Source organism: Isoptericola sp. NPDC056134 (assembly GCF_042264825.1).
Taxonomy (GTDB): domain Bacteria; phylum Actinomycetota; class Actinomycetes; order Actinomycetales; family Cellulomonadaceae; genus Isoptericola; species Isoptericola nanjingensis.
The window spans coordinates 122,007-177,202 of record NZ_JBHJVM010000002.1; the positions used below are offsets into that span (position 1 = coordinate 122,007).

Genomic DNA, 55,196 nt, shown 5'->3' on the forward strand with positions numbered 1-55,196 from the left:
AGATAACAGCCAAGGAGGGGGGGGTTGGGGGGGGAGGGAGGGGGGAGAAAAAAAAGAGAACCCCTGGGGGGGGGGGGGGGTGGGGGTTTGTCCTTGTTTCGAAGCAAAAAAAAAACAAAAACCCACCCCCACAACGGGCAGGTGGTCAGGCGAGGGCCTCGGCGACCGCCGGCGCGAGGGCGCGGAACGCCTTGCCGCGGTGGCTGATGGCGTTCTTCTCCGCCGGGGTGAGCTCGGACGACGTGCGCGCGCCGGGCGTGCCGTCGGCGGCCGGGGCCTGCTCGACGGGCACGTGGATCGGGTCGTAGCCGAAGCCGTTGCTCCCGCGCGGGGCGCGCACGAGGGTGCCGGGCATCTCGCCGAGGCACACCTCCTCGCGGCCGTCCGGGGTCACGAGCGCGGCCGCGCACACGAACGCCGCCGCGCGGTGCTCGTCGTGCACGTCGCCCAGCTGGGCGAGGAGGAGCCGGAGGTTCGCCTCGTCGTCGCCGTGACTTCCCGACCAGCGGGCGGAGAAGATGCCGGGCGCGCCGCCCATGACGTCGACGCTGAGGCCGGAGTCGTCCGCGACGGCGGGCAGGCCGGTCGCCGCGGCCAGCGCGCGGGCCTTGATCAGCGCGTTCTCGACGAACGACACGCCGTCCTCGACCGGCTCGGGGGCGCCGACGTCGGCCGCCGACACCACGGCCTCGTCGGGCAGGGCGTCCAGGCCGGGCTGATCGCGCAGGATCGCGCGCAGCTCGGTGAGCTTGCCGCGGTTGTGCGTGGCCAGCACGAGGCGGGCGCCGGCGGGGACGGTCACGGTCGCGTCGGGCATCGTCACAGCTCCTGCGCCAGCGCGGCGCGCTGGAGCTCGGTGAGCTCGGCGGTGCCGGCGACGGCGAGGTCGAGGAGGGCGTCGAGCTCGGCGCGGTCGAACGGCGCGTGCTCGGCGGTGCCCTGCACCTCGACGAACGTGCCCGAGCCCGTCGTCACGACGTTCATGTCCGTCTCGGCCCGCACGTCCTCGACGTAGGGCAGGTCGAGCATCGGGCTGCCGTCGATGATGCCGACGCTGACGGCCGCGACGGAGTCCGTGAGGACCTTCTTGCCGCCGGTGACGTGGCCGTGGCGGGTGCCCCACGCGACGGCGTCGGCGAGCGCGACGTACGCGCCCGTGATGGCCGCGGTGCGGGTGCCGCCGTCGGCCTGGAGGACGTCGCAGTCGAGGACGATCGTGTTCTCGCCGAGGGCGGAGACGTCGACGACGGCGCGTAGCGCGCGGCCGATGAGGCGGGAGATCTCGTGCGTGCGGCCGCCGATCTTGCCCTTGACCGACTCGCGCTGGCTGCGCTCGTTCGTCGCGCGGGGGAGCATCGCGTACTCCGCGGTGACCCAGCCCTCGCCGGACCCCTTCTTCCAGCGCGGCACGCCCTCGGTGAACGAGGCCGTGCACAGCACGCGGGTGCTGCCGAACTCCACCAGCACGGAGCCCTCGGCGTTCTGGGTCCAGCCGCGCGTGATCGTGACGGGGCGGAGCTGGGAGGGCGTGCGACCGTCGGCGCGGAGGGTGACATCAGGCGTGGCGGCCTCGGAAGCGGGGGAAGTCATGCGGCCACCCTATGCGAGCCGCACGTAGGGTTGTCCGGTGCAGCTCACCGCCACGGACCTCGCGTTCGCCTACCCCGGCCGACCCGTGCTCGACGGCGTGAGCCTCCGCGTCTCCGACGGCACCCGCCTCGGCGTGGTGGGGGAGAACGGGTCCGGCAAGTCGACCCTGCTGCACCTCCTGGCCGGCGACCTCAGGCCGGGCCGCGGAGAGCTCCGGCGCAAGGGGAGCGTCGCGCTGGTGGAGCAGGAGCTCGCGACGACGTCGGGGGAGACGGTGGGCGACCTCGTGCGGCGCACGCTCGCCGACCTGCGTGCGCTCGCGGCCGAGATCGAGAAGGAGGCCGCGTCGTTCGACCACGAGACCGGGGACCTTCGCCGCCTGTCCGGGCTGCTGGCCCGTGCCGAGCACCTGGCCGCGTGGGACGCGGACCGCCGGGTCGACGTCGCGCTCACCCGCCTCGGCGCGGTGCGCGACCCCGACCGGCGCCTCGACACCCTGTCCGTGGGGCAGCGGTACCGGGTGCGCCTCGCGTGCCGGCTCGCGGAGCGCGCCGACCTCCTGCTCCTCGACGAGCCCACCAACCACCTCGACGACTCCGCGATCGAGTTCCTCACCGGCGAGCTGGTCGCGTGGCAGGGCGGCGTCGTGGTCGTGACGCACGACCGCGAGCTGCTCGACGACGTCGCGACCGCCATCCTCGACCTCGACCCGTCGATGGACGGCAAGCCCGTCCTGTACGGGCAGCCGGGCTACCTCGCGTACCGGTTCGCGAAGAACCAGGCCCTGCACCGGTGGCGGCAGCGCTACCGCGCGGAGCAGGAGCGCGCCCGCGTGCTCGCCGAGCGGCTGGACGCGTCGTACGAGGGGCTGTCCGACGAGTGGCGGCCGCCCAAGGGGTCGCAGAAGCACCGCCGCGCGACGCGGGCCCGCATCCACGTCAAGGCCGCCGACCGGCTGATCGAGAAGCTCGAGGCCGAGGCCGTCGAGGTCCCCGTGCCGCCGGCGCGACTCACGTTCCCGGACCTGCCGTCGATGTCGCCGGGGTGGGACCCGGGCGATCCCCTGGTCGAGCTGCGCTCGCCGCGGGTGCTGGCCGACGACGGCGGCGTGCGGCTCGACCTGCCCGGCACCCGCGTCGCGGTGCCGCCGTCGGGCCGGCTGCTGGTCGTCGGGCCGAACGGGACGGGGAAGTCGACGCTGCTCGCGGCGCTCGCGGGCCGGATGGCGCTGGCCCGCGGCACCCGCTCGGTCACGCCCGGCGCCCGGCTGGGCGTCGTGGTCCAGGAGGCGGCGCCCGCGCGTCCCTCCGGCGCCACGCGGGGCGAGGACGCGCCGCAGACCGGATTCGACGCCTACGCCGCCGAGGCGCTCGGGCTGCTGGAGCGCGGCGAGCTGGACCCGGAGCACGTCGTGCCGGTGGCGGCGGTGGGGCTGCTGAGCGAGGAGGACCTCGAGCGGCCGCTGGCGGAGCTGTCGGCCGGGCAGCGGCGTCGGTTCGAGCTCGCGCGGGCGCTGCTGCACGCGCCGCACCTGCTGCTGCTCGACGAGCCGACCAATCACCTGTCCGTGGACCTCGTGGACGAGCTGACCCGGGCCCTGGTCGCCACCCCCGCCGCCGTCGTCGTCGCCACCCACGACCGGCGGATGCGCGCGGACCTGGCGGACTGGCCCGTGCTGGACCTGGGGGCCTGACCCGGTCCGCCCCGGGTGGGGCCAGCGCGGGACCGGGAACTCATCGCCCGCCCGGCGCGGCGGGCAGCCGCCGGTCCGCCCAGCGCGCGACGAGCGCGAGCAGGAGGAACATCGCCGCGACGAGGCCCGCGTTGACGAGCGCCCGCGCGAGGCCCAGCGCGCCCACGTCGAGGAAGGGGTACGGGTACCAGCCGACCATCCCGCCGCGCACGAAGGAGTACGCGATCCAGGCGAGCGGCCCGACGACGGACCAGCCCACCGTCCGCGCGTCCACCCGCGGCCGCGGGCCGGCGAGCAGCCACACGACCACCGCGAGCACGGGGGACGCCACGTGCAGCAGCGCGTTGGACAGCTGGCCCGCCTGCGTGAGGCCCTCCACCGTGCCCGCCAGGACGGTGTTGTAGACGATGCCGGTGACGACGATGCACAGCAGGGCGTCGAGGTGCGCGACGCGCAGCAGACGGCCGTCGCGGGTCGGGTCGACGGCGAGGAGCACGGACACGACGCCGATGCCGACGTTCGACAGGATCGTGAAGTACGAGAACAGCCGGACGAGCCGCTCGGCCATCGTGCCTGCCGCGCCCGGCCCGTCGACCAGCGCGACGACGAGCTCCATGAGCACTCCGCCGAGCGCGGGGACGGCGACGAGCAGGTGCGCGGCGCCCGCCGCCCGCCGGCTCACGACAGGCGACCCACCCAGGCCATCGCCTGCTTCACGATCGTGCCCTGCCCGTGGATCATCTCCGCCTGCACGGTGTCGCTGCACGCCTCCTCGGGGGTGAGCCACGCGAGGTCGAGCGCATCCTGCTGCGGGCGGCAGTCGCCCGTCACCGGTACGACGTACGCCAGGGAGACGGCGTGCTGGCGGGGGTCGTGGTACGGCGTGATACCGGGCGTGGGGAAGTACTCCGCCACCGTGAACGGCTGCGGCGACGCCGGGACCTGCGGCAGCGCGACCGGCCCGAGGTCCTTCTCGATGTGCCGCAGCAGGGCGTCGCGCACCCGCTCGTGGTACAGCACGCGTCCGGAGACGAGCGCGCGCGTCATGGTGCCGAGCGGGGTGACGCGCAGCAGCAGCCCGACGGCGACCACGTCGCCCGAGTCGTCCACGCGCACGGGCACGGCGTCGACGTAGACCAGCGGGAGCTGCGCCCGCACGGCGGCGAGGTCCTCCGGCGTGAGCCAGCCCGCGGGCTGCGACTCGTCGGGATAGAACTCGTCGTCGGGGGGGAACTCGGCCGTGTCCGTCACATGTCGTTTCTACCAGCCCGGACGGCGGGCCAGCGCGCGGGCAGGCCGTGACGGGAATACTGGGGGCGGCGCCGATGCTGTGCCGAGGAGACCCCCATCGGAAGGACACCCATGGCCACCGTCGAGCTCACCGACGACACGTTCGAGAAGACCGTCACCGACAACGACATCGTGCTGGTCGACTTCTGGGCCGAGTGGTGCGGCCCGTGCAAGCAGTTCGGCCCCGTCTTCGAGGCCTCGTCCGAGGAGAACACGGACGTCGTGCACGCGAAGCTCGACACCGAGGCGAACCAGCGCATTGCCGCCGCCGCGGGCGTGAGCGCCATCCCGACGCTCATGGCGTTCCGCGAGGGTGTGCTCGTCTTCAACCAGGCCGGCGCGCTGCCCGCGCCTGCGCTCAAGCAGGTCGTGGACGCCGTCAAGGGCCTCGACATGGACGAGGTCCGCGCCCAGATCGCCGCCGCGAACAACGGTTCGCCCCAGGCCTGATCGCCGCACCGCCCGCAGCACCCGCGACGGCCGCCCCGCAGAGATCCGGGGCGGCCGTCGTCGTTCGCCTAGACTGACGCGCGCCAAGCCGGAGTGATGGAACAGGCAGACATGCGGCGTTTAGATCGCCGTGCCCCAGGGCGTGCGGGTTCGACTCCCGTCTCCGGCACCGGGCCCGCCCGACGCGGTCAGCCGTCGAGGGGAGCGGCCTCCTCAGACCTGTCACCGAGCTTGTCCGCGATGCGCAGCAGGTCGCGCAGGTCGTCCGCGTCGAGGCGGTCGGCGAACCGTCGGCGGACGGACTCCAGGTGGGTCGGCGTCGCGGCGCGCAGCGCCTCGCGCCCGGCCGCCGTGAGGACGAGCAGGCAGCCTCGGCCGTCCGCGGGGTCGGGTGCCCGGGCGATGAGCCCACGGACCTCCATGCGGCTCGAGTGCCGCGACAACCTGCTGCGCGACCACCCCATCTTCGCGGCCTGCTCGTGCAGGGTGCTGGTGGTCCCGGGGCGCTCGACGAGCGTGCTCAGCACCTCGTAGTCGGGCTCCGAGAGGCCGGTGTCGGCGAGGTCTCGCGCGGTGCCCGCGCGGACGGAGGTCGTCATCCGCCGGAAGGCCCGCCAGGCGCGTTCCTGGTGCTCGTCGAGCCAGGGCGCGGCCGACCCGGGCCGCGCGTCACGCGAAGTCGTTGACATGTCATCATTCTAGGATCTACGTTCATCAACGTGTCAACGAATCCTGTGCGCGTCATGCTCCTCACCTGCAGCACCCGGCCCGGGGCCCTGGGTCCGGCGGTCGCGGAGTGGTTCGGCCGCACCGTCGCACCGGACGCGGCGCGCCTCGGCGTCGAGCTGGTCCCCGTGTCGCTCGCGGATCTCGCCCTGCCCCTCCTCGACGAGGAGGAGCACCCGTCGTCGGGCGTCTACCGGGAGGCGCACACCCGGAGGTGGAGTGCGCTGGTGGATGCGGTGGACGGCTTCGTCGTGGTGACGCCCGAGTACAACTTCGGCATGCCGGCCACGCTCAAGAACGCGCTGGACTACCTGGGCCGGGAGTGGGCGTGGAAGCCGATCGGCTTCGTCAGCTACGGAAACACGTCGGCCGGGACCCGCTCCGTCCAGCATGCCAAGCAGGTCGTGACCACGCTGCGGCTCGTACCGGCCGGGGCGACCGTCGCGCTCCGGATCGGCGACGCCGTCGAGGACGGACGCGTCCGGCCCGACGCGCGGTGGGACGGCGCGGCCCCCCGCGTGCTGCACGAGGTCGCCCGGCTGGCGCAGGCCCTGCGTCCGCTGCGCGAGGCGGCGGCCGACGGGGCCGACGAGGGCCCGGTCCCGGGCTCGTACGTCCGGCGCCTGACGCCCCGCGACGCGGCGGAGGTGGTGGTGCTCCAGCGCTGCTGCTGGGTCGAGGAGGCGCTGGCCAACGACACCCTCGCGCTGGCGCCGCTGCACGAGACCCTCGGCGACGTGCGGCGCTGGCTGTCGGACTGGGACGTCACGGGGCTGTGGCGCGACGGGCGGCTGCTCGGGATGGTCCGCACCCGGCGCGAGGGCACGGAGGCGCACGTCGGCCGCCTCGCCGTGGCGCCCGACGTGCGCGGCGCCGGCGTCGGGCGATGGCTGCTGCGTCGCGCTCAGGCCGGCCTCGCGCCGGGGTACGAGCGGGTGGTGCTGAGCACCGGCGCGCGCAGCGAGCGCAACCTCAGGCTCTACGAGAGCGAGGGGTTCGCGCGGCAGGGCGATGCCGTGGACGGCGTCGTCCGGCTCGGCAAGCCCGTCCCGCCCCCGAGCGCCGTGCTCGCGTCCTGAGGGCGCGGCGGCTGCCCGCGCCCGCTCGCTCAGTCGAGGCCGAGCGTCTTGCGCACCCGGGCGACGTGGCCGGTGGCCTTGACGTTGTACTGCGCGACGGCGACCTTGCCCTCCGGGTCGACGACGACCGTGGAGCGGATGACGCCCACGTACGTCTTGCCGTAGTTCTTCTTCTCCCCCCACGCGCCCCAGGCCTCGAGCGCCTCGTGCTCGGTGTCGGCGAGGAGGGGGAAGGTCAGGGCGTCGCGCTCGGCGAACGTCGCGAGCTTGTCGACGCCGTCCGGCGAGACGCCGACGACGGCGTAGCCGGCGCCCTGCAGGGAGGCGAGGGAGTCGCGGAAGTCGCACGCCTCGGTGGTGCAGCCCGGCGTCATCGCGGCGGGGTAGAAGTACACGACGACGCCCTGGCGGCCGGGCTCGGCGAGCGCCTCGGCCAGGGAGAACGTGCCGGTGGTGCGGCCGGTGCCGTCGGGGTCGGGCAGGACGGCGGGCAGCTCGAGGGTGGGGGCGGCGTCGCCGACGGCGAGACGGGTCACGGGTGCTCCAAGGTGTCGGGGTCGTGCGGTGCGCGGCCACAGGGTTCGCGGCAGGTTCGCGGGCGCGCGCTCGGCGTCGAGCCTAGACGCCCGGGTCGTCTAGCGTGGAGCCCGTGACCGACCGCGCGCCCCGCACCACGCCCGACAGCAAGCCGCTGCCCATCCGCATGCTGCACGACCGCCTGCTGGTGCAGCCGGAGGTGGACTCGGCGGAGCGGCAGTCGACGGCGGGCCTCGTGATCCCCGCGACCGCGGCAGGGGCCAAGCGCCTCGCGTGGGCGCAGGTGGTGGCCAAGGGCGAGCACGTGCGCCAGGTCGCCGTGGGCGACCGCGTGCTCTACGACCCGGAGGACCGGGCCGAGGTGGACCTCGGCGGCACGGACTACGTGCTGCTGCGCGAGCGCGACGTGCACGGCGTCACGGAGACCGAGGACGAGGGCGGCGCGACCGGCCTGTACCTCTGACGTTCGCCGCCGGCACGGTGGCGTCTGCCACAGTGACGTCATGACGGGTGACCCCCTGGACCTGCTGGCGCTCGACGACGAGCTCAGCCCGACCGAGCGCGAGACCCGCGACCGGGTGCGGGCGCTGGTCGACGAGCACGTCCGCCCGCACGTCGCGCGCTGGTTCGCGGACGGCGTGTTCCCGCTCGACCTGGTGCCCCGCCTCGCCGAGGCGGGGCTGCTCGGCATGCACCTGCACGGCCACGGCTGCGCGGGCCGGTCGGCGGTCGAGTACGGCCTGGCGATGGCGGAGCTGGAGGCGGGGGACTCCGGGATCCGCACCTTCGTCTCGGTGCAGGGCTCGCTCGCGATGACCGCGATCGCGAAGCACGGGTCGCCCGCGCAGCGGGAGCGCTGGCTGCCGGGGATGGCGGCGGGCGAGACGATCGGGTGCTTCGCGCTCACCGAGCCCGGCGCCGGCTCCGACCCCGCCTCGATGACGACGACGGCGGCGCGCGTCGGCGACGAGTGGGTGCTGTCGGGACGCAAGCGGTGGATCGGGCTCGCGTCGGTCGCCGACGTCGCCGTGGTGTGGGCGCGTGCCTCCGACCCGACCGAGGGCGTCGAGGAGGCGCGGCCGCGGGTGCGCGGCTTCCTCGTCCCGACGACGACGCCCGGCTTCGTCGCGACGCCCATCGAGCCGAAGCTGTCGCTGCGTGCGTCGGTCCAGTGCGACGTCGTGCTCGACGACGTCCGGCTGCCCGCCGACGCCGTCCTGCCGGAGCACCCCGGCCTGGCCGGGCCGTTCGCCTGCTTGGCGGAGGCGCGCTACGGCATCGCGTGGGGCGCGGCCGGGGCCGCGCGCGACAGCCTCGACGCCGCCCTGCGGCATGCGGGGGAACGGGTCCAGTTCGGCCGCCCGCTCGCGGCGTTCCAGCTCACGCAGGCGAAGCTGGTCGACATGGCCCTGGAGGTGTCCCGGGCGCAGCTCCTGGCGCTGCGGCTCGGGCGGCTCAAGGACGACGGGCGGCTGGAGCCGCACCAGATCTCGGCCGGCAAGCTGGCGAACGTGCGGTCCGCGATCGAGGTCGCCCGGACCGCCCGCACCGTGCTCGGGGGCGACGGCATCACCCTGGAGCACTCGCCGATGCGGCACGCCGCGAACCTCGAGGCGGTGCGCACGTACGAGGGCACGGACGAGGTGCACACCCTGATCCTGGGCCGGCACCTGACCGGCCACCAGGCGTTCCGGTGACCTGTCGTGCAGGTCACAGCGCTGACCGGCTGCGACGGTTTCTCTGCAGCCCCGCACGGCTGGTAATGTTTCACCCCGCCAGCGCCATTAGCTCAATTGGCAGAGCAGCTGACTCTTAATCAGCGGGTTCGGGGTTCGAGTCCCTGATGGCGCACCAGCACGAGGTCCCCGTACCGCGGGGACCTCGTCGCGTGAGGACCTCCTGGTGCGAGCCTGCGGGCGTCCTCTGGCCACGCGCCATTAGCTCAATTGGCAGAGCAGCTGACTCTTAATCAGCGGGTTCGGGGTTCGAGTCCCTGATGGCGCACCACCAAGCCCCGTCCGGCAGCGCCGGGCGGGGCTTCGTCGTGCCCGGAGCAGGTGGCGTCCAGTGGTCGTCCAGAGTTCTCCCGGTCGCCCCCGGCACGCACCGGGGAGTTCACCCGCCGCCGCCACGCTGTGGTCCCGGGTGAGCCCGGGCTGCCTGGCGGGAGCGCCCTTCCCTCATCGACGACAGGAAGGACGGCACGCTGATGCGGCCGAACCCCTCGCGACGCCTGCGGGCGTCCACCCTCGCCGCCGGTCTGGTGGCCGCGGCGCTGGCGCTCCCCGGCGCCGGCGTCGCGCCCGCCACGGCGGCTCCCGAGACACCCGACCCGGTCGCGACGGCGGCGGCCGACCGGTTCCCCGGCTTCCCCGGCTGGCCGGAGGGCGCGCCCGCGGAGCGCGGGAAGAAGCCGGGCAAGCCCGGGAAGCCCGGCACGGCGCCCACGCTGGCCCCGGAGGACGGCGCCCACGTCGAGGGCACGGTGCGGTTCGCGGCCGACCCGACCACCGCGGGCGACCCGGTCGGCCGGATCACCGTGGACGGCGCGGACCTGCCCGGCCTCCAGGCGACGACGGGCACGTCCGCCCTGACGTTCGACGTCGGGAGCAACTCCGCGGACGTCGCGTTCGGCAACTACCTCGTGGTCAACGGCCACCGCGTCGAGCAGGACCGCACCTGGGTGTCGGAGCGCGTCTCCGTCCCCGTGCCGAACGAGTGGCTCGTCCAGGGCACCAACACGGTCGAGGTCCACGCGGGCGGCCTGGACTCGTCGTGCGGCGTGAACTTCGACGACTTCGTGATCTCGGAGCTGCAGCTCGAGCTGCTCGGCGAGACCGCCGGTGACGCCGGGAACTCCTTCGGCTACTCGATGGGCGACGGCTCCTGCGGCAGCAACACCTCCTCCGTCAAGGAGGCGACGGCGACGTTCGAGGTCGGGTCCGCGCCGGGTGCGACCACGGGGCTCGCCACCGACGTCGACACGACGACGCTCGCCAACGGCGCGCACGAGGTGGTCGCGACGACCCGCTCGGGGGCCACCTCCACCCACACGGTGCGCGTGAACAACTCCCCGGTCGGCGCACCGGCGCTTGCCCCGGAGGACGGGACGCTCACGCGCGGGGTGCAGAGCGTCACGGCGTCCGCACCCGCCGACGGCGACGGCGGCACCGCCGCGCTGACGGTCGACGGCGAGCCCGCCGCCGGCCCGGTGACCCTCGGCGACGGGGTGTCGGTGTTCTCGTTCGACGTCGGCACGAACGCGATCGAGACGCGCTACCAGAACCACCTGCTCGTCAACGGCACCCGGCTCGACCTGCGCGGCGACGGCGGCCGCGACCTCGTCTCCGAGCGGGTCCAGGTGGGCGTGCCGAACCGCCTGCTGCACCCGGGCGAGAACACGATCGCGCTGGTGGCGGGCGACGTCTCCGCGTCGTGCGGGGCGAACCTCGACGACTTCACGGCGTCGGGCCTGGCGCTGAGCCTCGCGGACGGCACGGTCACCCCGCCGGCCGACCTGCAGGCCTCCTACGCCATGGGCGACGGGAGCTGCGGCTCGTCCGGCACCGCGCTGGCGAAGGTCGAGCTGGTGTGGACGATCGACGCGCCCGGCGTGACCGCGTTCCCCGCCCTGGGGCACGGCGAGGCCACGGTCTCGTTCGTCGTCGGGTCCAACTCGCTCGACGGCTCCGCGACCAACGCGCTGCGGATCAACGGCATCGAGCGCCGCATCGACCAGACCATCGTCGGCGGGCGCGGGGAGATCACGTTCCCGAACGAGTGGCTCCTGCCCGGCTGGAACGAGATCGACGTGGTCACGGGCGCGTTCGCGAACGACTGCAACCTCGACGACTTCACCGTCTCCGACGTCGTCCTGGCGCCGGCGGACGGCACGGCGCAGCAGCAGAACGCGGCGGCGTCGTACGGGCTCGGCGACGGCACTTGCGGCTCGAACCTCAACTCCTTCCGCCAGGTCGACCTGCACTTCCTGGTGGACGCCCCGGCGCGCGGCGTGCGCGCGGACGTGAACACCGCGGACCTGAAGGACGGGGAGCACGAGCTCGCGGCGGTGTCCACCACCGGCGAGACCGCCACGCGCGTCCTGGAGACGGACAACTCGGCGCCGCGGGTCGCGTCGTCCGCCCCGGCCGACGGCGCGCGGATCACGTCCGCCGTGCCGCTCGCGGTGGAGCTCGACGACGCGCACGGGGTGGTCGGGGACGCGGAGGTCACGCTCGACGGCGAGGCCGTCGCGCTGGGCGCTCCGGTCGGCCCGGGGCTGACCGCGGGCGAGCACACCCTCGAGGTGGCGACCGCGGACTCGCTCGGCAACACGGCGACGCGCGAGATCACCTTCACGAGCGCCGGAGTGCCCGACGTCCCGACCGACCTCGCCCCCGCCGGCGGCACGACCGACGTCGACTCTCCGGTGACGCTGTCGGCCCGTGTCGCCGGCCCGGACGACGGCACCGTCACGGCGACGTTCGCCCAGGCGGACGTGCTGCTGCCGGGCGAGGTCCGGCAGGGCACGGCCGACGCCGTCCCGACGGAGCTCGACCCCCGCGGCGCGAAGAAGGCGTCCGCGAAGGGCCTGGCGGCCGGCGACGGGAAGACCCTCGCCTCCCCGCAGGCCGACGCCGTCGCCTACCAGCGGTTCGACGTCCGCGTGAAGTCCCGCGAGGAGCACCCGGTGGTGCGCTGGAGCGGCACGGCCGACCCGGCGCGCGAGGTCTCGCTGCTGGTGTGGGACACGAAGGCGAAGGCGTGGGACGCGCTCGCGGCGTCGCGCGGCTCCGCCGACGGCGACACGGTGCTGGTGGCGCCGGCCGGTCCGGAGCACCGCGACCGCGGCGTCGTGCACGTCATGGTGACGGCCACCGACCCGTTCGCCGACGACCTCGACGCCGGCCCCGAGGGCTTCGCCGACCCCGCGGACTTCGACTTCTCCATCGCGCACCTGACGGACACCCAGTACCTGTCCGAGGGCGCGGTCGAGCAGGAGACCGCCGAGGAACGGGAGATCTGGGAGTCCGCGTACGCGGGCGTGACCGAGTGGATCGCCGCGAACGCCGACGAGCGCAAGATCTCGTTCGTCTCGCACACCGGTGACCTCATCGAGAACAACATCCGTGAGCCGCAGGACGACGCCATGCGGGACCAGGTCACGGGCGAGTTCGAGGTCTCCTCGCGTCAGCAGGCGAAGATCGACGGCATCCCCAACTCCGCCGTCGCGGGCAACCACGACAACTGGTCCGGGGCGGACGGCGGCGCCGACCTGTACAACCAGTACTTCGGCCCCGACCGGTACGAGGCCGCGGCCGAGTCCTGGGAGGACGCCGAGTACCGCTCCTGGCGCGAGGGCGACAACTCCAACCACTACGTCCTGTTCTCCGCGGGCGGGCTGGACTTCGTCGCCGTCGGCATGGGGTACGGCGTCACCCGCGAGGAGGCGGAGTGGGCCGACGGGATCTTCGAGCGGTACCCCGACCGCAACGGCATCCTCATGACCCACGCGTACCTCGCCGCCAGCACGCAGAAGGACGGCCGGAACGCGGGCTTCGCCGCCCCGGACGGCTCGCCGCTGTACAAGTACGTGGTCGAGCCGAACGACAACGTGTTCCTCGTGCTGGCCGGGCACGTGCACGGCGTCACGACCAACGTGAAGCCGGTCGGCGAGATCGCGAACGGCGTGGTGGAGCTGCTCGCGGACTACCAGGCCTTCACGGTGCCCGCCGAGCGGGTGGGCCTCGGCACGATCGGCGGCTACGACCCGGCCGAGCGGCTGCGGTTCGGCGCCTCGTACTTCCGGCTGCTGCAGTTCGACGTCGCCCGGGCCGAGATGAGCGTCGACACCTACTCGCCGTTCCTCGACGACTTCGGGGCCGACGAGTGGGACCCGCTGGCCAGGTACGACTCGACGGCCGACAACATGGTGCTTCCCGTGGACCTCACCACCCGCACCACGTCGCTGGTCACCGACTCGCTCGCGGTCTACGCCCCGACGCGGGTGATCGGGACGAAGGCCGTGGCCTCGGGGGACGTCGCGTCCGTCCGCTGGGACCGGCTCGAGCGGGACAGGCAGTACGCGTGGATCGTCACGGCCACCACGCGCGGCGGCGGCGTCGCCGCCGCCGAGCCGGCCTTCTTCACCACTCGGGGCGGCAAGCGGTGACGTCCACCACCCCGGCCAGGACGGCGTCGCGTCGCGGCGCCGTCCTGGCGGTCCTCGGGCTCACCGTCGTGGGCACGGTCGTCGGCACGGTCGTCGGCACGGTCGTCGCGGCCGGCCCGGCCGTGGCCCACGACGCCACGACCGACGCGTACGCGCGGGTCACGGCGGGCGACGACACCGACGTGCACGTCGAGCTCGACCTCGAGTACGACCTGCTCATGAAGTCCGCGTGGCTCACGGCCGAGGCCTATGACGCGCGCGGCCCGGCAGCGCAGGTGGCCCAGCTCGCCGAGCACGCCGACGAGGTCGCCGCCTACGTCACGGAGCGGTTCCAGGTGGCGGCGGGCGACGACCTCTGCGCCCCGGCGCTCGCGGCGGCCCCCACGGTCGGCGACCGGGGCGGGAAGGCCTACGCCACGGTCGCGCTCGACTACGCGTGCCCCGCCGGGGACGGCGGACGCCCCGGGACGCACACGCTGTTCAGCGCCCTCTTCCCGGACGCCGAGTCGTTCGTGCACACCACCGAGACGATGGTGACCTACGACCTCGACGGCGAGGCGGGCTCGGCGGTGCTCACGCCGGCCCACCCGACCGTCACGACGGGCGGGCAGGGCACGTGGCACCGGCTGGGGGAGTTCTTCGTGCTCGGCGCGGAGCATCTGCTGCTCGGCCCCGACCACCTGCTCTTCCTGCTGGCCCTGATCGTCGGTTCCCGTCGCCTGCGCGACGTCGTCCTGGTGGCGACGTCGTTCACCGTGGCGCACTCCGTGACGTTCCTCCTCGCGGCGACCGGCGCCGTGAGCGCGCCCGGCGCGGTGGTCGAGCCGGTCATCGCGCTCTCGATCGCCGCCGTGGCCGCCGGGCACCTCTGGGCCGTGCGGCCGGGCGCGCCGCCGCGGCTCGAGGTGCTGGGCGACGTCGCGACCGAGCCACGTCGGCAGGTCTGGCGGCGCTGGCACGACCTGTCGAGGTCCGACGTCACCCAGATCGCCGTCGTGTTCGCCTTCGGCCTCGTGCACGGGCTGGGCTTCGCGGGCGCGCTGGGCCTCGACGAGCCCTGGTCGTGGGGGCTGCTCGGGTCGTTGCTCGTCTTCAACGTGGGCATCGAGGCGGTGCAGCTCGGCATCATCGCCGTGCTCTTCCCGCTGCTGGTGCTGCTGCGTCGGCGGGCGCCGCGGGCGGGGCGGTGGGTCACGGCGGTGGTCGCCGCCGCCGTCGCCGTCGTGGGGCTCGTCTGGTTCGTGCAGCGCGTGCTCGGTCTCGGGTGAGGGGCCAGGATGGGGCGATGATCTCCACCGAGCTTGCGGCCCGGCTGCGCGACGCGGGGCTGGTGTGGCGCCCCGCCGACGGCGACCGGTTCCGCATCGACGCCGCCGACCTGTCCGCCGAGGTGTTCACCGTCAGCACGATGACGATCGAGGCGCACGACTATCCGACCGGCACCATCCTCGGGTTCAACGGCACCACCGAGTGGGCGCTCGACTCGGTGGCCATCGAGGACGCGCTGTGGCTGCCGCGCGAGGACCAGCTGCGCGACCTGCTGCGCTCCACCTTCCGGGGGCTGACCCGCACCACGCCGGGCGCGGGGGAGCAGGGCGGGGCGGAGCGCTACGACGTCGAGGTGGAGCTGCTCGGCGAGGCGCGGACCTTCATAGCGGCCGACCCCGCCGAGGCGTACGGCACGGCGTTGCTCGCGCTCGTGGAGCTCAGCTCCTGAGCACCGGCGCCTGACACTCGGTGCCTGATTCTGGGTGCCTGATTCTGGGTGCCTGATTTTGGGCGCCCGGTGCCCCGCTTACCCTGGGGGCGTGCCTGATCCCGTGACGTCTGAGCCCGTCGACCCGCGCTACCGCCGCCAGCCCGTGAGCTTCGTGCGGCGCAGCGCGCGCCTCACGACCGCGCAGGGCAAGGCGTGGGACACCCGACGCGACCGGTACCTCGTCGACGTGCCGCGCGGTGCCGCGGTGACGTCCGTCGACCCGTCCTGGACGTTCGACCCGGCGCGGGTCTTCGGCCGCACCGCCCCGCTGGTCGTGGAGATCGGGTCCGGGCAGGGCGAGGCGATCGTCGCGGCGGCCGCCGCGCACCCCGAGCGCGACCACCTCGCCGTCGAGGTGTACACGCCTGGCCTGGCCCAGACGATCGTGCGCGCCGGGCACGCGGGTGCCGACCCCGGACGGGACGGCGGCGCGCCCGGCAGCGAGCTCGACAACCTCCGGCTGGTCCAGGCGGACGCCGCGGAGCTGCTGGCCACGGCGCTGCCGGAGGCGTCGGTCGACGAGCTGTGGGTCTTCTTCCCCGACCCGTGGCACAAGTCCCGGCACCAGAAGCGGCGGCTCGTCACGCCGGCGTTCGCCGAGGTCGTCGCCCGCGTGCTGCGGCCCGGCGGGGTGTGGCGGCTCGCCACCGACTGGTCGCACTACGCCGACCAGATGCTCGAGGTGCTCGAGGCCTCCGACGCCTTCCGCAACGCCCACGGGCCCGGGGAGCGCGCGCCGCGCTTCGAGGGGCGCGTGCTCACGAGCTTCGAGAAGAAGGGCTCCGCCGCGGGCCGGGGCGCGACCGACCTGGAGTACGTGCGCCGCTGAGCCCGGCTCCCGGACCGACGCGCCGCCGACCTGCGGACGCGCCCGGGAAGTGACTTGCGCCACACGGCTCGGCTCTAGCAAGGTGTGCCACGCGAAACGTTCTCGAACGGGGCAGCGTGGCCCCGTCGGACGCCTGAGCCAACGGAGGCATCATGAGCGACCTGTCCACCGCGGGGCCGCCACCGGGAGAGACCGAGTACCAACGGGTGCAGCGGTCGGACGAGTTCCAGGGGCTGCGGCGCGCCTTCCGGAACTTCGTGTTCCCGATGACGGCGCTGTTCCTCGTCTGGTACTTCGTCTACGTCCTGCTCGCCAACTACGCCCACGACTTCATGAGCATCCGGCTGGGCGACAGCAACATCACGGTGGGGCTGCTGTTCGGGCTCGGGCAGTTCGTCTCCACGTTCGTCATCACCATGCTCTACGCCCGCTGGGCGAACAAGAAGTTCGACGCGCGGGCCGACGCGCTGCGCCGTGAGATCGAGGAGGGCGAGCTGTGAGCGGCATCGTGACCCAGACCCTCGCGGGGACCCCCGTCGTCTCCGCCGCCGAGGCCACGGACATCGGCAACCCCTGGGTGAACATCGGCATCTTCGGGGCGTTCGTCCTGGTCACCCTGGTGATCGTGTTCCGGGCCTCCCGGCAGAACAAGTCCGCCGCCGACTTCTACGCCGGCGGCCGCAACTTCACCGGCCCGCAGAACGGCACCGCCATCGCGGGCGACTACCTGTCGGCCGCGTCGTTCCTCGGCATCTGCGGCGCCATCGCGCTCAACGGCTACGACGGCTTCCTCTACTCGATCGGCTTCCTCGTCGCGTGGCTCGTGGCGCTCCTGCTGGTGGCGGAGCTGCTGCGCAACACCGGCAAGTTCACGATGGCCGACGTGCTCTCCTTCCGGCTGCGTCAGCGCCCGGTGCGGATGGCGGCCGCCCTCGCGACCCTGCTCGTGGTCTTCTTCTACCTGCTCGCCCAGATGGCCGGCGCCGGCGGCCTCGTCGCGCTGCTGCTGGGCGTCGACAGCCGCGCCGGGCAGAGCCTCGTCATCGCCGTGGTCGGCGCGCTGATGATCCTCTACGTGCTGGTCGGCGGGATGAAGGGCACCACCTGGGTGCAGATCATCAAGGCCGTGCTGCTCATCGCGGGCGCCGCCATCATGACCGTCTGGGTGCTGGCCAAGTTCGGCTTCAACCTGTCCGACCTGCTCGGGGGCGCCGTGGAGGCTGCCGGTCCGGGCGGCCAGGCGCTGCTCGAGCCGGGCAAGCAGTACGGCGTGGACGGCACGTCCAAGCTGAGCTTCCTGTCGCTCGCGCTCGCCCTGGTGCTCGGCACCGCGGGCCTGCCCCACGTGCTCATGCGCTTCTACACCGTGCCGACGGCCAAGGAGGCACGGCGCTCGGTGGTCTGGGCGATCTGGCTGATCGGCATCTTCTACCTGTTCACGCTGGTGCTCGGCTACGGCGCGGGCGCGCTGGTGGGGCCGGAGGCGATCAACAACGCCCCCGGGGGGGTGAACTCGGCGGCACCGCTGCTGGCCTTCGCCCTGGGCGGCGAGATCCTGCTCGGGCTCATCTCCGCGGTCGCCTTCGCGACGATCCTGGCCGTGGTGGCCGGGCTGACGATCACCGCGGCGGCGAGCTTCTCCCACGACATCTACGCGAACGTCATCAAGAAGGGGGACGTCAAGCCCGACTCCGAGGTGCGGATCGCCCGGTGGACCGTGGTCGTGATCGGCATCATCGCCATCGTGGGCGGCATCTTCGCCCAGAACCAGAACGTCGCGTTCCTCGTGGCGCTCGCGTTCGCGGTGGCGGCGTCGGCCAACCTGCCGACGATCGTGTTCTCGCTGTTCTGGAAGCGGTTCAACACCTCGGGCGCGCTGTGGAGCATCTACGGCGGCCTGATCTCCTGCATCGTGCTGATCGTCCTGTCGCCCACGGTGTCCGGGAACGAGAAGGCGATGTTCCCGTCGGCGGACTTCGACGTCTTCCCGCTGACGAACCCGGGCCTCGTGTCCATCCCGCTGGGCTTCCTGCTCGGGATCGTCGGCACCTTCCTGTCGAAGGAGAAGCCGCACCCGGAGAAGTTCGCCGAGATGGAGGTCCGCTCGCTCACCGGCGCCGGCGCCGAGAAGGCCGTCGCCAAGCACTGACGGCACCCCGGCACGACGAAGGGCCCCGAGCTCGCTCGGGGCCCTTCGTCCGTCTCGGAACGGTCAGCCTGCCGAGGTCGACAGGGAGCCGTCCGAGCTGAAGACCAGGCCGAGGGTGATCTCGCCCTTCTGCAGCGCCGCCTTGGTGAGCGGGCCGCCCGCGTCCAGGGAGCGGAACTCGGAGAACGTCAGGCCGTACGTCTCCTCGAGGCCCGGCTGGCAGAACGGCCGCTCCGTGCACTCGGGCCCGGCGCCGAGCACGAGCCCGCCGCAGGCCTCGGCGAGGTCGCTGAGGGTGGTGAGGGAGTGCTCCTCGGCGAACGCCTGCGTGACGGCGAACGCGTTCTGGTCCTGCGCCGGGGACGGCGTGCCGAACGTCAGGCCCGCCGCGTCGCCGAGCTCGGTGAGCGCGGCCACGGTCGCGTCCAGGTCGCCGCTCGCCTTCGGCTCGGCGTCGGCCCCGTTGGCATCCTTGTTGAGGAACTCCGTGAGGGTGCCGACGTACTCGGGCACCATCTGCACCTGCTTGCCCTCCAGCAGGGCCGGCAGGTAGGTCTCGCGGTTGCCGATGGTGGTGACGGTCGCGTCGTAGCCCGCGCTCGTGAGCACGTCGGCGTAGATGTTGCCCAGCGTGGCGCTCTCGGCGAAGTCCGCCGCGCCGATCGCGACCGTGACGCCCTCGCCCTGCGACGCGTCGTCGGCGGCGAGCCCGGCGTCCTCGACGAACTGGGCGGCGACGTCCTCCGACGTCTTGCGGTCGATGTCGACCGCCTTGTTGAGCCCGATGAGGGTGTCGGTGTCGAGCGCGGCCGACACGGTGTCGAGCAGCGGGATCAGGTCGGGCGCCTCGGACGCGAGGTCCGCGTTGACGGCCGGGATGATGTTGTCGACGGTCTGCAGCTTCTTGTCGTCCTCGAGCACCACGAGCGCGTCGCCCGGGACGGCCTCGCAGGTGGCCGCGGCGGTGTCGCCCGAGGCGGCGGACGTGGATCCGCCGCCCCCGGCCGAGCCGGGGTCGCCGCAGGCGGCGAGCAGCCCGGCGGCGCCGACGACGGCGGCCAGGGCGGCCGTCGTGCGGCGCAGGGTGGTGGTGCGGTGGGGGGTCATCGTGCTCTCCGTCCGTGGGAGGGGACCGGCGTGGGTGGTGCGGGTGGAGATGAGGGGAACCGCCCTATTCGACCGCGGGGGTCCGGTGGTGGCAACCGGTTTGTGGTGGATCGGCCTGCTCAGCGCCGGGCAGCGGCGCGCAGGGGCGCGGGAGTGACGAGGCGTTGCACCACGGCGAACACGCCGTCGAGCACGAGGGCGAGGGCGGCGACGAGGATGCCGCCCGCGAGGACCTGCCCGTAGCGCTGGGTGCCCATCCCGAGCGCGATGATCTGCCCGAGCCCGCCGCCGCCGGCGAGCGCGGCGAGCGGCACGGTGGCGCTGACCTGCACGACGGCGGTGCGCACCCCCGCCGCGACGAGGGCGGTGGCGAGCGGGAGCTCCACCCGGGTGAGCACCTGCCGGCCGGGCATGCCGAGGCCCACCGCGGCGTCGCGCGCCGACGGGTCGGCCCCGCGCACGCCCTCGTAGGTGTTGACGAGCAGCACGGGGACGGCGAACAGGGCCGCGGCCACGACGGTGGCGCCGTCGCCGAACAGCCCCGCCGTGGCGAGCAGCAGGATGATGCCGAGGGTCGGGACGGCGCGGCTGGCGTTGGTGAGCCAGACGGTGACGCCGCCGCCGCGGCGGCCGTGGCCCAGCCACGCGCCCACGGGCAGTGCCACCGCGGCGGCGACGAGCACCGCCGCCGCCGTGAGGGCCAGGTGCTCGCGGCCGAGCTCGAGGATGCCGCCCGGCCCCGTCCAGCTCAGCGGGTCGTTGAGGTAGGTGATCGCCTCGCCGACGACGCCCGTGCCCTCCGCCGCGACGAAGGGTGGTGCCAAGGCGCTCATGCGGACCTCCCGCGCAGCCAGGGGGTGAGTGCTCGTCCCGCGGCCCACAGCAGCAGGTCGAGGACGAGGGCGAGCAGCACGCAGGCGATCGTCGCCGTCATGATCTCCGCCCGGTAGAAGTTGTTGCGGAAGCCCTGGAACATCAGCTGGCCGAGGCCGCCGTAGCCCACCACGACGCCCACCGTGACGAGGGCGACGGTGGTGACGGTCGCCAGGCGGAGCCCGGCCACGATGCTCGGCAGGGCGTTCGGCAGCCGCACCCGCGCCAGCACCTGCAGCGGCCCGTGCCCGACGCCGCGGGCCGCGTCCACGGCGGCCGGGTCCACGCCGTCGAGCCCGGTCACCGTGTTGCGCAGGATGACGAGCAGCGCGTACAGCACGAGGCCGAGCAGCACCGGCTGCCGGCCGATCCCCATGATCGGCGCGAGGATCGCGAAGAGCGCGAGCGACGGCACCGTGTAGAGGATCGAGGCGGTGCCGAGCAGGGGGCCCGCGAGCCAGCGCACCCGCGACGCGAGCAGCCCCAGGGGGATCGCGACCAGCGCGGCGATGGCGACCGCCTCGATCGTCAGCAGCGCGTGCTCGGTGGTGCGCGCCCACAGCACGTCGGCGTTCTCGGTCACGTACGACCAGGAGAACCACGGGTTGTCCGCGGCGGTGGCGGCGGCGGTGACCATGGGCTCGACCGTAGCGGCAGCCCCCGACGCCGGGCCGGGCACCGCCCCGGCGCGCCGCGGGCCGGGGTGTGGGACGCCCTCGATAGCCTCGCAGCCATGCCCGCCCCCGCCACCGTGCCCACCCGGTCGCCCGCCCGGCTGTCCGCCGGCATCGAGCTCGACGCCGTCCGCAAGGCCTACCCGGACGGCACGGTCGCGGTCGAGGGGCTGAGCCTCACCGTGGAGCCCGGGGAGGTGCTCGCCCTGGTCGGCCCGTCGGGGTGCGGCAAGTCGACCACGCTGCGGATGATCAACCGCCTCGTGGAGCTCACGTCGGGACGCGTGCTGGTGGACGGGGAGGACGTCACGCAGATGGACCCCGTGGCGCTGCGGCGCCGCACGGGCTACGTCATCCAGGACGTCGGCCTGCTGCCGCATCGCACGGTCGCCGCGAACGTCGCGACCGTGCCGCGGCTGCTCGGCTGGGAGCGGCAGCGCGTGCGCGACCGCGTGGACGAGGTGCTCGGGCTCGTCGGCCTCCCTGCGGAGCAGTACGGCCGGCGCTACCCGCACCAGCTCTCGGGCGGCGAGCGGCAGCGGGTCGGCGTGGCCCGGGCGCTGGCCACCGACCCGCCCGTGCTCCTCATGGACGAGCCGTTCGGCGCCGTCGACCCGGAGCGGCGCCGGGACCTGCAGAACCAGGTGTCCCGCATCCTCGCGGAGGTCGGCTCCACCGTGGTGCTGGTGACGCACGACGTCGACGAGGCGGTGCGCCTGGGCGACCGGGTGGCCGTGCTCTCCCGCGGCGGGCACCTGGAGCAGGTCGCGTCCCCGCTGACCGTCCTCGCCCACCCCGCGACCGACCGCGTGCGGGACTTCGTCGGCGCCGGCGCGCACCAGCGGATGCTCGCGCTCGCCGCCGTGCAGCGCGCGGACCTGGAGGACGCCTCCCTCGTCGTGCAGCCCACGCCGCCGGCCGTGCCCCTCGGCGCCAGCCTGGCCGACGCGTTCGAGGCCGTGGCGGCGCTGCCGACCTCGTCCCAGGGGCGGGTGCCGGTGGCCGACGCCGACGGGACCGTCGTCGGCTCCCTCACCGCGGCCGGCATCCTCGGCGGCCTGCGCCGTGCCGCGGACGCCGCGGCGCCCACCGACGGCACGGGTGGCACGGCGGGCACGGCGGGCACGGCGGCCGCCGCCGACTAGGCTCGGCGCGTGACCACGACGCGCATCGGCCTCGCCACCTGCTCCGCCCTGCCCCGCCTCGACAGCGACGACCGCCCCCTCCTCGCGACGCTCACCGACCGCGGCGTGGTGGCCGAAGCCGTCGTGTGGGACGACCCGGACGTGGACTGGTCGGTCTACGACCTCGTCGTCGTGCGCTCCACCTGGGACTACTCGCCGCGCCGCGACGAGTTCCTCGACTGGGCCCGGCAGGTGCCGCGCCTGGAGAACCCGGCCGACGTGCTCGCCTGGAACACCGACAAGGGCTACCTGCGCTCCCTCGAGGAGGCGGGCGTGCCCGTCATCCCCACGATCTGGCTCGACCCCGACCGGCACCTGTCGAAGCGCGCGGTGCACACGCGCATGCCCGCTTTCGGCGACTTCGTCGTGAAGCCGGTGGTCAGCGCCGGTGCCCAGGACGCGGGCCGCTACCAGCCGGTCTCGGCGCAGTCGCGGGCCCTCGCGATCAAGCACGCGGTGGACCTGCTCGACCGGGGACGCGCGGTGATGATCCAGCCGTACGTCACGTCGGTGGACACCACGGGGGAGACCGGGCTCGTCTTCGTGGACGGCGAGCTGCGGCACGCGGTGCGCAAGCACGCGCTGCTCACGGGGCCGGCGGAGGCCAGCGAGGCGCTCTACGCCGCCGAGCGGATGGAGCCCGCGGTCGCGTCCGCCGAGCAGGTCGACGTCGCGGAGAAGGCGCTCGCGGTCGCGCGCGAGCAGGTCGGCGGCGAGCAGCCGTTCCTCTACGCCCGCGTGGACCTCGTGACCGGCGACGACGGCACGCCGATGGTCATCGAGCTCGAGCTCGCCGAGCCGTCCCTGTGGATGCAGCACTCCGGCACGGCCGCCACGCTCGACGCGTTCGCCGACGCGATCGTCGCCCGGGCCTGAGCGGGCGCCCCTCGGGGGAGCGGGGTCAGCGCGGCCGGTCGAGCTCCGCGACGATCGCGTCGTACCCGCGCTCCGAAGCCAGGTCGCGCGGGAGCACGCCCTGCCCGTCGCGGACGGTGGCGTCGGCCCCGGCGTCGAGCAGGAGGCGCACCACCTCGACCTGGTCCGCGGACCCGTCGCCGAGGACGATCGCCTCGTGCAGCGCCGTCCACGACAGGTCGTTGACGTGGTCGACCGGCACGCCGGCGTCCAGCAGGATGCGCACCGTGGTGACGTGCCCGTGCTCGCTCGCGGGGATGAGCGCGGTGCCGCCGTACCGGTTGGTGCTCGTCACGTCCGCGCCGTGCTCGAGGGTGAGCCGCAGGATGTCGTCCAGCCCCTCCGCGCCCGCGTAGAGGAACGCCGAGTCGCGGATGCCGTCCTGCGCGTCCGGGTCGGCGCCCGCCTCCAGCAGCAGGCGGGCGAGCTCGGTGGAGCCCTGCCGGGTGGCGGCGAGGAGCGGGGTGCGCCCGTCCGCGTCGCGGGCGTCGACGTCAGCACCTGCGCGCAGCGCCGCCGTGACGGCGTCGGCGTCGTCCTGCGCGACGGCGCGGTGCAGGTCGGCCGCGCCGGACGGTGTGCTCGTGGTCGAGGACATGCCTTCCTCCTGGGGACGAGGGGAGTCTGGTGCGGGCGTCGTGCAGGCGCCGAGCGCGGCCGCGAGGGTCACGCCGAGCATCGCGGCGGCGAGGCGCCTCACGCGCCCGCCCCGACGTCGTCGGCCCGGCCGATCCGGAGCAGGGCGGGGACGGCGAGCATGAGGAGCGCCAGGCACACGACGAGCGCGAGGCTGGCGCCGAGCGTGGTGTGCGGCACCCCGACGCGCTCGGCGACGGCGCCGATCACGAGCGTCGCGGCGGGCATGACGCCGATGACGAGCTCCTGCAGGCCGAGCGCACGACCGTGCACTGCGGGCTCGGTGACCATGAGCAGGAGCGTGGTCTGAAGCACGCCGAACGCCGCGCTGGCCAGCCCGATGACGCCCATGAGCACGAACGCGGGGGCGGGCGACGTGGCCAGCGAGAACGCCGCCCAGGCCAGCCCCCACACGGTCGTGCCGAGCACGAAGAGCGCGCCCTTGAACCGGAAGTCGCCCAGCGCGGCGATGACGAGCGAGCCCACGAGGCCGCCCGCGCCGGCACACGTCAGCAGCGCGCCCAGGCCCGCGGCGTCGAGCCCGAACGACTCGGCGGCGAAGACCGGCATGAACGACTGGAACACCGGCCACAGGAAGACGTTCGCGGCCAGGGTCACCAGCAGGACGGCGACGGCGAGCCGGTTCCCGGCGAGGGCGCGGAAGCCGCCCGCCACCATGGCGAGCACCGACGTCGAGGCGTGGCCGCCCGGGCCGGTGCGCGTGCGCAGGCGCCGCAGCGGCAGCAGGAGCAGGAGGGACGCCACGTACCAGGCGGTCGAGACCCACAGGGCCGCGGGCGCGCCGATCGCGGCGATCATGCCGCCGCCCAGCGCCGGCCCGATCACCTGCGTCATGTTCATCGCCATCGAGTTCAGCGCGTTCGCGTTCGAGAGGTTCTCGCGGCCCACCAGGTCGAGCACCAGCGACATCCGGGCCGGCTGGGACGGGGACTGCGCGATGCCGATGGCGAAGCCGCCCGCGACGAGCGCCCAGTACGGCAGCAGGTCGGCGGTCGCGAGGGCGGCGACCACGGCCACGGCGCCGGCGGCCCAGGTGCAGGCGACGAGCAGGAGCCGGATGCGGTCGTAGCGGTCGGCGAGCGCCCCCGCGACGGGCCCGAGCAGCATGGGCGCCAGTCGCGCCGCCGTGTAGACGGCGACGAGGAGCTCGGACCCGGTGAGCTCGAAGGCGAGCCAGCCGAGCACCAGGGTCTGCGTCCAGACGCCGCCGAAAAAGAACAGGTTCGACGCCCACAGGAGCTGGAAGGGGCGGTTGCCCCGCAGGGAGGAGAACGCGCCGGAGGGTCCGCCCGGTCGGGCGAGGGCGGCCTGTCGTGCCACGGCGGCGGTGTCTCCTTCGGGTCGCGGGGACCGCGTCCCGCGGCCCGGACGATGGTATACCGACCTTCGTCGCCGGACTCTCGGAGGGGCGGGCCGCGGGGCGAACGGGCGTGTGCAATCAAAGGGTTGCATGTGACGCGGAAGCGTGGCATCGTGCAATGCAACCGTAGAGTTGCATGAACGGAGGGGTCCCGATGAGTGAGCGACAACGCCGTCCGGAAGCCGGCCGCTCCCGGACGAGGGTCGTCCTGGGCGTGCTGTTCGCGGGGACGTTCGTGACGGGGTGTGCCGAGATGCTCGTGATGGGCATGCTCGACCTGATCGCCGTGGACCAGGCCGTCCCGCTGTCGGCCGTCGGCGTGCTCGTCTCGGCGAACGCGCTCGGGATCGCGGTCGGCGGGCCGACACTGACGTTCTTGACCGCCCGGTTCGACCGGCGGCCGGTGCTGCTGTCGGCGCTGGCCGTGTTCACGGGGCTGAACACCCTCCCCGCGCTCGGTGCAGGCCTGGACGCCTTTGCCGCGGCCAGGCTCGTGATCGGCGGGGCGGAGGGGCTCTTCATCGCGGCGGCGATCACGACGGCGACCGCGATCGTGCCCCGGGACCGGGTCGGTCGGGCGATGGCGGTGGTGATCTCCGGGTTCGCCGTCTCCGGGGCGGTGGGGATGCCCCTGGGCCGACTGCTCGGTGAGGCGGTGGGCTGGCGCGGCGCGTTCGTCGCCGTCGTCCTCGCGGCCGCCGCCGTGCTCCTGGTCGCCCTGTTCGTGGTGCCCCGGGTGCCGGCCGAGGCCGAGGTCGGGCTGCTGGGCCAGCTGCGGTCCGCGTTCGCCCCGCGCGTTCTTGGGGTGCTCGCCGTCGGTGTGCTCCTGTTCGCGGGAGCCTCGGCGGCACAGACCTATCTCGTGCCGTTCCTGGACGACGTGGCCGGGGTGTCCGGGGCTTGGGTCGGTGTGTGCCTGATGGGCTTCGGGATCGCCGCCGCGGTCGGCTCCTTCGGCGGGGGCAGGTTCGCCGACGCCGGTGCGCCGCGCGCCCTGACGCTCGGCGCCGTCGGCGTGGCGGCGTCCCTCGTCGCGATGGCCGTCGGAGGCGCGAGCCCGGTGGTCGCCGTCATCGCGATGCTCGGCCTGGCCGTGTGCGGCGCAGGCGTCACGAGCCCGTGGCAGCACCGCGTCGAGCACCTCACCGGGCCCGGCGCGGTCCTCGCGGCCTCGTTGCCCGCGTCGGCCGGGAACCTGGGCGACGCCGTCGGCGCCTTCTCCGGGGGGCAGATGATCGACGTGGGCGGCGTCCCGGCGGCGGTGCTCGCCGCCGCGGTCGTCGCCGTGCTGTCCGTCCTCGCCGCGATCGCCAGCCGCTCGCTGCGGCCCGCGTCCGTGCGGCGGGACCTCGAACCGGCCACCGTCCACTGATCGCCCGAAGCGACGAGCGCACGTCGAAGAGCGCGACGAGAGAGAAGGATGAGCTCATGGAGAGCACGCAGAACCCCCAGGCCGTCGTCGACGCCGACACCTTCAGCGTGCGGCGCACGATCGACATCCGGGCGGCCCGCGACAAGGTCTGGCGCACCGTCACGGAACCCGAGCTGATCTCGCGGTGGTTCGGCGAGGTCACCCTCGACGGCGACGGTGTCGGGGCCGTCGGCACGATCGGCTGGCCGGGCGAGCGCCGCATCCCGATCCGGGTCGAGACCCTCGACCCGCCGTCGGAGGTGTCCTACCGATGGTGCAACGAGGACGGCCCGCTGCCGGAGGCGGTCGACGAAAGGCGGTCGACGGTCTTCACGTTCACCCTCGAGGCGACTCCCGGCGGAACCCGGCTCACGGTCGTCGAGACGGGCTTCGAGCGCACGAGCGACCCGGCGGCACTGATGGCCGACCACCGCGACGGCTGGGACGGGGAGCTCGACAAGCTCGTCGCCCTCCACGAGCGCGACGCATGAGCGGCGGCGAGCTGGTGGACGGGGCCGTGGTGGCGATGTGCAACGCGCTCGGCGACGAGACCCGGTGGAGCATCCTGACCGCTCTCGGTGAGGGCGAGGCCTCGGCGTCCGCCCTCGCGCGGCGCCTGCCCGTCACCCGGCAGGCCATCGCGAAGCACCTGGCGGTGCTGCACGAGGTCGGACTCGTGGGGGCGGTCCAGGTCGGGCGCGAGGTGCGGTACCGGGTCGTCGGCGCATCGCTCAGTGCCACGGCCCGCCGGCTCGATGCCGTCGGCAAGGAGTGGGACCGCCGCCTCGCCGCCATCCAGCAGGTCGCCGAAAGTCTCTGACGCGCTCGCGACGACACCGGAGGGACGACGACGAACGGCGGGGCCCGAGGCCGACCAGAGTTTCTCTGATCGACCTCGGGCCCCGCCGCGATGGGGTGGCTAACCGGGCTTGAACCGGCGACCTCCTGGACCACAACCAGGCGCTCTACCGACTGAGCTATAGCCACCATGGCCCTGTGTCTGCGACAGATGCCGAAGCACCGGGCCGTCGAAAAGTGTACATGCTCCGCGGAGCGGTTCAGGCCTCTGTGCGGTGCCGGGTGACCGACGTCTCGCTGACGCGCTCGGCGACCGCGCGCGCCGTCTTCGTGTCGGGCCCCGGCTGGGGCACGAACAGGGCCTCGCGGTAGTAGCGGAGCTCGTCGATGCTCTCCAGGATGTCCGCGAGCGCGCGGTGGCCACCGTCCTTCTTGGGCGAGGCGAAGTACACGCGCGGGTACCAGCGCCGAGCGAGCTCCTTGATCGACGACACGTCGACGATCCGGTAGTGCAGGTGCCCCACCAGCTCGGGCATGTCGCGGTCGAGGAACATCTTGTCCGTGCCGACGGAGTTGCCGGCCAGCGGCGCCTTGCCCGGGTCGGGCACCCACTCGCGCACGTAGTCGAGCACCGCCTGCTCGGCGTCGGCGAGCGTCATGCCGCCGGAGAGCTCCTCGATGAGGCCGGACGTGGTGTGCATGTCGCGGACGAAGTCGTTCATCTGCTCGACCGCTTCCGCGGGAGGCGCGACGACGACGTCCACCCCCTCGCCGAGCACGTTCAGCTCGGAGTCCGTGACCACGGCGGCGACCTCGACCAGCGCGTCCGCGCGCAGGTCCAGGCCGGTCATCTCGCAGTCGATCCACACGATGCGTTCGTTCGGGTTCGCGGGGCTCACGGGATCAGCCTACGGTCCGCGTGACCAGGAGCGGCCCGGGGAACAGGCGGGGACATGACGAGGGCCCCGCTGCTCCGGAACGTTCGGGGAACGGTCCGGGCCGCGGGGCCCTCGTGGCGGTGTCGTCGCCGGGTCGGTACCCGGCGGGCGCTCGCCCGGCGGGTGTCATGCGGTCAGCCAGTCGAACAGCCAGCGGGCGACGCTGGTGCGCTGTCGACGGGCGTGCGGCTGCCGGTGCAGCTTGCGCTGCTGCTGCAGTCGGTGGACGGTACGTTCGCGCTCGGCCTCCTCGAGGCGCTCGCGCTGGATGACCTGCACGAGAAGCAGGTTCTCCGGGGGAAACATGGTGATGGTGTCCTTCGTGACGTGGGGTCGTCGGTCCGGGCCAGGGACCACCCGTGCGACCGGTGTAGGACCGGCCGCGCGTCACCGCGGTGCATGGACGAGTCTGCCGGGCGGCGCACGCTCGGCGCACGGCTTTTTCCCCGGTCATCACGTCGGGTGGCGCGACGTCGGTGTCGGCCACGTGCCGCCGTTGCGTATCGGTGCCCCCGGCAGGATTCGAACCCGCGACCCGGTCATTAGAAGTGACCCGCTCTATCCAGCTGAGCTACGGAGGCAAGCGAGCAGAGTTTAGCCCAGTCGGTGCTGGTCACGACCGTGCCGGGCGCACCCCGGATCCTGGAGCTTTGGAAGACCCATCCATTAGTCTGGACGGATGGCGCCGCACCACACCAAGGACAAGGGCGATCTTGGCGTGGCGAAGGCCCATGCCGACATCGTCAGCCAGGGCTACGTTGTGCTCTTCCCTGCTACGGAGCACGCTCCCTTCGACCTCGTCGCCTACGCGGACGGCGTGTTCTGCAGGCTGCAGGTGAAATACCGCGCGTCGCGTGCCGGCGCGATCACCGTCCACTTCCGATCTGTCTGGAACGACCGCCAGGGCACCCACGCCAAGCCGACGGACAAGACCGCGATCGACGTCGTCTGCATCTACTGTCCCGAGACCGACGAGTGCTACTACGTCCGACCGGGCGATCACGGGGCATCGGTCACGCTGAGGATCACGCCAAGCAGGAACGGTCAGCGCAACGGTGTGCTCGACGCGGCCACGTTCCGAGACCTTGCCGTCCTCGCACGACGGCGCCAGTGACAGGTCAGGGCCGGGGCATCGCCGCCGCGTCGGCGTGGTCGACCAGCTCGCGGCGCTCGCGCCGGATCCGTTCGGAGCCCCACTGCCCCAACGGCGCGAGCGCGGCGTTCAGCGCCCGGCCGTGGTCGGTCAGGGAGTACTCGACGCGGGGCGGCACCTCGGCGTAGACGGTGCGCACCACGAGGTCGTCGGCCTCCATCTCCCGCAGGTGCTGGGTGAGCATCTTCTCGCTCACGCCCGGCAGGCCGCGGCGCAGCTCGGCGAACCGGCGCACGCCGTGCTCCTCGAGCTCCCAGAGGATGAGGCCCTTCCACTTGCCGCTGACGACGTCGAGCGCGGCGTCGATGCCGCAGACGTAGGGGCCGCGACGGGTGCTGACGGTCATGGGTGCTCCTCTGCCGGGGTACTTCCCTCGAGGTAAGTACCGCAGTAATAAGTGCGTACTTCTCAGGGTCTCGGTACCCCCAGAGCATGGAGGCACACCGCCACGACGCACAAGAGGAGCACCGCGCATGACTGCACAGCCCGTCCCGGTCACGGTGATCGGCCTCGGCCCGATGGGGCGAGCGATGGTCCGCCGCCTCCTGGCCGGAGGCCACCCCGTCACCGTCTGGAACCGCACGGCCTCACGCGCCGACGGCGTGGTCGCCGCCGGCGCGGCCCTCGCCCCCACGCCGCGTGCGGCGCTGGAGGCGGCGGACCTCGTCCTGCTCAGCCTCACCGACTACGCGGCCATGGACGCGATCCTCGACGGCGCGACCGACGCCCTCGACGGCCGCACGCTGGTGAACCTCAGCTCGGACACCCCGGAGCGCACCCGCGAGGCCGCGGCGTGGGCGTCCGTGCACGGTGCGGCGTTCCTCACGGGGGGAGTGATGAGCCCTGCGCCCACGGTCGGCACCGACGATGCGTACGCCTACTACTCGGGCCCCCGGGACATGTTCGACCGCCATCGCGAGGTGCTGGCGGAGCTCGCGGCGCCGCGGTACGTCGGCGCGGACCCCGGGCTGGCGCAGCTGATGTACCAGGCGCAGCTCGACGTCTTCCTCACGGCGCTGTCCGCCCTGATGCACGCCACCGCCCTGGTGGGGAGCGCCGGCATCCCGGCGCGGGACTTCCTCCCCGAGGCGCTGACGACGCTCGCCGACATCCCGGCGATGCTCGCGGCGGGGGAGGGCGGGCGGGAGAGCACCGGCGCGCGGATCGACGCCGGGCGCCACCCGGGCGACCTGAGCACGGCGACCATGATGGGCGCCACCGCCGACCACCTGGTCGCCGCCAGCGCGGCGGCCGGGATCGACGTCGGCCTGCCCCGGGCGGTGCAGGAGCACTACCGCCGCGCGATCGACGCGGGGCACGGGGCGGACGGCTGGACCCGCATCGTCGACGGCATCCGGGACCCGCGATGAGCCGCGGGACGGAGCCGGTCGCGCTGCTCGGGCTCGGCGTCATGGGACGAGAGCTCGCCGCGGCGCTGCTGGACGCCGGTCACGGGGTGACGGTGTGGAACCGGTCGCCCGGCCGGGACGCGGAGCTCGTGGGGCGCGGCGCCCGGCGCGCGTCCGACGCCCGGGACGCGGTCCTCGCGGCGTCGACCGTCGTCGTCTGCCTCTACGACCACGCGTCGGTGCACGAGACGCTCGACCCGCTCGCCGAGCAGCTGCGTGGCCGCGTCGTGGTCAACCTGACCACGACCACCCCGAACGAGGCCCGCGAGGTCGCCTCCTGGGCGTCCGACCACGGGGTGCGCTACCTCGACGGCGCGATCATGGCGACCCCGCCGATGATCGGCCGCCCCGGCGCGGAGATCCTGTACAGCGGCGACGAGGGCGTGTTCCGCGAGACGCGCGGCGTCCTGGACCGCTGGGCGACGAGCACCTTCGAGGGCGCGGACCCGGGGCGGGCGTCGCTGCTGGACCTCGCGATGCTCTCGGGGATGTACACGATGTTCACGGCGTTCCTGCACGGCGCCGCGATGGTGGGAGCCGACGGTGTCGACGCCGTGAGCTACGCGCGGCGGGCGGCGCCGTTCCTCGCGGCGATGACCGAGTACCTCGTGCTCGACGCGGAGGCGGTCGACCGCGGCGACTACTCCGACCCGGTGCAGAGCCTGGACTGGTCCGACCTCGGGCACCTGGTGCGCGCGAGCGAGGAGCAGGGCGTGGACCCGGCGCCGATCGCCATGGTGGAGGCGCTGCGCCGGCGCCAGGTGGACGCCGGGCACGGGGCGGACGGCTTCGCGCGCATCTACGAGAGCCTGCGGCGCCGCTGAACCCGCGGGCGACCGGCGCGCGCGTTTGGCACGGAACGCGCCAACGGGAAGGATGTGCCCGTGACACCTTCCCTGGAGACCCGTGCCTCGCGCCGTGCCGCGAGCAGGAAGGACGGCGGGGCGGGCGAGGAGATCGGCGTCACCGTCCACGACGTCGCCCGCGACCTGCGTCGCGACGTCGCGGCGGTCGAGCTCCCCCTCCCGATCGACGGGGCCGAGGACGCCGCGGCGTCTCGCGACCGGCTGCTCGCCCAGCTCGACGAGCACCTGCTGCCGCGCCTCAAGGAGCTGTCGTCGCCGGCCGTCGTCGTCGTCGCGGGCTCGACCGGCGCGGGCAAGTCCACGCTGTACAACTCGCTGCTGGGGGAGGCCGTCTCCGAGGCGGGCGTCCTGCGCCCCACCACGCGCGAGCCGGTCCTCGCCCACCACCCCGCCGACGCCGACGTCATGGCGGCCGGGCCCGTCACGGAGCTGTCGCGCGTGGTGCAGCACGAGGGCGTGCCGCGCGGGACGGCCCTGTTGGACGCGCCGGACCTCGACTCGTTCGTGCAGCAGAACCGCTCGACGGCGCAGCAGCTGCTCGAGGCCGCCGACCTGTGGCTCTTCGTCACCACCGCCGCGCGCTACGGCGACGCGCTGCCGTGGCAGGCCCTGGCCCGCGCCACGGAGCGCGGGGCGTCGGTGGCGATGGTGCTCAACCGGGTGCCGAAGGAGACGCTGACCACGGTGCGCGGCGACCTGCTGCAGCGCCTGCGCGAGCACGGCATGACCGACGTCCCGCTGTTCGTCGTCCCCGACGTCGGTCCGCACGAGGGGCTCCTGGACCCGTCGGTCGTGCAGCCGGTGCGGCGCTGGCTCACCATGCTCGCCGGGCCGGACCGCTCGCGGGCCGTCGTCGTGCGCACCCTCAAGGGCGCGCTGGGCGCGCTGCCCGGCTGGGTCACGTCGCTCGCGGACGCGATCGACGCGCAGCAGGAGGCCGTGCACGTGCTGCGCCGCCGGGTCACGGAGGAGATCCCCGCGGCGGAGCGGCTCGCCCGCGACGCGGTCGCGGCCGGGGTCGTCGCCGGGGCGTCGGTCGAGGCGCGGTGGCGCGAGCTGTCCGGCACCGTCGGCGTCGACCGCGTCAAGGTCCGCGGCGACCGCGCGCGCAGCACGCGCCGCGCCGGACGCGCGCGCGAGGCCGCGCTGGAGGGGCTCCGGTCCGACGTCGTCGACGCCGCGTCGCGCACCCTGGCGGCGTCGGGGGCCCGGGTCGAGGAGCGGCTGCGCGCCGTCCTCGCCGGCCCGGGAGCGCCCGCCGGCGGCGAGGCCGTCGCCCCCGACGGCGCGGCCCGCACCGCGGCGCGCGAGGCCGACGTGCCGGGGCGGGTGGCGCAGTGGGCCGGCCGGGCCGACGCCGTGGTCTCCGACCTGGACGGGGAGCTCACCGGCGACGCCGCATCGGGCGCCCGCGTCGAGGCCGCCGTCAAGGCGTTCGGGGCGCGCGGGCTCGCCACGCTGTTCCTCGCCTCCGCCGCGGGCAGCGGCGACGCCGACCGCCTGCTGGAGCGCGTCCTGGGGGACCTGGCCGCCGCGCCCGTCGCCACCCTGCGCGACGACCTCGGCGACCGCGCGGCTGCCGTCGTCGACGCCGAGGTGCAGGCCGTGCTGGACGACCTCGGTCCGTCCGAACCCGCCGACGACGCGGCCGCGGGGCTGCGCGTCCGGCTCGCCGAGCTCAGGAGGCTGACATGACCGAGAGCCCGTCCCACGACGCGACGCTGCGCGCCCGCACCGAGGACCTCGCGCAGGCGCTCGAGATCGCCGGGCCCCGGCTCGACGACGCCACGTCGCAGCGCGTGTCGGCCGCGGTCGAGGGGGTGCGGGAGCGGCTCGCGCTCGGCGTCGACCACACGGTGGTGGCGTTCGCCGGGGGCACGGGCTCGGGCAAGTCCAGCCTGTTCAACAAGGTGTCGCGGCTGAGCTTCGCCGACGTGGGCGTGAAGCGGCCGACGACGGCGCGCGTGACGGCGTGCTCCTGGTCGGACGGCGCGGAGGCGCTGCTGGACTGGGTGGGCGTGGACCGCGAGCGCCGCATCACCCAGGGCGGCGAGCTCGACGGCGAGGACGAGGAGAAGCTCGCCGGGCTGGTGCTGCTCGACCTGCCGGACCACGACTCGGTCGAGCCGGCGCACCGCGAGGTCGTGGACCGCGTGCTGCCGCTCGTGGACCTGCTGGTCTGGGTCGTGGACCCGCAGAAGTACGCGGACGACGCCCTGCACTCGGGGTACCTGCGCGAGTCCGTGGGCTCCGAGTCGTCGATGGTGGTGCTGCTCAACCAGGTGGACACCGTGCCGGACGCGCAGCGGGAGAACCTGCTGGCCGACCTCGCGCGACTGCTCGAGGACGACGGCCTGACCGGCGTGTTCGTGCAGGGGGTGTCCGCGAGGACGAGCGAGGGGATCGACCGGGTCCGGGGGCTGCTGGAGGAGGCGTGCGCGCGGCGGTCGGTCGCGGCCGGGCGCGCGGCCGCGGAGCTGGACGTCGCGGCGCGGCTGCTGCTGGCCCAGACGCCGGCGGAGGTGCCGTGGCAGATGGGGCCCGCGGTCCAGCGTGAGCTGGACGCCCTGGTGACCGCGACCGGGCTCGACGCGGTCGCGAGCCAGGTGGGCAACGCGGTGCGCAACGGCTACGGGCGGCCGGAGGTGCCGCCGCCGGACCGCGACGCCGTCGCGCTCTCGCGGGCCCGCTGGCTGACCCGCGCGGGCGCCTCGTTGCGGCCGGGGTGGCAGCGCTCGCTCGCGTCCTCGGTGGCGGGGGCGGACCAGCTGCGCACGTCGGTGGCGGGCGCGCTGCGCGGCATCGCGCTCGACACGCGGGGGCCGTCGGCAGCCCGGGCGCTGCGCCGCACGGCGTGGGTGCTCGGCGCCGTCGCGGTGGTGTCGGCGGTCGTGGGGGTCCTCGCGCTCACGGGCGTGCTCGACGTGGCCTCGCCCTGGCCGGCCGTCGTGCTCGCGCTGGCCGGCGTCGCGGCCGTGGCCGCCGTGGTGGTGGCGTTCGCGGGCACGGCCTCGCGGCGCGCGCTGGCACGCAGGCGCGAGCAGGCCGTGGCCTCCGCGGGCCGGGCGGCGCTCGAGCGGGTGCTGTCCGAGGGGCTCGGCGAGCCGACGCAGAAGCTGCTCCACGAGCACCGACGGGTGCGCGAGCTGGCGCAGGCGGCGACCGAGCTCCCGACGTCGCTGCCGCTCACCGGGTCCCTGAGGCTGCCCACAGGCTCCGAGCTGGCGCCGTCGTCCACAACCACGCCGAAGGCGGGGGCGCACCGGGCCTCGGGCGACTGATCCTGGGGGCCCGCCGGCGCCTGCCGGCGGCGGACCCAGGAGGAGCGCATGAACGAGGTCAGCATCACGGTGAACGGGTTCGTCGGGACGAAGCCGACGCTGCACCGGTCCGACGGCGGGGTCGAGTGGACCACGTTCCGCGTGGCGAGCACGCGGCGGCTGCGCGACCCTCGCAGCGGCGAGTGGTCCGACGGCCAGACCCTGTGGTTCACGGTGAAGTCCTTCCGTACCGGCGCCCGCCACGTGGCGGAGTCGCTGGCGCAGGGCGACCCCGTGGTCGTCACCGGCAGGCTGTCCACGGAGGAGTGGACGGACAAGGAGGGCAAGGACCGCTGGCAGCTCGTGATCGACGCGCACGGCGTGGGCCCGGACGTCACCCGCGGGCTGGCGCGGTTCACGCGCGTGGTCGACCGTGCGGACCCCGAGGACCTGCCCGAGCCCGATCGGGAGCCCGAGCCGGTGCCGGTCGGCGTGTGAGGCCCGAGGTCGCGTAGGCTGGTGGACCGGCCGCCATGCCGGTCCTCCAGCCTGCCCGCTGGAGCCTCGAACCTCTCGGACCCGATCCCTCGGGTTCGCCGCGCGATCGAACGGTGGAAGCAGAGCCAGTGGCTGAGTTCATCTACTCCATGTACAAGGCGCGCAAGGCGCACGGCGACAAGGTCATCCTCGACGACGTCTCGCTGAACTTCCTGCCCGGCGCCAAGATCGGCGTCGTCGGCCCCAACGGCGCCGGGAAGTCGACGATCCTCAAGATCATGGCGGGCCTCGAGCAGCCGTCCAACGGCGAGGCGCGGCTCTCCCCGGGGTACACGGTCGGCATCCTCCTGCAGGAGCCGCCGCTCAACGAGGACAAGACCGTGCTCGGGAACGTCGAGGAGGCGGTCGGCCCGCTCAAGGCGAAGATCGACCGGTTCAACGAGATCTCCGCCCTCATGGCGGAGCCCGACGCCGACTTCGACAGCCTGCTGGCCGAGATGGGCACGCTGCAGGAGGACATCGACGCCGCCGACGCCTGGGACCTCGACTCCCAGCTCGAGCAGGCGATGGACGCCCTGCGCTGCCCGCCGCCGGACGCCGACGTGAAGGTCCTCTCCGGTGGTGAGCGCCGTCGCGTGGCGCTGTGCAAGCTGCTGCTGGAGAAGCCCGACCTGCTGCTGCTCGACGAGCCCACCAACCACCTCGACGCCGAGTCGGTGCTGTGGCTCGAGCAGCACCTGGCCACCTACCCGGGCGCCGTCCTCGCCGTCACCCACGACCGGTACTTCCTCGACCACGTCGCGGAGTGGATCTGCGAGGTCGACCGCGGCCGCCTCTACCCGTACGAGGGCAACTACTCCACCTACCTGGAGAAGAAGCAGGCCCGCCTCGAGGTGCAGGGCAAGAAGGACGCCAAGCTCGCCAAGCGCCTCAAGGACGAGCTCGAGTGGGTGCGCTCCAACGCGAAGGGCCGCCAGACCAAGTCGAAGGCGCGCCTGGCCCGCTACGAGGAGATGGCCGCGGAGGCGGAGCGGACGCGGAAGCTCGACTTCGAGGAGATCCAGATCCCCGCCGGCCCGCGCCTGGGCAGCGTGGTCCTCGAGGCCAGCAACCTGCAGAAGGGCTTCGACGGCCGCCAGCTCATCGACGGCCTGAGCTTCACGCTGCCGCGCAACGGCATCGTCGGCGTCATCGGCCCGAACGGCGTCGGCAAGACCACGCTGTTCAAGACCATCGTCGGCCTGGAGCCGCTCGACGGCGGTGACCTCAAGGTCGGCGAGACCGTCAAGATCTCCTACGTCGACCAGTCGCGCGGCGGCATCGACCCGAAGAAGACGCTGTGGGAGGTCGTCTCCGACGGGCTCGACTTCATCAAGGTCGGCAACGTCGAGATCCCCTCGCGCGCGTACGTGGCGTCGTTCGGGTTCAAGGGCCCGGACCAGCAGAAGCCCGCGGGCGTGCTGTCCGGTGGTGAGCGCAACCGCCTCAACCTGGCGCTGACCCTCAAGCAGGGCGGCAACCTGCTGCTCCTCGACGAGCCCACCAACGACCTCGACGTCGAGACCCTCGGCTCGCTGGAGAACGCGCTGCTCGAGTTCCCCGGCTGCGCCGTCGTGGTCTCCCACGACCGGTGGTTCCTCGACCGGGTCGCGACGCACATCCTCGCGTACGAGGGCACGGAGGAGGACCCGGCGAACTGGTACTGGTTCGAGGGCAACTTCGCCTCGTACGAGGAGAACAAGGTCGAGCGCCTGGGCGCTGACGCCGCGCGCCCGCACCGCGTGACGTACCGCAAGCTCACGCGCGACTGAGCGCGCGGGCCCCGAGCCCGCACAGCGAGCCAGCACGGCCCGCACGACGCCCCCGGCACCCGTGGTGCCGGGGGCGTCGTGCGTCTGAAATGCGTGGGGTGCGGGACCGCTCGTCGGAGATACTCCTGCGATGACCACGACGACCACCCGCGCCCGCCCCACCTGGCCCGACCTGCCCGCCGCCGTGCGCGCAGGGATCGAGGCGCGGCTGGGGGCGCAGGTGACGGGGTGGACCAGCCACGACGGCGGGTACTCCCAGGGCCTGGCGTCCACGCTGCGCACCGACCGCGGCGCGGTGTTCGTCAAGGCGGTCGGTCCGGAGCACTCCTTCACGGTGGGCCTGTACCGCCAGGAGGCGGAGCGCGTGGCCCTGCTGGGCGACGGCGTGCCCGCGCCGCGCCTGCGGTGGCTCGCCGAGGTCGGCGTCGCCGGGGGCCTCGACTGGGTCGTGCTGGCCTTCGACGCCGTCGACGGGCACGCGCCGGCGCAGCTCTGGCGCGAGTTGGAGCTGCGTGCCGTGCTCGATCTCGCGGTCGAGGTGGGGACGCACGAGGTCGGCGCGGGGGTGCTCCCCGAGTTCGCCGCCGAGCTGCCCGCGCATCTCACCGGGCGGCTCGCGGCGGAGCGCCCGGAGGGCCTCGCGTCGTACGACCCGTGGCTCGCGCAGCACCTGGACCGCCTCGCGACGCTCGAGCTCGAGGCGCCGGCGGCCGTCGCCGGGAACCGGCTCGTCCATGGCGACCTGCGCGGCGACAACGCGCTGCTGGTCGGTGGCGGATCGGGCCGCGGAGCGGCCCGGGTCCGGGCGGTCGCCGTCGACTGGGCGTACCCGGGACGGGGCGCGGCGTTCTGCGACCTGGTGGGCATGCTGCCGGCCGTGCAGGTGGAGGGCGGGCCGGCGCCGGAGGAGGCGCTGCGGCTCCGCCCCCTGCCGGCGGGGACCGACAGGGACGCGGTGACGGCCTACCTCGTCGCGCTCACCGGATACTTCGTGCACTCGTCGCTGCAGCCACCCGTCCCCGGCATCCCGCACCTGCGGGCGTTCCAGCGCGCCCAGGGCGAGGTGTGCGTCGCGTGGCTGCGCCGTCGTCTGGGGGCCTGACCTCGCCGTCGGTCAGGTGGCGACCCGGGCGGCCAGCGGCACGACGAGGGAGCGGGGGAGCAGCCGCCCGAGGCCCGCACCGAACCGGTTGAGCGCCCCGGGAACGACGCTCGACGGCGTGCGTCGCGCGTCGAGCGCGCGGATCCCGGCGGCCACCACCTCGGGAGCCGACTGGAGGCTCGCCGAGGCGGCGAGCGGCGACTCTGCGACATCGAAGAACTCCGTGCGGGTCGGGCCGGGGCACAGGGCGGTGACTCGCACGCCCGTACCGCGCAGCTCGTGGGCCAGCGCCTCGGTGAAGCTCAGCACGAACGCCTTGGTGGCGCCGTACACGGCCATGGTCGGGACGGGCTGGAAGGCCGCCATGCTGGAGACGTTGAGGACGAAGCCCCGTCCCGAGGCGGTGATCGGGCCGAGCAGCGCGTGGGTGAGCGACACGACCGCGCCGACGTTGAGCCGGACCTCCCGGTCCAGGCGGTCGCCGTCGGCGTCGACGAAGGCGCCCGAGGTGGCGAACCCGGCGTTGTTGACGAGCGAGTCGACCGTGATCGACCGCTCCTCCAGGAACGAGGTCAGCGCTGCGGCGGCGCCGCCGTCCGCGAGGTCGAGCGGGAGGACGTGCGCGCGCACGCCGAACCCGTCCTCGAGCTCCCGGGCGAGCGCGGCGAGCCGCTCGGCCCTCCGCGCGACGAGGACCAGATGGGAGCCGCGCGCGGCCAGCACCCGCGCGAACTCGGCGCCGAGGCCTGAGCTCGCGCCGGTCACGACGGTGGTGGTCTCGTGCAGGTCGAGGGGCATCAGGCGAGTTCCTTCCGACGGTGGCGGTGACGCCCCACTCTCTCGTGGACGTCCTCACCCGTGGTGTTCGGCGCCGGCGCGCCCGCGGACCGGTCGGGTGCGCCCTCTCGGGGGTCGGCTCTGCACGGATCGTCCCTGATGGGCAGACTGGGCACATGACCGACCCGGACACGACCGCCGCCCCCGACCCGCGGGACGAGGCGGCGGCCCGGGGGCTGGTCGACGCGCTCGAGACGCTGCGCGCCCGCCTGGGTGCCCTGCGCCTGCCGCTGGAGACGCCCGGGGTGGGTGCGGCGCGGGCCGACCTGCACCAGGCCGTCGACCAGCTCGACGACTACCTGCTGCCGAGGCTGCGGGCGGAGCGCGCGCCGCTGCTCGTCGTCGTCGGCGGTTCGACCGGCGCGGGGAAGTCCACCCTGGTCAACTCGCTGCTCGGGGAGCCGGTGTCCGCCCCGGGGGTGCTGCGACCTACCACCCGCGCGCCCGTCCTCGTGCACCACCCCCTCGACGCCCGATGGTTCACCACCGACCGGGTGCTGCCCGGGCTGGCGCGCGTGACCTCGTCGGGCCGTCTGCCAGACACCCCGCCCACCGGGGCGCCAGGGGCGTCTGACAGGTCTCCGGCGCCGACGCACGCGTCAGACGTCGGCCGCACCGGGGTGCGCGGTACCCCTGACATGTCCGGGGCGGAGGGGGCCGCTGCGCTGCGGCTGGTCGCGAGCGAGGCGCTGCCGCAGGGGCTCGCCCTGCTCGACGCCCCCGACATCGACTCCGTGGAGACGGCCAACCGCGAGCTGTCCGCACAGCTGCTGGGGGCCGCCGACCTGTGGCTCTTCGTCACGACGGCGGCGCGGTACGCGGACGCCGTGCCGTGGGACCTGCTGGGCCAGGCCGCGCGCCGGCGGGCGCAGGTCGCGATCGTCCTCGACCGCGTGGACCCCGGCGCGGAGGTCGTGGCCGACGACCTGCGTCGCATGACGGTGGAGCACGGGCTGGGCGACGCGCGCGTCTTCGTGCTCGGCGAGGCGGCCGAGCAGGGACCCGGAGCCCTGGTGGACGGGCTGCTCCCGGAGACGGCCGTCGCGGAGGTCGCCACGTGGCTGTCCGGGCTGGGTGGCGACCCCGAGGCGCGGGCACGGGTCATCGCCGCCACGCGAGACGGCGTGGTGGACGACCTGGTGCGGCGCGCGGTCGCCCTCGCCGAGACCGCGGACGGGCAGGAGGTGGCCGACGCCCGGCTGCGCGACGCCGTCCGGCGGTACCACGCGGAGGCGCTGGAGCAGGTGGAGGTGGCGACGTCCGACGGCGCGCTGCTGCGCGGCGAGGTGCTCGCCCGCTGGCAGGACTTCGTCGGGACGGGCGAGTTCTTCAGGTCCGTCGAGGCGGGCGTGGGGCGCGTGCGGGACGCGGTCGTGCGCTTCTTCCGCGGCCGCCCGAAGGAGGCGCCGCAGGTGGAGCAGGCCATCGCGCACGGGCTGGAGTCGGTGATCCTCGACGCGGCGGAGCAGGCCGCCGAGCGCACGTTCGCCGCCTGGCGCAGCGACGGCGCGGGCGCGGCGCTCCTGGACGGCCTCGACCTGGCGCGCGTCCCGGCGGCCCTGCGCACCGAGGTGGCGGAGCAGATCCGGGGCTGGCAGGAGGACGTGCTGGCGCTCGTGCGCGAGCAGGGCGAGTCGCGGCGCGGCACCGCCCGGGCGGTCTCCTTCGGGGTGAACGCGCTCGGCGTGAGCCTCATGGTCATCGTCTTCGCGTCGACCGCCGGCCTGACGGGCGCCGAGATCGGCATCGCCGGCGGCACGGCGATCGTCGCGCAGAAGCTGCTCGAGGCGGTGTTCGGCGACGAGGCCGTGCGCCGCCTCGCGGCCCAGGCCAAGGAGCGGCTGAACGGCCGCGTCGACGCGGTGCTGCGCGGGCAGGCCGCCCGGTACACGGCGCAGCTCGACGCGCTCGGCACGCAGGAGACCGGGGCCGACGGCGTCCGGGACGCCGCCCACCGGGTCGCCGCGGCCGCCCGCGCCGAGCGGGCGGCCCGGTCCGTCCCGACCGAGGGCGTCACCCGGCCGTGGAGCGGCGGGCTGCTGCGCGGCGCCGGCACGTTCCGAGCGCCCGAGGCACCGGCGGGCCCCGGCGAACCGCCCACCGCCGACGAGGCGGCACCCGCCCGGCGGGGCGGCTGGTGGTCGCGCCGCCGGTCCCGGCGCGAGGAGGGCGACCGGTGAGCCGGATCGACCTCGCGGACCGGACCGCGGCGCTGGAGTCCGCCGTCGTCGCGGCGAGCGGCCGCCTCGACCGCGAGCTGCTCGACGACGCGCGCGCCGTCGTGACGCGGGCCCGCGAGCGCGGCGGGCTCTCCGCGGAGCACACGGTCGTGGCGCTCGCGGGCGCCACCGGCTCCGGCAAGTCGAGCGTGCTCAACGCCGTCGCGGGCTCGGAGATCGCGACCGTCGGGGTGCGCCGGCCCACGACGTCCCACGCCGTCGCGGCGGTCTGGGGCGACGGCGCCGGGCCGCTGCTCGACTGGCTGGAGGTCCGGCGGCGCCAGGAGATGCCGACGCCGGCGGACGACGACCCGGGCGACGACTCCGGCGCGGCGCGCCCGCGGCGCGGGCTCGCCCGGCTGCGGGGGAGGCGCGGCCCGGCGGGGATCTCGACCGGTCTGGTGCTGCTCGACCTGCCCGACCACGACTCGGTCGTCGTGGAGCACCGGGTGCGGGCCGAGCGGCTGGTGGAGCGGGCCGACCTGCTGGTGTGGGTCGTGGACCCGCAGAAGTACGCCGACGCGGCGCTGCACGAGCGGTACCTGCGCCCGCTGGCGGGCCGGTCGGAGGTCGTCGTCGTGGTGCTCAACCAGGCGGACCGGCTGTCCGACGCCGAGACCGACGCGATGCTCGCCGACCTGCGCCGGCTGGTCGCCGCGGACGGTCTCGACGGGGCGCGGGTGCTGGCCGTGTCGGCCGCGACGGGGCGGGGGATCGACCAGCTCAAGGGGCTGCTCGCGGAGGCGGCGGCGCGCCGCGAGGCGGCGACCGCGCGGCTCGCGGCGGACGCCCGCGCGGCCGCCCAGCGCATCGCGGACGCGTGCGGGTCCAGCCCGGCGTCGCGCGCGGGGGAGCGGGCGGCCGACGCGCTGGTGGACGCGCTCGAGGCTGCCGCCGGGGTGCCGACGGTCGTCGACGCGGTGGCGGCCGCGCACCGTCGGGACGCCCACCTCGCCACGGGATGGCCGGTCACCCGGTGGGTGTCGCGGCTCAGGCGCGACCCTCTGCGACGGCTCGGGCTGCGGCGCGGCCCCGACGGCACGGCGACCGACGGGTCGGGAACCGCGACGGGGCCCGAGCGACCCGACCTGGTGCGCAGCTCCCTGCCGACGACGCGCCCCGCCGTCCGCGCGGCGTCGGCGTCGGCGGTGCGCCGGTACGTCGACGAGGTGACCGAGGGCGCGCCCGACCCGTGGGTGCTGGTGGCGCGCGACCGGGCGCAGGACGCGATCGACCGGATGCCCGGGGACCTCGACCAGGCGGTCGTCGGCACCCGCCTGGAGGCGGCGCGCAGGCCGCGCTGGTGGGCGGCGGTGGGCGCCGTGCAGTGGCTGCTCCTCGCGGTCGCGGTCGTGGGCCTGCTGTGGCTCGGCGCCGCCGCGGCGGTCGAGTACTTCCGGCTGCCGCCGCTGATCCTGCCGGTGCTCACCGTGGACCTCACGGCCTCGGGCGGCGGGGTGCTCGAGGTGCCGTGGCCCACCCTGCTGGCGATCGGGGGACTCCTCGCGGGGCTGCTGCTCGCGCTCGTCGCGCGGGTCTTCACGGCGTGGGGCGCGCGGCGTCGTGCGTCGCGCGTGCGCCGCCGGCTGCGCGAGTCCGTCTCGGGCGTCGCGGACCGGCTGGTGCGCGTGCCGGTGGGGGACGAGCTCGCCGCCCTCGCCCGCTGCCGCGCCGCGGCGGCGATCGCAGCCGGCTGACGGCGGTCCCGGGCGATGCCGTTCGGGAGGCGACGCCGTGCGACGATGCGGACCATGACCCGTCTGCACGTGCCCGTCCCCCTGCGCTGGTCGGACCTCGACGCCTACCAGCACGTCAACAACGTCGCGATGCTCCGCCTCCTGGAGGACGCGCGCATCACGGCGTTCTGGCGGCACCCGGAGGCCGCGGACGGCGAGGAGTGGCCCACCGCGGTCCTCGACACCGGCCCGCACGCCACGTCGCACACGCTGGTCGCCGGGCAGCAGATCGAGTACCTGCGGCCGCTCGCCTTCTCCCGCACCCCGGTCCGGGTGGAGATGTGGATCGGCGCGATCGGGGGCGCGAGCCTCGAGGTCTGCTACGAGGTGCACGACGGCGTCCCCGGCGGGTTCGACCGCACCGGCCCGGCGTCCGGCGGCAAGGCGTACGTCAAGGCCGCGACGACGATCGTCGTCGTCGACGCCGCGACCGGCGCCCCGCGGCGCATCGCCGACGACGAGCGCGCGGCCTGGGAGGCCTACCTCGAGGAGCCGGTGGCCTTCCGCCGCCGCGGCTGACCGCGAGGCAATACGGATCGCGCCGAGGTAGTACGGATCGCGCCGAGGTAGTACCGGTACCACCTCGCGGTCAGCCGAGCAGGTCCAGCACCGCGCGCTCGGCGGCGGAACGTGTGCGCGTCGGGCCGATCGTCTCGCCGTGCTCCCACAGGTCGACCAGGCGCGGGTCGATGTACGACGCGCGGGCGACCGCCGGGGTGTTGCCGAGCTCTTCGGCGACGTCGCGCACGATCTCCGCGACCACCCGCCGCCGCGCCCGCTGCGACCGCGGCGGCGCGCCGACGTCGGCCAGGGCGCGCGCGGCGAGCACGGTGGCGTGCCAGGTGCGGAAGTCCTTCGGCGTCGCGTCGTCGCCGAGGCGCTCCTTGACGTCGGCCTGCACGTCCGCGCTGGTGACGTCGTGCCAGTCGGCCTCGCCGTCCTCCCGCCACGCGAGCAGGTCGTCGCCCCCGCGGCGCCGCTTGAGGGTCGTGACCAGGGACGCGACCACCGGGTCCTCGACGAGGACGTCGCGCAGCTGCCCCGACTTGGCGGGGTAGCGGAAGTGCACGCTCCCGTCGCGCCGCACGGTGGCGTGCTCCTTGCGGATCGTCGCGAGTCCGTAGCTGCGGTGCTTCGCGGCGTAGACCTCCCCGCCGGCGCGGAAGTACGCGTCGTCGAGCAGCCGGAACGCGAGCGCGAGCACCCGGCGGCGGCCGACGCCGTCGCGGCCCAGGTCGCGCGTCACCCCGGCGCGGGCGGCGGGCAGGCGCCGGCCCACGTCGAGCACGTGGTCGTGCTTGCGGCGGGCGCGCCGCGCCTGCCACTCCTCGTGGTAAAGGTACTGGCCGCGCCCGGCGTCGTCGCGGCCGAACGCCTGCAGGTGGCCGTCGGCGTACCGGCAGATCCACACGTCGGTCCAGGCCGGCGGCACCGCCAGGCGGGTGCACCGCGCCACCTCGGCCTCGTCGTCCAGGGGCGCGCCCTCGACGTCGAGGAACACCCAGCCGCCGCCCTTCGCGCGGCGCGAGTAGCCGGGAGAGGACGCGGAGACGCGGCGCAGTCGCACGCGCACAGTGTGCGGCGACCGCGCGCTCCCCGCAGCGCCTCGGCCCGTGGCGCCCGACGTCAGCCGGGCAGCCGGATCATGCCCTCCTGCGCGATGCTCGCCACCAGCCGGCCCTCGCGGTCGTACACGCGGGCCAGGCCCAGGCCGCGCCCGCCCTGCGCGCCCGGCGACTCCTGCACGTACAGCAGCCAGTCGTCGGCGCGCGCGTCGCGGTGGAACCACATGGCGTGGTCGAGGCTCGCCATCGGCACGGCGCCGCCGACGTCGATCCACGACCTGCCCGCCTGGCGCAGCACCGGCTCGAGCATGACCTGGTCGCACGCGAAGGCGAGCAGCGCGCGGTGCAGCAGCGGGTCGTCGGACGCGATCGCGTGCCGGGCGCGCACCCACACCTGCTGGGTGGGCTTCGGCTCCGGGTCGGGGCCCAGGTACAGCGAGCCGCCGACGTGCCGCAGGTCGAACGCCGACTCGTGCGACCAGAACTTCGCGGCCGGGTGGTCGATGCCGTGGAGCACCTCGATCGCCGACGGGACGTCCTCCGGCGCCGGGACGCCGGCCGGCACGGGCTCCGCGGCCTCGTAGCCGGGCTGGTCGGTCTGGAACGACACCGTCAGCGACAGGATCGGCTTGCCGTGCTGGATGGCGTGCGTCCGGCGCGCGCTGAACGACCGTCCGTCGCGCAGCCGCTCCACGGCGAAGTCGATCGGGGTGTCCAGGGCGCCCTCGCGCAGGAAGTAGGCGTGCAGCGAGTGGGGCAGCCGGTCGTCGTCCACCGTGCGCCCGCAGGCCAGCAGGGCCTGGGCGAGCACCTGGCCGCCGTACACGCGCCGGCCGGGGCCGGGCACGCTGTCGCCGCGCCACAGGTCGTCCTCGCCGCGCGGGCCCCAGCCGTCGACCTCGCGCAGGTCGAGCGCCGACAGCAGGCGGTCCAGGGCGTCGGGGATGCCCGCGGCGGCGGGCGTGGTGGTGGACGTCTCGCTCACACGCACTCCAGGTCGATTCGCAGGGTGGGTCGCGGGGTGTGCCGCGCGGACCGCGGCGGGGTCACTCGTCGAACGTGTTGATCATGCTGTACGCCGCGCGCTCCAGGTAGTCCCACAGCTGGGACTCGTGGATCGGCGCCAGGTCCAGCGCGTCGACGGCGGCGCGCATGTGCGCCAGCCAGCGGTCGCGGGCGTCCGGGTTGACCTTGAACGGCGCGTGCCGCATGCGCAGGCGCGGGTGGCCGCGCTGCTGGCTGTACGTCGTCGGGCCGCCCCAGTACTGCTCGAGGAACAGCGTGAGCCGCACCTTCGCCGGCCCGAGGTCCTCCTCCGGGTACATGGGGCGCAGCACCTCGTCCGTGGCGACGCCCTCGTAGAACACGTCGACGAGGCGCTCGAACGTGGCGTGCCCGCCGACGGCGTCGTAGAACGTCTCCGGCGGGGTCACGGGTGAAGTCTGGTCCGTCACCGGGCCATCCTCCCAGACACCCGCGGTGCTGCTCCTCCCGCTCGGCGCCCGGGAGCGTTACCCTGGTCACGGACCTGCAACGACGCATTCCACGGGAGGCCCCCATGACCATCGCCCCGCACAAGGCCGACGACATCCTTGCGGCGCTCGGCGGCAGCCGGAACGTCGTCGACCTCGAGCCCTGCATCACGCGGTTGCGGGTCGAGGTGAGCGACCCGGCCCTCGTGGACGACCAGGGCCTCAAGGCGTCGGGCGCGTTCGGCGTGGTGCGCTCGGGCCGCGTGGTCCAGGTCATCGTGGGCCCGGAGGCCGACGACCTCGCCGCTCAGATGGACCCCCTGCTCGTCTCCTGACTCAGCCCTCGGTCCCCTGCTCGATCACCGCCGGCTCGACGTCGGCCGGCGGCAGGAGCACGCCCGCCGCGCGCAGCTCCGCCTGCGCGCGGCGGCGCAGCTCGCGCGAGACCTCCCACTGTTCGCCCGGCCGGGTCTGCGCGTGGAGGGTGAACGACATGGTGATGTCGTAGACGGCGTCCACGCCGCGGACCGACGGCGCCTCGAGCAGCAGCGGGGCCAGCTCCGGGTCGGCCTGCACGCCGTCGGCCGCGCGGCCGAGCGCGGCCCGCACGGTGTCGAGGTCGGCGTCCAGCGGCACCCGGACCTCCGCGACGGCGCGCGACCACTGCTGCGTCATGTTGCCGGCGCGCAGGATCTCGCCGTTGCGCACGTACCAGAGCGTGCCGTCGAAGGCGCGCACCTGCGTGACGCGCAGCTGGACCTCCTCGACCGTGCCGAGCGCGCCCGAGCCCAGGTCGACCACGTCGCCCACACCGAACTGGTCCTCGACCAGCAGGAAGATGCCGGAGATGAAGTCCTTCACGAGGGCCTGGGCGCCGAAGCCCAGCGCGATGCCGACGACGCCGGCAGAGGCGACCAGCGGGCCCACGTTGACCTGGAGCTCCGCCAGGATCATCAGCGCGATGATCGTGCCGACCACGATGTTGGCCGTCGAGCGCAGCACCGACCCGACGGTGCGTGCCCGCTGCGCGCGCCGCTGGCTGGCCAGCGGGTTCGCCATCGCCAGGGCGTCCTCGACGAACGGCGTGCGCTGCAGGTAGCGGCGCCAGGCGGGGCCGCCCTCGGTGGTCGTCGTGCCCGAGCCGGTCGCGATGCGCTCGGTGACGTGGCCGATCACGCGACGCAGCAGCGCGAGGACGAGCAGCCCCACCACCAGGATGATGAGGATGTGCAGGGGCCAGCCGGTGAACCACTCCCAGAAGGACGAACCGGCGTCCGCGGCGGCCTGGATGGTGTCCTCGACGGCGGACTCGGTGGTCGTCGTGCTCGGGCTGGGCGTGGGGGCGGGGGTCACCGCCGTCGGGGCAGCGGTCCGGAGCGTGGAGATCACGGGGGTCACCCGCCCACGGTAGCGAGCGGGGGCGTCGCGGCGAAACGTCGGCGGGCGTGACGTCGTGCCGCGTGGGCGGACGCCCTGGTGGGACGGGGATGGCAGGATCGTCTCCGTGAGCAAGGACCAGCCGACCACCCCGGACGACGCCCGCGACGAGACCCCGGACGACGCCCGGGACGATACGGGCGGCACGTCCGAGGCGGCGCACGCCGACGAGCCGAGCGCCGAGCTGCGCGAGCTCGCCGAGGCGTACGGCGTGCTCGGCGAGCACCACGGCTTCGGCGGCGAGGTGGTGGTCGCCCCCTCGTCGACCCTCGTGGCCGTGCTGGGCGCGCTGGACGTGCCGGCGGGCACGCCTCAGCAGGTGACGCACAGCCTGCAGCGCGCCCGCGACGACGAGTGGCGGGCCGTCCTGCCGCCCACGGTCGTGGTGCGCGAGGGCGACGGCGCCCAGGTCCCGGTGCACGTCACCGACGGCGCCGCCGTGCACGTCTGGCTCGAGCTGGACGGCGCGGAGCCGGCGGCGCGCGAGCACGCGGTGCGCCGCCGCCGCGACCTGGAGCAGCTCGACGTCCTCGTGGAGCCGCGCTCCGTGGACGGGCGCCGCGTGGGCCGCGCGACGTTCGCGTTGCCGGACGACCTGCCGCTGGGCTGGCACTCGCTGCACGCGCTCACCGAAGGCCACGAGTCCCGCGTCACGGTCGTCGTCACCCCGCGGCGGCTGGAGCTGCCGGCAGGGCTCGACGACGACCAGTGGTGGGGGTTCCTCCTCCAGCTCTACTCGGTGCGCTCGCGCACGTCGTGGGGTGTGGGCGACCTGGCGGACCTCGCCGACCTGGCGTGGCTGACGGCGCACCGCGCGAGGGCGGACTTCGTCGGCGTCAACCCGCTCTCGGCGACCGAGCCGGTGACCCCGGTGACCCCCTCGCCGTACCTGCCGACCAGCCGGCGGTTCCTCAGCCCGCTGTACGTGCGGGTGGAGGACATCCCGGAGACGGCGTACCTGTCGGCGGCCGACCGCTCCCTCGTGGAGTGGGCGGCCGACCCGGTGCGCGACCTCGTGGCCGATCCCGGTGCGCTGGACCGCGACGCGGTGTGGGAGGCCAAGAAGGCGGCCCTCGAGGTGGTGTTCACCGCGCCGCGGCGTGCCGCGCGCGAGGCCGCGTACCAGGAGTTCGTCGCGGAGGAGGGCGCGGGCCTGCGCGACTTCGCCACGTGGTGCGCGATCGTCGAGCACCTCGGTTCCCGTCCGCGACCGGACGAGCTCGGGGACCCGGCGTCGCCCGCGGTCGCCGCGCTGCGCGAGCAGCTCGCCGAGCGCGTGGAGTTCTACGTGTGGCTGCAGTGGGTGGCTGACGAGCAGAAGCAGACCGCCCAGCGCGTGGCCCGCGAGGCGGGGATGCGGATCGGCATCATGCACGACCTGGCCGTCGGCGCCCACCCCCAGGGCGCGGACGCGTGGGCGCACCGCGACGTGCTCGCCCGCGACGTCTCCGTGGGCGCGCCGCCGGACATGTACAACCAGCAGGGCCAGGCCTGGTCGCAGCCGCCGTGGAACCCGCGGGCCCTGGCGCGCGCGGGATACGCGCCGTACCGCGACATGCTGCGCACGGTGCTGCGGCACGCCGGCGCGCTGCGGGTCGACCACGTGCTGGGTCTGTTCCGGCAGTGGTGGGTGCCCGAGGGGTCCTCGCCGGCCGACGGCGCGTACGTGCGCTACGACCACGAGGCGCTGCTCGGCATCCTGTGCCTGGAGGCGCACCGCGCGGGCGCCGTCGTCGTGGGGGAGGACCTCGGCGTCTTCGAGCCGTGGGTGCGCGACGAGCTCGCCGACCGCGGCGTGCTGGGCACCTCCGTGCTGTGGTTCGAGAAGGAGGACGGCCGCCCCCTGGAGCCGGAGAAGTACCGGCGCGCGTCGCTCGCGACGGTCGGCACGCACGACATGCCGCCCGCCGCCGGGTACCTCGCGGGGGAGCACGTGGACCTGCGGGAGCGCCTCGGGCTGCTCGCCGACGACGCGCAGGAGCTGCGCGCCGCCGCCCGCACCGAGCGCGACCAGGCGGTGCTGGCCCTCGCCGTGCGCGGTCTGGTCTCCGAGCACCCGTCCGAGCGCGAGATCGTGGAGGGGCTCCACCGGTACCTGCGCAAGACGCCCGCCGCCCTCGTGGGCGTGCAGCTCACCGACGCGGTCGGCGAGCGCCGCACGCAGAACCAGCCCGGCACCGACCAGGAGTACCCGAACTGGAAGGTGCCGCTGGCCGACGGGTCGGGCAACGTCGTCCTGGTCGACGACCTCTTCGACAACGCCCGTCTGATCTCCCTGGTGCACGCCGTCCGCACCGCGAGATAGAGAACCTTCCGCCTGAGATAGAGAACTGTGCGGCTCGAGATAGAGAACCTCCCGCTCGAGATAGAGACCTGTGTCGGACGAGAGTGAAACCTGACGCAGTCCACAGGCGAGCGGCCCGGCAGGCTGTCCACAGATCCGCCCTGCGGCGGCCTGCTCTGACAACCGGTGCCCCATCGTGGGCCGATGGAACTCGCCCGCCCGGCTCCGCCGCCGCTCGTACCGCCCACGCTCCCCAGGCTCCTGACCGCGCGGAGCATCCCCGACGCCGAACGCATCGCGGACCTGGAGGACGAGCTGGTGCGGGTGCGTCCCGGCCTCTTCACGACGACGGACCCGGCGTCGCCGGTCGCGATCGCGCAGCGCGACGTCCTGCTCGCCCGGATCGCCGCTGCCCGCGCCCACCTCGACAGCGAGTATTGGTTCAGCCTCGACTCCGCGGCGGCCCTGCACGGGCTCTGGACCTACCGGCTCTCGCGCCGTGTGCACCTCACGCAGCTGTACCCGCCACAGGTCCGCCGCGAGGACGACTCGTGGGACCACCGTTTCCACCTGACGCGCCACTGGACGGCGCTGCCGCTGCGGGACCGCACGCTCGTCAACGGCGTCCCCGTCACGACGATCGAACGGACCGCCGCGGACTGCGCGCGGCTGCTGTCACTGCCGGCGGCGCTCGTGGTGATGGACTGCGCGCTGCACCACCGGGCGGACCGTGAGCTCATCGCCCGCATCATCGACGAGTCGCGGGGTAAGCGCGGCGTCGTGCAGGCACGCCGCGTGCTCTCCCTGGCCGATGCTGGCTCCGAGTCACCGGGCGAGAGCCTCACCCGTCTGGCCGTGATCGACTGCGGGCTACCCCGACCGTCGACGCAGATCCCGGTGGAGACCACGCTCGGAACCAAGTGGATCGACCTGGGTTGGGAAGAACCCAAGGTCGGGATCGAGTTCGACGGCGAGGTCAAGTACACCGATCTCGCCGATGGCGACCCGGACGCCGTGCGACGTCGTGAGCGCGAGCGTCACGAGGCGATTGAGGCCGAGGGCTGGAACCTCGTGCGCAACGCGTGGCCCGACATCGACGCGCCGCACGGCTTCGACGTCCGCGTCCGGCGTGCACTCGCGGGGAGGTGGCGCCTTCTGCCCGACCGTGACGACTGACCGAAAGACCGTCGTCCGGGACGCCGATGCCCCTCGAGACCTGGTCTCGAGGGGCATCGGCATGTCCGGTCGAGATCTCGCGGACCTCGCCTCTCTATCCCGCAGCTCCCGCCTCTCTACCTCGGCGGGGCGGTTCTCTATCTCGCGGTCAGGCGTCGACGGCCTGGGCGGCGAGCGCGCGCTCGGTGCCGGCGAGCTGCTCCACGACCATGCGGCGCAGGGCCGCGGGGGCGTCGGCGTTCGCGTCCAGCCAGCCGCGGACGGCGTCGCGCAGCGCGGCCGACGCGAGCGGCGCCGGGTAGAGCCCCTCGATGAGCTCCTCCGCGATGTGGTAGCTGCGCGTGGTCCAGATCGGCAGCAGCGCGTCGACGTAGCGGGCGGCGAACGGCTCGAGCACGGCCGGGTCGGTCACGTGCACGAAGCCGGCGGCCGTGGAGCGGATGATCGCGTTCGGCACGTCCGCCCGGTCGACGACGGACGCGAACGCGGCCTCCTTGCCCGCGACGGTCGGCGTCGCCGCACGCGCCCGGGCGGCCGCCTGTCGGCCGGTGGCCGTGTCGTCCTGCGCGAGGGCCGCGTCGATCTCGGCCTCGTCGGCCGCGCCGAGCAGCACGAGGCTCTCCAGCAGCTCCCACCGCAGGTCGGTGTCCACGGTGAGCCCGTCGAGCGCGACCGTGCCGTCGAGCAGGCCCCGCAGCGGGGCGACGTGGTCCGGCGTCGACGCGAGCTGCGCGAGGAACTTCACCAGCTGCAGCTGCAGGTCGGAGCCCGCGGCCGCCTCCTGCGCGAGGCCCCAGAGCCGGTCGCCGATCCGCGCCAGCGTGGCGGCGCGACGCTCGGGCGCCACGTACGAGCGGGCGGCCAGGCCGAGCTGGTTCAGCGTGGTGCGGACCGTCGTCGACTCCGTCTCGGCGGCGATGTTGCCGAGCACGAGGTCCACGTACGACGACGCCGGCGTCTCGCCGTCGCGCACTGCGTCCCACACGGAGCCCCACACGAGGGACCGGGCCAGCGGGTCGGAGATCCGCGACAGGTGCTCCACGGCCGCCGCGAGCGACGCCTCGTCGAGGCGGATCTTCGCGTACGCGAGGTCCTCGTCGTTGAGCAGCACGAGGGCCGGGCGCTCGCGGCCCACCAGGTCCGCGACCTCGGTGCGCTCGCCGTCGACGTCGATGACCACCTGGTGCGTGCGGGTCAGCACCCCGTCGACGAGGTCGTAGAAGCCGATCCCGAGCCGGTGCGGGCGGATGGTCGGGTAGTCGGCCGGGGCCGACTGCAGCACCGCGAAGCCGGTGATGCGGCCCTCGGCGTCCACCTCGATCTCGGGGCGCAGGGTGTTCACGCCGGCCGTCTCGAGCCAGGCCTTCGACCAGGCGGTCAGGTCGCGGCCGCTGGTGGCCTCGAGCTCGACCAGCAGGTCGCGCAGCTCGGTGTTGGACCAGGCGTGCTTGCGGAAGTACGCGGAGACGCCGGACAGGAACTCGTCCCGCCCGACCCACGCCGCGAGCTGCTTGAGCACGGACGCGCCCTTGGCGTACGTGATGCCGTCGAAGTTGACCTGCACGTCCTCGAGGTCGCGGATCTCGGCGACGATCGGGTGCGTGGAGGGCAGCTGGTCCTGCCGGTAGGCCCACGTCTTCTCCATCGCGGAGAACGTGGTCCAGGCGGCCTCCCACTCGGTGGCCTCGGCGGTCGCGAGCGTGGACGCGTACTCCGCGAACGACTCGTTGAGCCAGAGGTCGTTCCACCACTTCATGGTGACCAGGTCGCCGAACCACATGTGGGCCAGCTCGTGCAGGATCGTCACGACGCGGCGCTCGCGGACGGCGTCGGTCACCTGGGAGCGGAAGACGTACGACTCGGTGAACGTGACGCAGCCCGGGTTCTCCATCGCGCCCATGTTGTACTCGGGCACGAAGAGCTGGTCGTACTTGTCGAACGGGTACGGCACGCCGAACGTCGACTCGTAGAACTCGAAGCCCTTGCGGGTGGTCTCCATGATGTAGTCCGCGTCCAGGTGCTCGGCGAGCGAGGAGCGGCAGAAGACGCCGAGCGGGATCGTGCGGCCGTCGGAGGACGTCAGCTCGCCCCGCTGCACGGCGTAGGGGCCGGCGACGAGGGCCACGAGGTAGGACGAGATGCGCGGCGTCGGCTCGAACGTCCAGGTCGCGGCCGGGACGTCGGCGTCCGTCGTGTGCGTGTCCGGTGTCGGCTCCGGCGTCGGCTGGTTCGAGACGACCTGCCAGGCCGCGGGCGCCGTGACGGTCACCTGGTAGGGCGCCTTGAGGTCGGGCTGCTCGAAGGTCGCGAAGACGCGGCGGGCGTCCGGCACCTCGAACTGGGTGTAGAGGTAGACCTCGCCGTCCACCGGGTCGACGAAGCGGTGCAGGCCCTCGCCGGTGTTCATGTAGGCGCAGTCGGCGACGACGCGCAGCTCGTTCGTCGCGGCCAGGCCGGTCAGGGCGATGCGCGAGTCGGCGAACACCTCGGCCGGGTCCAGGGCGACGCCGTTGAGCACGACCTCGCGCACCGACGGCGCGACCAGGTCGACGAACGTGCTCGCGCCGGGGGTGGCGGAGAACCGGATGACGGTGGTGGACGCGAACGTGGTCGGTCCGGTGGTGAGGTCGAGGTCGACGGCGTACGACTCGACGTCGGTGACGACGTCGGCGCGCTCGATCGCCTCGGCGCGGGTGAGGTTCTCTCCGGGCACGGGTTCTCCCTTGTCTCCAGGTGGTGCAGCGCGTGATGGGCGCGCAGGCTCGCGCACGATGATGCCACCTCGGGCCTGCCGGGACGCACGGGATTCCCGGCCTCGGCCGCGCACGGGGCGGGGGCGGGTTCGACCGCCGAGACCCGATCGTGACATCCTGCCCGGTGCGTCGCCGCCGTGCGGGTCCCCGCCACCCGGCGCACGACGCCCGAGGAGTGACTGGAGGGAGTCCAGATGTCCGGCACCGTTCCGCCGCCCCCGCCGGGGTCCGACGGCAGGCCGTCGAGCGTGCCGCCGGCAGTGCCGCCGACGTCGCCGGCCACCGGGGTGCGCCGCGTCGCGTCCGCGTACCAGCGCCCGGTCGGCGCCGACCCGGTGGCCGAGGTGCCGCTGCAGCAGGTCACGGCGCCCGCGCCCGCCACGCCCCCCGCGGGGGCGGCGACGGTGCACGCCCCCGTGCCCCCGCCCCCGGACGCCGGGGCCACGGCGCCGCAGGTGTCGCAGCAGCAGGCCGCGTACCCGCCGGCCGCCCAGCACACCCAGCAGCTGCCGCCGGCCTACGCGGTACAGCCGGCCTACGCGGCACAGCCGGCGCACGCGCCCCAGCCCGCCTACGCGCCCCAGCCCGCCTACGCCGCGGCCCCGGTCCCTGCCGTGGAGGCGACGCAGGTGCACCCGCCGTACGCGCAGCCTGCGCCGCAGGCCGCGGCCGGGTACGCGGCTCCGGCCGGGTACGCCGCGCCGGCGGCGGTCGGCGCGCCACCGCCCCCGCCCGCCGCGCCGCGCCGACGACGTCGGCTCTCGGCCGGGTGGATCGCGTTCATCGCGGTCGACGTGGTGCTCATCGTGACGATGGTGGTGCTCGCCGTGCAGATGTTCGGCACGCCGTCGCCCACCGCTCCGCAGGCGGGCGGCGCCCCCGTGGCATCGCAGGAGCCGTCGGCGTCCGCGTCCGAGGAGGCGCCGATGCAGGGCGAGGTGCTCGCGCGGTTCGCGGCCCCGTCGAAGAACATCACGTGCTCGATCTACGACGACGGCGTCTCCTGCGGGATCGCCCAGCTCAACCAGCAGCCGGCCCCGATGGAGGGCTGCGACGGGACCACCGGGTACGTGGTGACGGTCGACGGCGAGGGGAAGGTCGCGCAGCCGTGCGTCCCGAAGGACCAGCAGCCGAAGGCCGCCGGGGACGACGCCGACGTCCTGGAGTACGGCGACTCGATCACCGAGGGCGACTACACCTGCACCAGCGAGGACACGGGCATGTCGTGCACGCACGACCCCACCGGCAACGGCTTCTCGCTCGCCCGGGCGGGCATCGGCACCAGCTGACCCCGCCGGCCCCGGCCGGGTCCTGAGACGACCCCCGACGCGGCGAGGCCGCCACCACCCGGTCCGCCATCAGCGCGAAGTCCACCGGCTCCAGCACCCCGTTGCCATCCACGTCGAACAGCGAGAAGACCGTCCTGA

General features: G+C 74.4%; 51 protein-coding genes and 5 tRNA genes. 34 read left to right on the forward strand and 22 right to left on the reverse strand.

Translation table 11 applies throughout. From position 1 onward, the window contains the following. Positions 1-145 precede the first annotated feature (145 nt). The gene (gene rdgB / locus ACFCZN_RS02925; RefSeq protein ID WP_430555759.1) at positions 146-817 is read right to left on the reverse strand and encodes an RdgB/HAM1 family non-canonical purine NTP pyrophosphatase; all 672 of its coding nucleotides are present in this window, start codon (positions 815-817) and stop codon (positions 146-148) included. A gap of 2 nt (positions 818-819) precedes the next feature. Then, positions 820-1,590 (reverse strand): ribonuclease PH, encoded by a 771-nt coding sequence (gene rph, locus ACFCZN_RS02930; RefSeq protein WP_430555760.1) that lies wholly within the window; start codon positions 1,588-1,590, stop codon positions 820-822. A 37-nt stretch (positions 1,591-1,627) separates the two neighbouring features. Here rph and ACFCZN_RS02935 point away from each other — a divergent pair, with 37 nt between their 5' ends. After that, complete coding sequence (locus ACFCZN_RS02935; RefSeq protein ID WP_430555761.1) at positions 1,628-3,283, forward strand: ATP-binding cassette domain-containing protein; 1,656 nt, start codon at positions 1,628-1,630, stop codon at positions 3,281-3,283. Between the two features lie 40 nt (positions 3,284-3,323). Here ACFCZN_RS02935 and ACFCZN_RS02940 read toward each other — a convergent pair whose 3' ends face one another. Beyond that, positions 3,324-3,965 carry a Pr6Pr family membrane protein gene (locus ACFCZN_RS02940; protein WP_430555762.1) on the reverse strand — a complete coding sequence of 214 codons (642 nt, stop codon included), beginning with the start codon at positions 3,963-3,965 and terminating at the stop codon, positions 3,324-3,326. Further along, the gene (locus ACFCZN_RS02945; protein ID WP_429762424.1) at positions 3,962-4,534 is read right to left on the reverse strand and encodes an NUDIX hydrolase family protein; all 573 of its coding nucleotides are present in this window, start codon (positions 4,532-4,534) and stop codon (positions 3,962-3,964) included. The genes ACFCZN_RS02940 and ACFCZN_RS02945 overlap by 4 nt, the downstream gene beginning before the upstream one ends. Positions 4,535-4,645: 111 nt before the next feature. Here ACFCZN_RS02945 and trxA point away from each other — a divergent pair, with 111 nt between their 5' ends. Beyond that, positions 4,646-5,023, forward strand: coding sequence for a thioredoxin (gene trxA, locus ACFCZN_RS02950; protein WP_429762423.1), 378 nt, complete (start codon positions 4,646-4,648; stop codon positions 5,021-5,023). 87 nt (positions 5,024-5,110) lie between these two features. After that, positions 5,111-5,192 (forward strand) — tRNA-Leu (locus ACFCZN_RS02955). 19 nt (positions 5,193-5,211) lie between these two features. Here ACFCZN_RS02955 and ACFCZN_RS02960 read toward each other — a convergent pair. Next, the gene (locus ACFCZN_RS02960; RefSeq protein ID WP_429762422.1) at positions 5,212-5,712 is read right to left on the reverse strand and encodes a MarR family winged helix-turn-helix transcriptional regulator; all 501 of its coding nucleotides are present in this window, start codon (positions 5,710-5,712) and stop codon (positions 5,212-5,214) included. Positions 5,713-5,742: 30 nt separating this feature from the next. Between ACFCZN_RS02960 and ACFCZN_RS02965 the strand changes: the two genes are divergently transcribed. Continuing rightward, on the forward strand, positions 5,743-6,828 hold the full coding sequence (locus ACFCZN_RS02965) for a GNAT family N-acetyltransferase (protein ID WP_430555763.1): 1,086 nt from the start codon (positions 5,743-5,745) through the stop codon (positions 6,826-6,828). 29 nt (positions 6,829-6,857) lie between these two features. Here ACFCZN_RS02965 and ACFCZN_RS02970 read toward each other — a convergent pair whose 3' ends face one another. Then, a complete protein-coding gene (locus ACFCZN_RS02970; protein WP_430555764.1) occupies positions 6,858-7,364 on the reverse strand; it encodes a peroxiredoxin in 507 nt (168 codons plus the stop codon). Positions 7,365-7,531: 167 nt separating this feature from the next. On the opposite strand from ACFCZN_RS02970, the gene ACFCZN_RS02975 reads away from it, so the two are divergent. The 10 genes from ACFCZN_RS02975 to ACFCZN_RS03020 all read left to right on the forward strand — a co-directional run bounded on the left by ACFCZN_RS02975 (position 7,532) and on the right by ACFCZN_RS03020 (position 18,274). Further along, a complete protein-coding gene (locus tag ACFCZN_RS02975) occupies positions 7,532-7,828 on the forward strand; it encodes a GroES family chaperonin (RefSeq protein WP_429762689.1) in 297 nt (98 codons plus the stop codon). A gap of 40 nt (positions 7,829-7,868) precedes the next feature. Beyond that, positions 7,869-9,062 carry an acyl-CoA dehydrogenase family protein gene (locus ACFCZN_RS02980; RefSeq protein ID WP_430555765.1) on the forward strand — a complete coding sequence of 398 codons (1,194 nt, stop codon included), beginning with the start codon at positions 7,869-7,871 and terminating at the stop codon, positions 9,060-9,062. Positions 9,063-9,143: 81 nt separating this feature from the next. Next, positions 9,144-9,219 (forward strand) — tRNA-Lys (locus tag ACFCZN_RS02985). Positions 9,220-9,296: 77 nt separating this feature from the next. Continuing rightward, a tRNA-Lys gene (locus tag ACFCZN_RS02990) sits at positions 9,297-9,372 on the forward strand. 202 nt (positions 9,373-9,574) lie between these two features. Further along, complete coding sequence (locus ACFCZN_RS02995) at positions 9,575-13,537, forward strand: metallophosphoesterase (protein ID WP_430555766.1); 3,963 nt, start codon at positions 9,575-9,577, stop codon at positions 13,535-13,537. After that, a complete protein-coding gene (locus tag ACFCZN_RS03000; protein WP_430555767.1) occupies positions 13,534-14,805 on the forward strand; it encodes a HupE/UreJ family protein in 1,272 nt (423 codons plus the stop codon). Before ACFCZN_RS02995 ends, ACFCZN_RS03000 begins: the two co-directional genes overlap by 4 nt. A 17-nt stretch (positions 14,806-14,822) precedes the next feature. Next, a complete protein-coding gene (locus ACFCZN_RS03005) occupies positions 14,823-15,254 on the forward strand; it encodes a pilus assembly protein CpaE (protein WP_430555768.1) in 432 nt (143 codons plus the stop codon). 91 nt (positions 15,255-15,345) lie between these two features. Beyond that, positions 15,346-16,125: a tRNA (guanosine(46)-N7)-methyltransferase TrmB gene (gene trmB, locus ACFCZN_RS03010; RefSeq protein ID WP_430555769.1), complete on the forward strand. Its 780-nt coding sequence runs from the start codon at positions 15,346-15,348 to the stop codon at positions 16,123-16,125. Positions 16,126-16,277: 152 nt separating this feature from the next. Further along, positions 16,278-16,625, forward strand: a complete 348-nt coding sequence (locus ACFCZN_RS03015; protein WP_429762414.1) for a DUF485 domain-containing protein — start codon at positions 16,278-16,280, stop codon at positions 16,623-16,625. Between the two features lie 8 nt (positions 16,626-16,633). Next, positions 16,634-18,274 (forward strand): solute symporter family protein, encoded by a 1,641-nt coding sequence (locus ACFCZN_RS03020; RefSeq protein WP_429762688.1) that lies wholly within the window; start codon positions 16,634-16,636, stop codon positions 18,272-18,274. Positions 18,275-18,337: 63 nt separating this feature from the next. On the opposite strand, the gene ACFCZN_RS03025 is transcribed toward ACFCZN_RS03020, so the two are convergent. From ACFCZN_RS03025 to ACFCZN_RS03035, 3 genes are all read right to left on the reverse strand, one after another. Beyond that, entirely contained in the window at positions 18,338-19,381 is a 1,044-nt protein-coding gene (locus ACFCZN_RS03025) for a glycine betaine ABC transporter substrate-binding protein (protein ID WP_429762413.1), read from the reverse strand. Between the two features lie 119 nt (positions 19,382-19,500). Beyond that, entirely contained in the window at positions 19,501-20,214 is a 714-nt protein-coding gene (locus ACFCZN_RS03030) for an ABC transporter permease (protein WP_429762412.1), read from the reverse strand. Further along, on the reverse strand, positions 20,211-20,891 hold the full coding sequence (locus ACFCZN_RS03035; RefSeq protein WP_429762411.1) for an ABC transporter permease: 681 nt from the start codon (positions 20,889-20,891) through the stop codon (positions 20,211-20,213). Before ACFCZN_RS03035 ends, ACFCZN_RS03030 begins: the two co-directional genes overlap by 4 nt. A gap of 96 nt (positions 20,892-20,987) precedes the next feature. Here ACFCZN_RS03035 and ACFCZN_RS03040 point away from each other — a divergent pair, with 96 nt between their 5' ends. Continuing rightward, positions 20,988-22,073, forward strand: a complete 1,086-nt coding sequence (locus ACFCZN_RS03040) for an ABC transporter ATP-binding protein (RefSeq protein WP_430555770.1) — start codon at positions 20,988-20,990, stop codon at positions 22,071-22,073. A gap of 9 nt (positions 22,074-22,082) precedes the next feature. Further along, positions 22,083-22,988 (forward strand): ATP-grasp domain-containing protein, encoded by a 906-nt coding sequence (locus ACFCZN_RS03045; RefSeq protein WP_429762409.1) that lies wholly within the window; start codon positions 22,083-22,085, stop codon positions 22,986-22,988. Between the two features lie 25 nt (positions 22,989-23,013). Here the strand turns inward: ACFCZN_RS03045 and ACFCZN_RS03050 are convergent, their stop codons facing one another. Next, entirely contained in the window at positions 23,014-23,625 is a 612-nt protein-coding gene (locus ACFCZN_RS03050; protein WP_430555771.1) for an ankyrin repeat domain-containing protein, read from the reverse strand. A gap of 98 nt (positions 23,626-23,723) precedes the next feature. After that, positions 23,724-25,004 carry an MFS transporter gene (locus ACFCZN_RS03055; protein ID WP_429762407.1) on the reverse strand — a complete coding sequence of 427 codons (1,281 nt, stop codon included), beginning with the start codon at positions 25,002-25,004 and terminating at the stop codon, positions 23,724-23,726. A gap of 194 nt (positions 25,005-25,198) precedes the next feature. Between ACFCZN_RS03055 and ACFCZN_RS03060 the strand changes: the two genes are divergently transcribed. From ACFCZN_RS03060 to ACFCZN_RS03070, 3 genes are read left to right on the forward strand one after another with little or no spacing between them, the layout of a single operon-like run. Then, on the forward strand, positions 25,199-26,416 hold the full coding sequence (locus ACFCZN_RS03060; protein ID WP_430555772.1) for an MFS transporter: 1,218 nt from the start codon (positions 25,199-25,201) through the stop codon (positions 26,414-26,416). A 56-nt stretch (positions 26,417-26,472) separates the two neighbouring features. Further along, complete coding sequence (locus ACFCZN_RS03065; protein ID WP_430555773.1) at positions 26,473-26,946, forward strand: SRPBCC domain-containing protein; 474 nt, start codon at positions 26,473-26,475, stop codon at positions 26,944-26,946. Further along, positions 26,943-27,275: an ArsR/SmtB family transcription factor gene (locus ACFCZN_RS03070; protein WP_430555774.1), complete on the forward strand. Its 333-nt coding sequence runs from the start codon at positions 26,943-26,945 to the stop codon at positions 27,273-27,275. The genes ACFCZN_RS03065 and ACFCZN_RS03070 overlap by 4 nt, the downstream gene beginning before the upstream one ends. A gap of 91 nt (positions 27,276-27,366) precedes the next feature. On the opposite strand, the gene ACFCZN_RS03075 is transcribed toward ACFCZN_RS03070, so the two are convergent. The 4 genes from ACFCZN_RS03075 to ACFCZN_RS03090 all read right to left on the reverse strand — a co-directional run bounded on the left by ACFCZN_RS03075 (position 27,367) and on the right by ACFCZN_RS03090 (position 28,772). Then, a tRNA-His gene (locus tag ACFCZN_RS03075) sits at positions 27,367-27,442 on the reverse strand. A gap of 71 nt (positions 27,443-27,513) precedes the next feature. Continuing rightward, positions 27,514-28,152: an oligoribonuclease gene (gene orn / locus ACFCZN_RS03080; protein ID WP_429762405.1), complete on the reverse strand. Its 639-nt coding sequence runs from the start codon at positions 28,150-28,152 to the stop codon at positions 27,514-27,516. A gap of 165 nt (positions 28,153-28,317) precedes the next feature. Continuing rightward, entirely contained in the window at positions 28,318-28,497 is a 180-nt protein-coding gene (locus ACFCZN_RS03085) for a hypothetical protein (RefSeq protein WP_429762404.1), read from the reverse strand. A gap of 201 nt (positions 28,498-28,698) precedes the next feature. Continuing rightward, positions 28,699-28,772 (reverse strand) — tRNA-Arg (locus ACFCZN_RS03090). A 98-nt stretch (positions 28,773-28,870) separates the two neighbouring features. Between ACFCZN_RS03090 and ACFCZN_RS03095 the strand changes: the two genes are divergently transcribed. Then, on the forward strand, positions 28,871-29,305 hold the full coding sequence (locus ACFCZN_RS03095; RefSeq protein ID WP_429762403.1) for a group I intron-associated PD-(D/E)XK endonuclease: 435 nt from the start codon (positions 28,871-28,873) through the stop codon (positions 29,303-29,305). 4 nt (positions 29,306-29,309) lie between these two features. On the opposite strand, the gene ACFCZN_RS03100 is transcribed toward ACFCZN_RS03095, so the two are convergent. Further along, positions 29,310-29,690, reverse strand: a complete 381-nt coding sequence (locus tag ACFCZN_RS03100; protein ID WP_430555775.1) for a winged helix-turn-helix transcriptional regulator — start codon at positions 29,688-29,690, stop codon at positions 29,310-29,312. Between the two features lie 127 nt (positions 29,691-29,817). On the opposite strand from ACFCZN_RS03100, the gene ACFCZN_RS03105 reads away from it, so the two are divergent. From ACFCZN_RS03105 to ACFCZN_RS03135, 7 genes are all read left to right on the forward strand, one after another. Beyond that, entirely contained in the window at positions 29,818-30,714 is an 897-nt protein-coding gene (locus tag ACFCZN_RS03105; protein WP_430555776.1) for an NAD(P)-dependent oxidoreductase, read from the forward strand. After that, a complete protein-coding gene (locus ACFCZN_RS03110) occupies positions 30,711-31,577 on the forward strand; it encodes an NAD(P)-dependent oxidoreductase (RefSeq protein WP_430555777.1) in 867 nt (288 codons plus the stop codon). The genes ACFCZN_RS03105 and ACFCZN_RS03110 overlap by 4 nt, the downstream gene beginning before the upstream one ends. A 60-nt stretch (positions 31,578-31,637) precedes the next feature. After that, on the forward strand, positions 31,638-33,314 hold the full coding sequence (locus ACFCZN_RS03115; RefSeq protein WP_430555778.1) for a GTPase: 1,677 nt from the start codon (positions 31,638-31,640) through the stop codon (positions 33,312-33,314). After that, positions 33,311-34,900: a GTPase gene (locus ACFCZN_RS03120; protein ID WP_430555779.1), complete on the forward strand. Its 1,590-nt coding sequence runs from the start codon at positions 33,311-33,313 to the stop codon at positions 34,898-34,900. The genes ACFCZN_RS03115 and ACFCZN_RS03120 overlap by 4 nt, the downstream gene beginning before the upstream one ends. A 48-nt stretch (positions 34,901-34,948) precedes the next feature. After that, positions 34,949-35,377: a single-stranded DNA-binding protein gene (locus ACFCZN_RS03125; protein WP_429762397.1), complete on the forward strand. Its 429-nt coding sequence runs from the start codon at positions 34,949-34,951 to the stop codon at positions 35,375-35,377. Positions 35,378-35,505: 128 nt separating this feature from the next. Further along, positions 35,506-37,188, forward strand: a complete 1,683-nt coding sequence (ettA, locus tag ACFCZN_RS03130; protein ID WP_429762396.1) for an energy-dependent translational throttle protein EttA — start codon at positions 35,506-35,508, stop codon at positions 37,186-37,188. A 130-nt stretch (positions 37,189-37,318) separates the two neighbouring features. Further along, the gene (locus tag ACFCZN_RS03135) at positions 37,319-38,290 is read left to right on the forward strand and encodes a phosphotransferase (RefSeq protein WP_430555780.1); all 972 of its coding nucleotides are present in this window, start codon (positions 37,319-37,321) and stop codon (positions 38,288-38,290) included. A 12-nt stretch (positions 38,291-38,302) separates the two neighbouring features. Here the strand turns inward: ACFCZN_RS03135 and ACFCZN_RS03140 are convergent, their stop codons facing one another. Beyond that, complete coding sequence (locus tag ACFCZN_RS03140) at positions 38,303-39,088, reverse strand: SDR family NAD(P)-dependent oxidoreductase (protein ID WP_429762394.1); 786 nt, start codon at positions 39,086-39,088, stop codon at positions 38,303-38,305. Positions 39,089-39,243: 155 nt separating this feature from the next. Here ACFCZN_RS03140 and ACFCZN_RS03145 point away from each other — a divergent pair, with 155 nt between their 5' ends. The 3 genes from ACFCZN_RS03145 to ACFCZN_RS03155 are packed head-to-tail and all read left to right on the forward strand — an operon-like array spanning position 39,244 to position 43,601. Continuing rightward, positions 39,244-41,307 (forward strand): dynamin family protein, encoded by a 2,064-nt coding sequence (locus ACFCZN_RS03145; protein WP_430555781.1) that lies wholly within the window; start codon positions 39,244-39,246, stop codon positions 41,305-41,307. Next, positions 41,304-43,043 carry a GTPase gene (locus ACFCZN_RS03150; RefSeq protein WP_430555782.1) on the forward strand — a complete coding sequence of 580 codons (1,740 nt, stop codon included), beginning with the start codon at positions 41,304-41,306 and terminating at the stop codon, positions 43,041-43,043. The genes ACFCZN_RS03145 and ACFCZN_RS03150 overlap by 4 nt, the downstream gene beginning before the upstream one ends. A gap of 54 nt (positions 43,044-43,097) precedes the next feature. Beyond that, positions 43,098-43,601, forward strand: a complete 504-nt coding sequence (locus ACFCZN_RS03155; protein ID WP_429762391.1) for an acyl-CoA thioesterase — start codon at positions 43,098-43,100, stop codon at positions 43,599-43,601. Between the two features lie 70 nt (positions 43,602-43,671). Here ACFCZN_RS03155 and ACFCZN_RS03160 read toward each other — a convergent pair whose 3' ends face one another. The 3 genes from ACFCZN_RS03160 to ACFCZN_RS03170 form a co-directional block, all read right to left on the reverse strand. Beyond that, positions 43,672-44,649 carry a DNA topoisomerase IB gene (locus ACFCZN_RS03160; RefSeq protein ID WP_430555783.1) on the reverse strand — a complete coding sequence of 326 codons (978 nt, stop codon included), beginning with the start codon at positions 44,647-44,649 and terminating at the stop codon, positions 43,672-43,674. 59 nt (positions 44,650-44,708) lie between these two features. After that, on the reverse strand, positions 44,709-45,632 hold the full coding sequence (locus ACFCZN_RS03165; protein WP_429762389.1) for an acyl-CoA thioesterase: 924 nt from the start codon (positions 45,630-45,632) through the stop codon (positions 44,709-44,711). Positions 45,633-45,693: 61 nt separating this feature from the next. Then, positions 45,694-46,101, reverse strand: a complete 408-nt coding sequence (locus ACFCZN_RS03170) for a globin (protein ID WP_429762388.1) — start codon at positions 46,099-46,101, stop codon at positions 45,694-45,696. A gap of 104 nt (positions 46,102-46,205) precedes the next feature. On the opposite strand from ACFCZN_RS03170, the gene ACFCZN_RS03175 reads away from it, so the two are divergent. Then, positions 46,206-46,454, forward strand: a complete 249-nt coding sequence (locus ACFCZN_RS03175) for a glucose PTS transporter subunit EIIB (RefSeq protein ID WP_429762387.1) — start codon at positions 46,206-46,208, stop codon at positions 46,452-46,454. 1 nt (position 46,455) lies between these two features. On the opposite strand, the gene ACFCZN_RS03180 is transcribed toward ACFCZN_RS03175, so the two are convergent. After that, a complete protein-coding gene (locus ACFCZN_RS03180) occupies positions 46,456-47,517 on the reverse strand; it encodes a mechanosensitive ion channel family protein (protein ID WP_430555784.1) in 1,062 nt (353 codons plus the stop codon). Between the two features lie 250 nt (positions 47,518-47,767). Here ACFCZN_RS03180 and malQ point away from each other — a divergent pair, with 250 nt between their 5' ends. Both malQ and ACFCZN_RS03190 read left to right on the forward strand, forming a co-directional pair. Next, the gene (malQ, locus tag ACFCZN_RS03185; protein ID WP_430555883.1) at positions 47,768-49,861 is read left to right on the forward strand and encodes a 4-alpha-glucanotransferase; all 2,094 of its coding nucleotides are present in this window, start codon (positions 47,768-47,770) and stop codon (positions 49,859-49,861) included. 183 nt (positions 49,862-50,044) lie between these two features. After that, the gene (locus tag ACFCZN_RS03190) at positions 50,045-51,016 is read left to right on the forward strand and encodes a type IV toxin-antitoxin system AbiEi family antitoxin domain-containing protein (protein WP_429762385.1); all 972 of its coding nucleotides are present in this window, start codon (positions 50,045-50,047) and stop codon (positions 51,014-51,016) included. Positions 51,017-51,164: 148 nt separating this feature from the next. On the opposite strand, the gene pepN is transcribed toward ACFCZN_RS03190, so the two are convergent. Further along, positions 51,165-53,729 carry an aminopeptidase N gene (pepN, locus tag ACFCZN_RS03195; protein WP_430555785.1) on the reverse strand — a complete coding sequence of 855 codons (2,565 nt, stop codon included), beginning with the start codon at positions 53,727-53,729 and terminating at the stop codon, positions 51,165-51,167. Between the two features lie 234 nt (positions 53,730-53,963). Between pepN and ACFCZN_RS03200 the strand changes: the two genes are divergently transcribed. Further along, positions 53,964-55,058: a hypothetical protein gene (locus ACFCZN_RS03200; RefSeq protein ID WP_430555786.1), complete on the forward strand. Its 1,095-nt coding sequence runs from the start codon at positions 53,964-53,966 to the stop codon at positions 55,056-55,058. The last annotated feature ends 138 nt before the right edge of the window (positions 55,059-55,196 follow it).

Bases quoted from the DNA above. Each gene is read 5' to 3' on its own strand.
- ACFCZN_RS03140 (WP_429762394.1), bottom strand. From the start codon at position 39,088: ATGCCCCTCGACCTGCACGAGACCACCACCGTCGTGACCGGCGCGAGC.
- ACFCZN_RS03155 (WP_429762391.1), top strand. From the start codon at position 43,098: ATGACCCGTCTGCACGTGCCCGTCCCCCTGCGCTGGTCGGACCTCGAC.
- ACFCZN_RS03175 (WP_429762387.1), top strand. From the start codon at position 46,206: ATGACCATCGCCCCGCACAAGGCCGACGACATCCTTGCGGCGCTCGGC.
- ACFCZN_RS03135 (WP_430555780.1), top strand. From the start codon at position 37,319: ATGACCACGACGACCACCCGCGCCCGCCCCACCTGGCCCGACCTGCCC.
- ACFCZN_RS03015 (WP_429762414.1), top strand. From the start codon at position 16,278: ATGAGCGACCTGTCCACCGCGGGGCCGCCACCGGGAGAGACCGAGTAC.
- ACFCZN_RS03105 (WP_430555776.1), top strand. From the start codon at position 29,818: ATGACTGCACAGCCCGTCCCGGTCACGGTGATCGGCCTCGGCCCGATG.
- ACFCZN_RS03200 (WP_430555786.1), top strand. From the start codon at position 53,964: ATGTCCGGCACCGTTCCGCCGCCCCCGCCGGGGTCCGACGGCAGGCCG.
- ACFCZN_RS03085 (WP_429762404.1), bottom strand. From the start codon at position 28,497: ATGTTTCCCCCGGAGAACCTGCTTCTCGTGCAGGTCATCCAGCGCGAG.
- ACFCZN_RS03025 (WP_429762413.1), bottom strand. From the start codon at position 19,381: ATGACCCCCCACCGCACCACCACCCTGCGCCGCACGACGGCCGCCCTG.
- rdgB (WP_430555759.1), bottom strand. From the start codon at position 817: ATGCCCGACGCGACCGTGACCGTCCCCGCCGGCGCCCGCCTCGTGCTG.
- ACFCZN_RS02960 (WP_429762422.1), bottom strand. From the start codon at position 5,712: ATGTCAACGACTTCGCGTGACGCGCGGCCCGGGTCGGCCGCGCCCTGG.
- ACFCZN_RS03110 (WP_430555777.1), top strand. From the start codon at position 30,711: ATGAGCCGCGGGACGGAGCCGGTCGCGCTGCTCGGGCTCGGCGTCATG.
- ACFCZN_RS03035 (WP_429762411.1), bottom strand. From the start codon at position 20,891: ATGGTCACCGCCGCCGCCACCGCCGCGGACAACCCGTGGTTCTCCTGG.
- ACFCZN_RS03005 (WP_430555768.1), top strand. From the start codon at position 14,823: ATGATCTCCACCGAGCTTGCGGCCCGGCTGCGCGACGCGGGGCTGGTG.
- trxA (WP_429762423.1), top strand. From the start codon at position 4,646: ATGGCCACCGTCGAGCTCACCGACGACACGTTCGAGAAGACCGTCACC.
- ACFCZN_RS02995 (WP_430555766.1), top strand. From the start codon at position 9,575: ATGCGGCCGAACCCCTCGCGACGCCTGCGGGCGTCCACCCTCGCCGCC.
- ACFCZN_RS03050 (WP_430555771.1), bottom strand. From the start codon at position 23,625: ATGTCCTCGACCACGAGCACACCGTCCGGCGCGGCCGACCTGCACCGC.
- ACFCZN_RS03095 (WP_429762403.1), top strand. From the start codon at position 28,871: ATGGCGCCGCACCACACCAAGGACAAGGGCGATCTTGGCGTGGCGAAG.
- ACFCZN_RS02980 (WP_430555765.1), top strand. From the start codon at position 7,869: ATGACGGGTGACCCCCTGGACCTGCTGGCGCTCGACGACGAGCTCAGC.
- ACFCZN_RS03070 (WP_430555774.1), top strand. From the start codon at position 26,943: ATGAGCGGCGGCGAGCTGGTGGACGGGGCCGTGGTGGCGATGTGCAAC.
- rph (WP_430555760.1), bottom strand. From the start codon at position 1,590: ATGACTTCCCCCGCTTCCGAGGCCGCCACGCCTGATGTCACCCTCCGC.
- ACFCZN_RS03100 (WP_430555775.1), bottom strand. From the start codon at position 29,690: ATGACCGTCAGCACCCGTCGCGGCCCCTACGTCTGCGGCATCGACGCC.
- ACFCZN_RS03030 (WP_429762412.1), bottom strand. From the start codon at position 20,214: ATGAGCGCCTTGGCACCACCCTTCGTCGCGGCGGAGGGCACGGGCGTC.
- ACFCZN_RS02975 (WP_429762689.1), top strand. From the start codon at position 7,532: ATGCTGCACGACCGCCTGCTGGTGCAGCCGGAGGTGGACTCGGCGGAG.
- ACFCZN_RS03040 (WP_430555770.1), top strand. From the start codon at position 20,988: ATGCCCGCCCCCGCCACCGTGCCCACCCGGTCGCCCGCCCGGCTGTCC.
- ACFCZN_RS03065 (WP_430555773.1), top strand. From the start codon at position 26,473: ATGGAGAGCACGCAGAACCCCCAGGCCGTCGTCGACGCCGACACCTTC.
- ACFCZN_RS03120 (WP_430555779.1), top strand. From the start codon at position 33,311: ATGACCGAGAGCCCGTCCCACGACGCGACGCTGCGCGCCCGCACCGAG.
- ACFCZN_RS03125 (WP_429762397.1), top strand. From the start codon at position 34,949: ATGAACGAGGTCAGCATCACGGTGAACGGGTTCGTCGGGACGAAGCCG.
- ACFCZN_RS03190 (WP_429762385.1), top strand. From the start codon at position 50,045: ATGGAACTCGCCCGCCCGGCTCCGCCGCCGCTCGTACCGCCCACGCTC.
- ACFCZN_RS03060 (WP_430555772.1), top strand. From the start codon at position 25,199: ATGAGTGAGCGACAACGCCGTCCGGAAGCCGGCCGCTCCCGGACGAGG.
- ACFCZN_RS03145 (WP_430555781.1), top strand. From the start codon at position 39,244: ATGACCGACCCGGACACGACCGCCGCCCCCGACCCGCGGGACGAGGCG.